Source organism: Planomonospora parontospora (genome assembly GCA_014647935.1).
Classification (GTDB): Bacteria; Actinomycetota; Actinomycetes; order Streptosporangiales; family Streptosporangiaceae; genus Planomonospora; species Planomonospora parontospora.
In genome coordinates this window covers 164,864-221,079 of sequence record BMQD01000009.1, presented here as the reverse complement: position 1 = coordinate 221,079, position 56,216 = coordinate 164,864, and the positions used below count along the sequence as shown (strand labels likewise).

Annotated in this window: 47 protein-coding genes (1 of these 47 cut by a window edge); 24 read left to right on the top strand and 23 right to left on the bottom strand. The window is 74.1% G+C overall.

Annotated elements, in window-relative coordinates:
- The first annotated feature begins 55 nt into the window (after positions 1-55).
- Positions 56-1,021, top strand: a complete 966-nt coding sequence (locus IEZ07_RS16450) for a serine hydrolase domain-containing protein (RefSeq protein ID WP_191895554.1) — start codon at positions 56-58, stop codon at positions 1,019-1,021.
- Between the two features lie 18 nt (positions 1,022-1,039).
- Here IEZ07_RS16450 and IEZ07_RS16445 read toward each other — a convergent pair whose 3' ends face one another.
- Positions 1,040-2,506 (bottom strand): ATP-binding protein, encoded by a 1,467-nt coding sequence (locus IEZ07_RS16445; RefSeq protein ID WP_191895553.1) that lies wholly within the window; start codon positions 2,504-2,506, stop codon positions 1,040-1,042.
- A gap of 157 nt (positions 2,507-2,663) precedes the next feature.
- Between IEZ07_RS16445 and IEZ07_RS16440 the strand changes: the two genes are divergently transcribed.
- The gene (locus IEZ07_RS16440; protein ID WP_191895552.1) at positions 2,664-3,842 is read left to right on the top strand and encodes a hypothetical protein; all 1,179 of its coding nucleotides are present in this window, start codon (positions 2,664-2,666) and stop codon (positions 3,840-3,842) included.
- Between the two features lie 43 nt (positions 3,843-3,885).
- Here the strand turns inward: IEZ07_RS16440 and IEZ07_RS16435 are convergent, their stop codons facing one another.
- From IEZ07_RS16435 to IEZ07_RS16425, 3 genes are read right to left on the bottom strand one after another with little or no spacing between them, the layout of a single operon-like run.
- Complete coding sequence (locus IEZ07_RS16435; RefSeq protein ID WP_191895551.1) at positions 3,886-4,629, bottom strand: hypothetical protein; 744 nt, start codon at positions 4,627-4,629, stop codon at positions 3,886-3,888.
- Complete coding sequence (locus tag IEZ07_RS16430; RefSeq protein ID WP_068902091.1) at positions 4,626-4,961, bottom strand: PadR family transcriptional regulator; 336 nt, start codon at positions 4,959-4,961, stop codon at positions 4,626-4,628. The genes IEZ07_RS16435 and IEZ07_RS16430 overlap by 4 nt, the downstream gene beginning before the upstream one ends.
- A 4-nt stretch (positions 4,962-4,965) precedes the next feature.
- Positions 4,966-5,187, bottom strand: a complete 222-nt coding sequence (locus IEZ07_RS16425; RefSeq protein ID WP_191895550.1) for a hypothetical protein — start codon at positions 5,185-5,187, stop codon at positions 4,966-4,968.
- 279 nt (positions 5,188-5,466) lie between these two features.
- On the opposite strand from IEZ07_RS16425, the gene IEZ07_RS16420 reads away from it, so the two are divergent.
- The 4 genes from IEZ07_RS16420 to IEZ07_RS16405 all read left to right on the top strand — a co-directional run bounded on the left by IEZ07_RS16420 (position 5,467) and on the right by IEZ07_RS16405 (position 12,044).
- Positions 5,467-8,517, top strand: coding sequence for an SCO7613 C-terminal domain-containing membrane protein (locus IEZ07_RS16420; RefSeq protein ID WP_191895549.1), 3,051 nt, complete (start codon positions 5,467-5,469; stop codon positions 8,515-8,517).
- Between the two features lie 196 nt (positions 8,518-8,713).
- The gene (gene lhgD / locus IEZ07_RS16415) at positions 8,714-9,904 is read left to right on the top strand and encodes an L-2-hydroxyglutarate dehydrogenase (RefSeq protein ID WP_191895548.1); all 1,191 of its coding nucleotides are present in this window, start codon (positions 8,714-8,716) and stop codon (positions 9,902-9,904) included.
- 26 nt (positions 9,905-9,930) lie between these two features.
- Positions 9,931-10,656, top strand: coding sequence for a response regulator transcription factor (locus tag IEZ07_RS16410; protein ID WP_191895547.1), 726 nt, complete (start codon positions 9,931-9,933; stop codon positions 10,654-10,656).
- Complete coding sequence (locus IEZ07_RS16405; RefSeq protein WP_191895546.1) at positions 10,656-12,044, top strand: sensor histidine kinase; 1,389 nt, start codon at positions 10,656-10,658, stop codon at positions 12,042-12,044. The genes IEZ07_RS16410 and IEZ07_RS16405 overlap by 1 nt, the downstream gene beginning before the upstream one ends.
- A gap of 102 nt (positions 12,045-12,146) precedes the next feature.
- Here the strand turns inward: IEZ07_RS16405 and IEZ07_RS16400 are convergent, their stop codons facing one another.
- On the bottom strand, positions 12,147-13,997 hold the full coding sequence (locus IEZ07_RS16400; RefSeq protein WP_191895545.1) for an efflux RND transporter periplasmic adaptor subunit: 1,851 nt from the start codon (positions 13,995-13,997) through the stop codon (positions 12,147-12,149).
- Between the two features lie 148 nt (positions 13,998-14,145).
- Here IEZ07_RS16400 and IEZ07_RS16395 point away from each other — a divergent pair, with 148 nt between their 5' ends.
- The 8 genes from IEZ07_RS16395 (at position 14,146) to IEZ07_RS16360 (ending at position 23,059) form a co-directional block, all read left to right on the top strand.
- Entirely contained in the window at positions 14,146-15,306 is a 1,161-nt protein-coding gene (locus IEZ07_RS16395) for an efflux RND transporter periplasmic adaptor subunit (RefSeq protein WP_191895544.1), read from the top strand.
- Positions 15,303-16,079 carry an ABC transporter ATP-binding protein gene (locus tag IEZ07_RS16390; RefSeq protein WP_191895543.1) on the top strand — a complete coding sequence of 259 codons (777 nt, stop codon included), beginning with the start codon at positions 15,303-15,305 and terminating at the stop codon, positions 16,077-16,079. Before IEZ07_RS16395 ends, IEZ07_RS16390 begins: the two co-directional genes overlap by 4 nt.
- On the top strand, positions 16,076-17,335 hold the full coding sequence (locus IEZ07_RS16385) for an ABC transporter permease (RefSeq protein ID WP_191895542.1): 1,260 nt from the start codon (positions 16,076-16,078) through the stop codon (positions 17,333-17,335). The genes IEZ07_RS16390 and IEZ07_RS16385 overlap by 4 nt, the downstream gene beginning before the upstream one ends.
- 61 nt (positions 17,336-17,396) lie before the next feature.
- Positions 17,397-18,002 carry a hypothetical protein gene (locus tag IEZ07_RS16380; protein ID WP_191895541.1) on the top strand — a complete coding sequence of 202 codons (606 nt, stop codon included), beginning with the start codon at positions 17,397-17,399 and terminating at the stop codon, positions 18,000-18,002.
- A gap of 62 nt (positions 18,003-18,064) precedes the next feature.
- Positions 18,065-18,769: a response regulator transcription factor gene (locus tag IEZ07_RS16375; RefSeq protein ID WP_191895540.1), complete on the top strand. Its 705-nt coding sequence runs from the start codon at positions 18,065-18,067 to the stop codon at positions 18,767-18,769.
- Positions 18,770-19,029: 260 nt separating this feature from the next.
- Entirely contained in the window at positions 19,030-20,793 is a 1,764-nt protein-coding gene (locus IEZ07_RS16370; protein ID WP_239320178.1) for a GTPase family protein, read from the top strand.
- Positions 20,790-22,658 (top strand): GTPase, encoded by a 1,869-nt coding sequence (locus tag IEZ07_RS16365; RefSeq protein ID WP_191895539.1) that lies wholly within the window; start codon positions 20,790-20,792, stop codon positions 22,656-22,658. The genes IEZ07_RS16370 and IEZ07_RS16365 overlap by 4 nt, the downstream gene beginning before the upstream one ends.
- 233 nt (positions 22,659-22,891) lie before the next feature.
- The gene (locus IEZ07_RS16360; protein ID WP_191895538.1) at positions 22,892-23,059 is read left to right on the top strand and encodes a hypothetical protein; all 168 of its coding nucleotides are present in this window, start codon (positions 22,892-22,894) and stop codon (positions 23,057-23,059) included.
- A 25-nt stretch (positions 23,060-23,084) separates the two neighbouring features.
- On the opposite strand, the gene IEZ07_RS16355 is transcribed toward IEZ07_RS16360, so the two are convergent.
- Both IEZ07_RS16355 and IEZ07_RS16350 read right to left on the bottom strand, forming a co-directional pair.
- Positions 23,085-24,107, bottom strand: coding sequence for a LysR family transcriptional regulator (locus tag IEZ07_RS16355; protein WP_191895537.1), 1,023 nt, complete (start codon positions 24,105-24,107; stop codon positions 23,085-23,087).
- Positions 24,108-24,273: 166 nt separating this feature from the next.
- Positions 24,274-24,918, bottom strand: a complete 645-nt coding sequence (locus tag IEZ07_RS16350; RefSeq protein WP_191895536.1) for a TetR/AcrR family transcriptional regulator — start codon at positions 24,916-24,918, stop codon at positions 24,274-24,276.
- Positions 24,919-25,022: 104 nt separating this feature from the next.
- Here IEZ07_RS16350 and IEZ07_RS16345 point away from each other — a divergent pair, with 104 nt between their 5' ends.
- Both IEZ07_RS16345 and IEZ07_RS16340 read left to right on the top strand, forming a co-directional pair.
- Entirely contained in the window at positions 25,023-25,352 is a 330-nt protein-coding gene (locus IEZ07_RS16345) for a hypothetical protein (RefSeq protein WP_191895535.1), read from the top strand.
- An 84-nt stretch (positions 25,353-25,436) separates the two neighbouring features.
- Positions 25,437-26,396: a sigma-70 family RNA polymerase sigma factor gene (locus IEZ07_RS16340; protein ID WP_307729022.1), complete on the top strand. Its 960-nt coding sequence runs from the start codon at positions 25,437-25,439 to the stop codon at positions 26,394-26,396.
- A 132-nt stretch (positions 26,397-26,528) separates the two neighbouring features.
- On the opposite strand, the gene IEZ07_RS16335 is transcribed toward IEZ07_RS16340, so the two are convergent.
- The 4 genes from IEZ07_RS16335 to IEZ07_RS16320 all read right to left on the bottom strand — a co-directional run bounded on the left by IEZ07_RS16335 (position 26,529) and on the right by IEZ07_RS16320 (position 30,718).
- Positions 26,529-27,779 (bottom strand): glycine C-acetyltransferase, encoded by a 1,251-nt coding sequence (locus IEZ07_RS16335; RefSeq protein WP_191895603.1) that lies wholly within the window; start codon positions 27,777-27,779, stop codon positions 26,529-26,531.
- Positions 27,779-28,807: an L-threonine 3-dehydrogenase gene (gene tdh, locus IEZ07_RS16330; protein WP_191895533.1), complete on the bottom strand. Its 1,029-nt coding sequence runs from the start codon at positions 28,805-28,807 to the stop codon at positions 27,779-27,781. The genes IEZ07_RS16335 and tdh overlap by 1 nt, the downstream gene beginning before the upstream one ends.
- Positions 28,808-28,958: 151 nt before the next feature.
- Complete coding sequence (locus IEZ07_RS16325; protein WP_191895532.1) at positions 28,959-29,777, bottom strand: ABC transporter permease; 819 nt, start codon at positions 29,775-29,777, stop codon at positions 28,959-28,961.
- On the bottom strand, positions 29,774-30,718 hold the full coding sequence (locus IEZ07_RS16320) for an ATP-binding cassette domain-containing protein (RefSeq protein WP_191895531.1): 945 nt from the start codon (positions 30,716-30,718) through the stop codon (positions 29,774-29,776). Before IEZ07_RS16320 ends, IEZ07_RS16325 begins: the two co-directional genes overlap by 4 nt.
- Before the next feature lie 176 nt (positions 30,719-30,894).
- On the opposite strand from IEZ07_RS16320, the gene IEZ07_RS16315 reads away from it, so the two are divergent.
- Positions 30,895-31,638: a TetR/AcrR family transcriptional regulator gene (locus IEZ07_RS16315; RefSeq protein ID WP_191895530.1), complete on the top strand. Its 744-nt coding sequence runs from the start codon at positions 30,895-30,897 to the stop codon at positions 31,636-31,638.
- A gap of 189 nt (positions 31,639-31,827) precedes the next feature.
- Here IEZ07_RS16315 and IEZ07_RS16310 read toward each other — a convergent pair whose 3' ends face one another.
- From IEZ07_RS16310 to IEZ07_RS16280, 7 genes are all read right to left on the bottom strand, one after another.
- Positions 31,828-33,408 (bottom strand): cellulase family glycosylhydrolase, encoded by a 1,581-nt coding sequence (locus tag IEZ07_RS16310; protein WP_204054430.1) that lies wholly within the window; start codon positions 33,406-33,408, stop codon positions 31,828-31,830.
- A 452-nt stretch (positions 33,409-33,860) separates the two neighbouring features.
- Complete coding sequence (locus IEZ07_RS16305) at positions 33,861-34,982, bottom strand: SPFH domain-containing protein (protein ID WP_239320180.1); 1,122 nt, start codon at positions 34,980-34,982, stop codon at positions 33,861-33,863.
- A gap of 2 nt (positions 34,983-34,984) precedes the next feature.
- Entirely contained in the window at positions 34,985-35,419 is a 435-nt protein-coding gene (locus IEZ07_RS16300) for an NfeD family protein (RefSeq protein ID WP_068902129.1), read from the bottom strand.
- 252 nt (positions 35,420-35,671) lie between these two features.
- A complete protein-coding gene (locus tag IEZ07_RS16295) occupies positions 35,672-36,898 on the bottom strand; it encodes a L,D-transpeptidase (RefSeq protein ID WP_191895529.1) in 1,227 nt (408 codons plus the stop codon).
- 87 nt (positions 36,899-36,985) lie between these two features.
- Positions 36,986-38,140 (bottom strand): fumarylacetoacetase, encoded by a 1,155-nt coding sequence (gene fahA, locus IEZ07_RS16290; protein WP_191895528.1) that lies wholly within the window; start codon positions 38,138-38,140, stop codon positions 36,986-36,988.
- The gene (locus IEZ07_RS16285) at positions 38,137-38,973 is read right to left on the bottom strand and encodes a hypothetical protein (protein WP_191895527.1); all 837 of its coding nucleotides are present in this window, start codon (positions 38,971-38,973) and stop codon (positions 38,137-38,139) included. Before IEZ07_RS16285 ends, fahA begins: the two co-directional genes overlap by 4 nt.
- Complete coding sequence (locus tag IEZ07_RS16280; protein WP_191895526.1) at positions 38,970-40,139, bottom strand: homogentisate 1,2-dioxygenase; 1,170 nt, start codon at positions 40,137-40,139, stop codon at positions 38,970-38,972. Before IEZ07_RS16280 ends, IEZ07_RS16285 begins: the two co-directional genes overlap by 4 nt.
- A gap of 188 nt (positions 40,140-40,327) precedes the next feature.
- On the opposite strand from IEZ07_RS16280, the gene IEZ07_RS16275 reads away from it, so the two are divergent.
- Positions 40,328-42,022, top strand: a complete 1,695-nt coding sequence (locus tag IEZ07_RS16275) for a histidine kinase N-terminal 7TM domain-containing diguanylate cyclase (protein WP_191895525.1) — start codon at positions 40,328-40,330, stop codon at positions 42,020-42,022.
- Between the two features lie 121 nt (positions 42,023-42,143).
- Here the strand turns inward: IEZ07_RS16275 and IEZ07_RS16270 are convergent, their stop codons facing one another.
- Both IEZ07_RS16270 and IEZ07_RS16265 read right to left on the bottom strand, forming a co-directional pair.
- Positions 42,144-42,839 (bottom strand): hypothetical protein, encoded by a 696-nt coding sequence (locus tag IEZ07_RS16270; RefSeq protein ID WP_191895524.1) that lies wholly within the window; start codon positions 42,837-42,839, stop codon positions 42,144-42,146.
- A 102-nt stretch (positions 42,840-42,941) separates the two neighbouring features.
- Positions 42,942-44,207 carry an ATP-binding protein gene (locus IEZ07_RS16265; protein ID WP_191895523.1) on the bottom strand — a complete coding sequence of 422 codons (1,266 nt, stop codon included), beginning with the start codon at positions 44,205-44,207 and terminating at the stop codon, positions 42,942-42,944.
- 451 nt (positions 44,208-44,658) lie between these two features.
- Here IEZ07_RS16265 and erm point away from each other — a divergent pair, with 451 nt between their 5' ends.
- Positions 44,659-45,507, top strand: a complete 849-nt coding sequence (erm, locus tag IEZ07_RS16260) for an ErmE/ErmH/ErmO/ErmR family 23S rRNA (adenine(2058)-N(6))-methyltransferase (protein ID WP_191895522.1) — start codon at positions 44,659-44,661, stop codon at positions 45,505-45,507.
- Positions 45,508-45,684: 177 nt separating this feature from the next.
- On the opposite strand, the gene IEZ07_RS16255 is transcribed toward erm, so the two are convergent.
- On the bottom strand, positions 45,685-46,317 hold the full coding sequence (locus IEZ07_RS16255; RefSeq protein ID WP_191895521.1) for an IclR family transcriptional regulator: 633 nt from the start codon (positions 46,315-46,317) through the stop codon (positions 45,685-45,687).
- A 263-nt stretch (positions 46,318-46,580) separates the two neighbouring features.
- Here IEZ07_RS16255 and IEZ07_RS16250 point away from each other — a divergent pair, with 263 nt between their 5' ends.
- The 4 genes from IEZ07_RS16250 (at position 46,581) to IEZ07_RS16235 (ending at position 54,541) form a co-directional block, all read left to right on the top strand.
- Entirely contained in the window at positions 46,581-48,563 is a 1,983-nt protein-coding gene (locus tag IEZ07_RS16250; RefSeq protein ID WP_204054431.1) for a fatty acyl-AMP ligase, read from the top strand.
- Positions 48,563-51,832 carry an MMPL family transporter gene (locus IEZ07_RS16245; RefSeq protein WP_204054432.1) on the top strand — a complete coding sequence of 1,090 codons (3,270 nt, stop codon included), beginning with the start codon at positions 48,563-48,565 and terminating at the stop codon, positions 51,830-51,832. The genes IEZ07_RS16250 and IEZ07_RS16245 overlap by 1 nt, the downstream gene beginning before the upstream one ends.
- Complete coding sequence (locus IEZ07_RS16240) at positions 51,829-53,214, top strand: DHA2 family efflux MFS transporter permease subunit (RefSeq protein WP_191895520.1); 1,386 nt, start codon at positions 51,829-51,831, stop codon at positions 53,212-53,214. Before IEZ07_RS16245 ends, IEZ07_RS16240 begins: the two co-directional genes overlap by 4 nt.
- Positions 53,215-53,323: 109 nt before the next feature.
- Positions 53,324-54,541 carry a glycosyltransferase gene (locus IEZ07_RS16235; protein WP_191895519.1) on the top strand — a complete coding sequence of 406 codons (1,218 nt, stop codon included), beginning with the start codon at positions 53,324-53,326 and terminating at the stop codon, positions 54,539-54,541.
- Between the two features lie 44 nt (positions 54,542-54,585).
- Here the strand turns inward: IEZ07_RS16235 and IEZ07_RS16230 are convergent, their stop codons facing one another.
- Both IEZ07_RS16230 and IEZ07_RS16225 read right to left on the bottom strand, forming a co-directional pair.
- Complete coding sequence (locus tag IEZ07_RS16230; RefSeq protein ID WP_191895518.1) at positions 54,586-54,807, bottom strand: helix-turn-helix domain-containing protein; 222 nt, start codon at positions 54,805-54,807, stop codon at positions 54,586-54,588.
- On the bottom strand, positions 54,807-55,421 hold the full coding sequence (locus IEZ07_RS16225; protein WP_191895517.1) for a DUF2975 domain-containing protein: 615 nt from the start codon (positions 55,419-55,421) through the stop codon (positions 54,807-54,809). Before IEZ07_RS16225 ends, IEZ07_RS16230 begins: the two co-directional genes overlap by 1 nt.
- A 215-nt stretch (positions 55,422-55,636) precedes the next feature.
- On the opposite strand from IEZ07_RS16225, the gene IEZ07_RS16220 reads away from it, so the two are divergent.
- On the top strand, positions 55,637-56,216 hold the beginning of the coding sequence (locus IEZ07_RS16220) for a hypothetical protein (RefSeq protein WP_191895516.1). The gene runs 803 nt beyond the window's last position; 580 of the gene's 1,383 nt are visible here — the first part of the coding sequence; its start codon is at positions 55,637-55,639; its stop codon lies beyond the right edge, outside the window.

Below are 56,216 nucleotides of genomic sequence, written 5' to 3'. Positions count from 1 at the left end.
CCGGCCCGCGACCGCGTGCGTGGCGCCGGGGTGGCGAAAAGGCTAGAAAAGGATCATGACTGCTGACGCGCTCGCCGACCGTCTCGCCCGCGCCGCCGACCGGGGCAGGGTGCCGGACCTCCACGGTGTCGTCGCCGTCCACCGCGGCGAGGTGGTCCTGGAGCACTACGGCGAGGGCGAGGACTTCCGGCTGAACGAGCCCCTCGGCCACGTGCGCTTCACCCCGGACACCCTCCACGACGTCCGCTCGGTCACCAAGAGCGTCGTCGGCCTGCTGTACGGCATCGCCCTGGGTGAGGGCCGGGTGCCGGAGCCCGGAGAGCCGCTGCTGCGGCACTTCCCCGAATACCCCGACCTCGCCGGGGATCCCCGCCGCGCCGCACTGACCGTCGAGCACGCGCTCACCATGACGCTCGGCCTGGAGTGGAACGAGGACGTGCCCTACACGAGCCCGGCCAACAGTGAGATCGCGATGGAGTTCGCCCCCGACCGCTTCCGTTACATCCTGGAGCGGCCGATCGTGGACGAGCCGGGCGTGCGGCGCTCCTACAGCGGCGGGGCCACGGCGCTGGTGGCGCGGCTCGTCGAGAAGGGCACGGGGTCGGCGCTGGAGGACTACGCGCGGACCAGGCTGTTCGAGCCGCTGGGGATCGGGCGCTTCGAGTGGACGACGGGCACGGACGGCAGGGCCCTGGCGGCCGCCGGGCTGCGGCTCACGCCCCGCGACCTTCTCGCGATCGGGCGGCTCGTGCTGGAACGGGGCGCCGGCATCGTGCCGGAGTCCTGGCTGGAGACGGCGCTCAGCCCGCACGTGCGGATCGACGAGGACTCCTGCTACGGCTACCAGTGGTACGTGGGCGACAGCTGGACGGCCGCGTTCGGCAACGGCGGCCAGCGCATCCACGTGGTGCCCGCGCTGGACCTCGTCGTCGCCGTCACCGCGGGGCGGTACAACCTGCCCGACCAGTCGACCGCCGCGGTCGTGGTCGACGAGGTGGTCCTGGCGGGGATCGGCGGCTGATCCGGTCCGGAGCCCCGTTCAGGATGCCTGACCGTACAGGCGCGGCAGGTCGACGAGGACGATCCTGCCGTCGGCCGCCGCGGCCGTGCGGAGATCGTCGTCGAATCCGGCGCCGCCGTAGCAGATCAGCCGGGTGCCCTCCGTGTCGTACTTCCTGACCGCCAGCAGGTCCCGCGCTCTGCGGAGCCGGTCGAGGTGGCGCAGGCCCATGACCTTGCCCCATTTCGCCTCGCCGAGGGCGAGGAGCCGGGCGGGCCTGCCCGGTTCGCCGGAGGTGAGGGCGGCGACGTCCACCTGGATGGACTTCCTGCTGGAGGGGTCGGGCACGGTCCCGGAACTCACCTGAGCCGGAAGCTCGCCGAACAACTCCAGGCTGCTCCGGATGGTGAACTCCCGGCACAGCTCCTCGAAGTGCGGTCCGACCACCTGGGAGAGGAAGCCGCTGCGGGACGCGGCCCATGCCTGCTCGGCGAGACCGCGTTCCAGGAAGCTCCAGGTGCGCCGCATGACGCTCTCGTAGAACGTGATGAGCGGCTCCGCGATCCGGTAGACGAACCTGCCGGAGGCGAACGCGTCCTGCTCGCGGGTGATCAGGTGGCTGTCCTCCAGCACCGTCAGGGGATGGCCGATGTGGGTGGAAGGGCGCCCCAGGTAACCCGCGATGCCGCCGCGGGTGTTGTGCCCGGAGGCGATGGCCCCGAGCACGGCGTGGTACAGCGCGGGATCGCGGATGTCGGTCTCCTCGGCGAGGAGGTAGCGGGCCTCCCGGAAGATCGGAACCATGGGGTTGAGGACGGTCCTGACCACCCAGTCGTCGAACTCCTCACGGGAGGAGGGGGCGTCGGAGTAGACGAGCTCGTGCCGGTAGGCGGGAGTGCCCCCGATGACGGCGTGCAGGAGGACCGCCAGTTCGTGGTCGTGCTCGCAGCCCCAGAAACGGGCCGCGGTGAGGTAGTCCATCGGGTTCACCACGAGTTCCAGGCTCGCCCGCCCGCGAAGCGGTGCGTTGCCTGCCAGGAGTCCGCCCATCACCGACATCGCAGACCCGCAGAGCAGCAGTTTGGCCGCGGAACGCCGTGCCGTGCCGCCCGGGTCGAGAGCGCGCTGGAACAGGGAGGGGAGGACCGGGCTCGCCTTGGCCAGGTAGGGGAACTCGTCGATGACGATGACGCCGTCCTGGACCGTCGCGTACAGCCGGTCGAGGGCCTGATCCCAGTTGTCGAAGTGGTACTGGCCCCCGCCGCCGCTGCGGAAGGCGAGCGCCTCCCCGAACCTGCGGAGGCCTTCGGTCTCGGTGTCGTCGGCGGCCACGAAGTAGAAGCCGCCGAGTGCTTCGGTGAGGGCGTTGAGGAGGTAGGTCTTGCCCTGCCTGCGACGGCCGCTGACCACGCCCAGCCGGGTGCTCGGCGCCGTGCTCTCGGCGAACCGGCTCAGCGCGCTCCACTCCGCGTCCCGCGCGAAGACGTGTCCGGGCTTGAGGATCATCGTCGTCTCCTTAGAGGTGCACCCCTTAGAACTATATCTCTAAGGGTTATGCTTCTAAAGATTTGGATAGCTGAGCGGCCGGGCCGACTCCTTGGACCGGGTCACCCGGTCACCGCGGGCGGGCCTGTGCGAGCCGCCGCCGGGGCATGATGGCTGAATGCGCAGCAGACCGGGGGAAGTCCTGATTCGGGTGCTCGCCGCGGCCGGGGTGGTCGCGGCGGCGGTGTTCGCCGGGCCCGGCGTGCGGGCGGTGGAGCGTCCGGCCGGCACGCGGGCCGTGGCGGGCGCGGGCGGAGCGGAGGCGGCGACCGGTGCGGCGGGCACCGGGCCGGTGGCGGGCGCGGGCGGCGCCGCGGCGGCCGAGCCGACGGAGCCGGCGGGGAGCCGGGAGGCGGACCGGGTCCTGTTCCGCTTCGAGGACGAGCGGATCACCGAGTCGAGCGGGCTGGCGGTCTCGCCGACCCATGAGGACGTCTACTACACCCACAACGACAGCGAGGCCGGACCGGTCTTCTTCGCGGTCGGCGGCGACGGGAAGACCCGGGCGGCGTTCACCCTGCGGGGCGCGGCGGCCCGCGACTGGGAGGGGATGGCGGTCTCCAGGGACCCGGCGACCGGGCGCGGAGTGCTCTGGTTCGCCGACATCGGCGACAACTTCGACGGAGCCTGGCCGGACGTCTCGGTCTACAAGGTGGCCGAGCCCGCGTCGCTGAAGGACGCCGTGCTCCCGGCCGTGCGCTACCGCTTCCGCTACGAGGACGGCGGGCACAACGCCGAGGGCGTCATGGTCGATCCCCGGACCGGGCGGCTGTACATCGTGACCAAGGAGTTCGCCGGGGCGATCTACGCGGCGCCGAAGCGCCTGCGCACCGGGCGGGTCAACGTGCTGCGCAAGGTCGGCTCAGCGCCGATCATGGCGACCGACGCCGCCTACGCGCCCGACGGGTCGAGCTTCGTGGTCCGGACCTACATCTCCGCGACGGTCTACCGCGACTTCGACGAGCAGCTCGCCCGGGTCCCGATGCCCCCGCTGGAGCAGGCCGAGTCGATCGCCTACACCGCGGACGGCAAGGCCCTGCTGACCGGTTCCGAGGGCGAGGACAGCCCGGTCCACCTGGTGCCGCTTCCCGACCGGGTCCTGGAGGCGGCCGCTCCCGCCCCCACTCCGGTCCCGGAGCGGAGCGGTACGGCGCGCACGGAGCCGGCCGGTACGGCGGAGGCGGCCGAGGACGGCGGGGAGGACGCCGGCGTGCCGGTCTCGGCGGTGCTGCTCTGGCTGCTCGTGGCCTTCGGCGCCACGGGCGCGATCGTCTTCGTCGCCCGCCGTACCCGGTAGACCCCGGCCGCCGTACCCGGTGGGGTGCACGCCGGGGGCCCGGTCAGCGGCGGCGCCTCCGGCGGAGCGTGATCAGGACGAGGAGGACGACGACGGCGATGCCGGCCAGGACGCCCCCGACGAAGTCCGGGCCGAACTCGTGGTCGCCGCCGGAGAGCGGGCCGACGCCGAGCACGATGCCGGTGATGAGGGCGGCCATGTAGAGCACCCAGACGACCATGAAGGCGTAGAAGCGCCTGCCGAAGAACACCCGGCGGGCGGGCGTGGCGGGGGCGTCGTCGAGCTCGCCCGCGAGCCCTTCGGAGACGGCCTTGGGGCGCTTGAAGTACTGGAAGTACATCCAGCCGCCGCAGGGCTCCCAGCCGTCCGGGGCGAGGCGTTCGGCGAGGGCGCCGTGCTTCGCCGGCAGCACGGTCTCGCGGCGGTACTCCCAGCGGAGCGGGCGCTCGGGGTCGCGCCGGCTGACGAAGCGGCCCAGGTGGTCGATGCGCTCGACCTCCCAGCCCTGCTCGCCGTACCTGTTCAGGTATTCGCGGTCCCGGAAGGCGTCGGCGGTCCAGACCCAGGTCTCGGCGGCCGGGTCCGGGCCGCCCTCCGGGGCGGTCTCCTGCGCGGCGGGGGCGAGGGTGGCGGCGAAGCCGGCCGCGGGGCCGAACTCCTCCTCCGGGTCGGCGCCGCTCTCGGCGGCGTAGGCGGCGAGGTCGTCGACGGTCGTGATGATCTCCTCCTCGGGGATGCCGTGTCCGCGCAGGTGCCCGGCGAGTTGGTCGAAGTAGGCGGTGGTCATCTGACGCCTCCCCGGGCGAGTGCCGAACGGACGGATTCGTCGAAGGCCAGCCAGAGCGCGCCCTGCTCGGTGAGCGTGTCGCGGCCCTGCCGGGTCAGGGTGTAGTAGCGGCGGCCGGGGCCGCGCTCGGTGGCGCGGAACTCCGCGGTGACCAGGCCGGCCTCCTCGAGCCGGTTGAGCACGGGGTACAGCGTGCCGCCCTTGATGTCGAAGCCGATCTCGGCGAGGCCCTTGGCGATCTCGTAGCCGTAGTTCTCGCCCTCGGTGAGGCCGGCGAGGACCAGCAGGTCGAGGACGCCCTTCAGCCAGCTGGCGCGGCGGTCGGCGGTCATGGGGTTAGCGGCGGGCACGCGCGAACTGCCAGGCCAGGGCGACGGCGGTGACGACGAAGAGGCCGGTGAGGAAGCCGGAGAGGAGGTCCTGGTCGGCGTGGCGGCTGACGAGGGTGCGGGCCGCCATGAGGATCCAGAAGGCGGCGAGGGTGAGCTGGAAGCGCCTGTCGGAGAAGAGCGCGCTGCGGGCGGGGGTGGCCGGGGAGCCGGACTGCGTGGTGGTCATCTGATCTCTCCCTTGGTGGGTGCCGGGTGGGGGATTGCGTCGGCGGCCGGCTCCGGGAGGAGTCGTCGTCTTCGCGATGTAGAAACTACAGCCATCTAGTTAGAGATGCAACCTAGGTTGCTGCGACGTCCAGAAGACGGTGCGTCGGCTCACCGGTCCGCGGGCTCCGCGGTGCTCGATCGGGAGGCGGTTGTTCCAGGTGGCGCGTCGGAAGTACTCAGTCCCGGATGAGTAGCCCGCCGGATGCGGCGGGCGACCGGCCGGCGGCATGGTGAAGGCATGGAACCCGCCGACCCGCTGCCGGACGCCGCCGACCCGCTGCCGGGCTCCGCCGACCCGCTCTCGGACGCCGCCTTCATGCCGGGTGAGCCGAGGTGCCCGGAATGCGGGGTGCGCCTGACCGCTCCCCAGGAGCGTTGCCCGCGCTGCGCCCTGCCGCTGAGCGGGCCGCTGGCGGCCGAGCTGTGGCGGCTCGACCAGGCACTGGCCGAGCTCGGAGCGCGCAGGTCCGAGCTGCTCGTCCGCCGCAGCCGGCTGCTCCGCATGCTCCGGGCGGAGGACGCCCGGCAGAGCGCTCAGGCGGGCGGGAGCAGCCCGGAGGCCGCCGCGGGAGCGCGACGTGCGGGGACGACGGGCCGGGAGGCGCGGGGACCGGTGGGGACGGGGCGGACCGGAGGGGGACGAAACGGGACCGGAGGAGTGGGCCCCGCGCGTCCGGGCGGCGACTTCTCGCCGAAGGCGGTGCAGAACCTGCTGCTCGCCCTCGGCGGGCTGCTGCTGGCCGTCGCGGCCGTCGTGTTCACGGCGGTGAGCTGGGGCCACCTCGGCATCGGCGGGCGGGCCGCGGTGCTGGCCGGCTTCACCGCGGTGATCATGGCGGTGCCGCTGGCACTGGCGGGCCGCGGGCTGACCGCCACCGCGGAGACCGTCGCGGCGCTCGGCGTGGTCCTGCTCCTCCTGGACGGCTACGCCGTCCGGCAGGCCGGTCTGGCGGGAGCCGCCACCCTCGCCGGGAACGTCTACGCGGGCGGGGTGTTCGCCGTGGTCGCGCTCGCCATGGCCGCGTACTCGCGGGTGGTGCCGCTGAGGCTGCCGCTGCCTGCGGCGGTGCTGTTCGCCCAGTTCCCCCTCGTGCTGGTGGCGGCGGAGCTGCCGGCGCCCTGGGTGACCGCCGCGTTCGCGGCGACGGCCGCGGCCGACGCCGCCCTCCTGCTGTTCCTGAAGCACCGGTCCGCGGCCCCGATCCGGCCCGGGATCCGGAGGACGGCGGCGCTCTCGTTCGGCACCGTGTGGACGCTCGGCGTGCTGTACGGCGCGGCGGACTCCGCTCCGGACCTGATGTGGGGTTTCTCCTCCGGGGACCGGCTCGGCGCCGCGGTCCGGGGAGCGCTGCTGGCCGTCCTGGCGCTGACCGGGATCACGGTGGCCCTGCGGCGCGCGGTGGGACGGGTCACCGGCCTCGCCGCCGCGTCGGCGTTCGCGCTGGCCGCCGGCCTCGCGGCGCCCTTCCTGCCGCTCGTCCCCTCCGGCTGGCACGCCCTGGTGTACGCCGTGGCGGGGCTGGCCGTCGCCACCGCCGCGCTGTGCCCGGCCGGGCCGGACGAGCCCGGGATCCGCTCCGCGGCGGTGGTCACCGGCGGGAGCCTGGCCGTGCTGACGGTGCTTCCGTTCCACACCGATATCGCCTGGGCGCTGACGGAGCCGTTCGCCCGCCTGGACCGGATCTGGTCGGGCCCGCACGGGTACGGCGAAGGGTGGTCGCCGGTGCCGCTCACGCCGGTGGTCGTCCTGGCGCTGCTCGCCGCGGCCTCCGCCGCCCTGGCCGTGCGGGGCCGCGTCCCCGCGGTCCTCGGCCGGCGGCCGGACCCCGCCGTCCCCGCCGCCTCCGCTCCGGGGACGGCGGGGTCCGGTCACGGGCTGCGGAGGCCCGCGGGCGTCGCCGCGCTGCTGTCCGGCACGATCGGGACGGTGCTGGTCCCGGACGCCCTCGGCTGGACCCACCCGGCCGCCGTCGCGACCCTGCTCGCGCTCGCCGCGGCCCTCACTGCCGGGGCGGCCCTGACCGGCCGACGGTGGCGGGCGGAGACCCTGGCGACCGCCGCCGCGGCGGTCACCCTGTGGGCGGCCGTCACCGCCCTGGCCGAGCGGACCGCCACCCACGCGGCACTCGTCTGCCTCCTGCTCGTCTGGGCCGCGGCCGCCCTCCTCGCCCGGACGCGGGCCGTACGCCTCCTCGGTGCCGGGCTCGCGACGGTGCTCGCGGGGGGCGAGGTCCTGGCGGTCGGGGCGTCGCTGGGCTGGCCGGCCCGGTACGCGGCGTTCGGCCTGTTCGCGGTGGCCGGCCTGGCCGCGGCGGCGGCGGGCCTGGTCCGCAGGCCGTACGGCCCGGCGGTGCGGGGGAGCGCGACCGGCCCGGCAGGCTCCGGGGACCGGGAGGGCGCGGGCGGTTCCCGGGCCTCCGGGACCGGGCGCGACGGGGAGGGCGGACCGGAGGAGCCGTCGGCCGGGCGCGAGAAGCGGGGTGGGCCGGAGGAGCTGCCGGCCAGGGGAGAGAAGTGGGGCGGGTCGGAGGAGCCGTCGGCCGGGCACGACGGGGAGGGAGGGCTGCGGGATCCGTCGGCCGGGCGCGGGATGAGGGGGCGGCTGCGGGAGCTGTCGGCCGGGCTGGAGGCGGCGGGTCACTGCCTCACCGCCTGGGGGCTGGCGCTCGTCGTCCACGACTCGCTGGTCCCCGGCCCCGGCGTCGCGCACCTGCCGGCCCTCAGCCTGGCCTGCGCCGTCATCGGCGTGCTGCTGGCGGGCACGGCGCTGCGTCCGGACCGGCGGCCGGCGGCGTACGCCGGGACCGGCTTCCTGCTGGCGGCCGCCTGGCTGCGGCTGCTCGCCTCGGACATCACCGTGGTCGAGGCGTACACGGTGCCGTTCTCGCTCGTCCTGCTGGCCTTCGGGCTCCTGCGGGCGAGGGGCGGACGAGTCTCCTCCTGGAGCGTCTACGGCTCCGGCCTCGCCTCCGGTCTGCTGCCCAGCACGATCGCCGTGCTGACCGGCGACGGAGGCCTCCGGCCCCTGCTGCTCGGCGGCTTCTCGCTGGCGGTCCTCCTGGTCGGAGCCCGGTTCCGGCTCCAGGCCCCGGCGGTGCTCGGCGGCCTGACGCTGGCCGTCGTGGCCCTGCACGAGCTGGCGCCCTGGATCGCCCAGGCCGTCGCGGCGGTGCCCCGGTGGGTGCCGATGGCCCTCGGCGGGCTGCTCCTGGTGGTGGTCGGCGCGACCTACGAGGCCCGGCTGCGGGAGGTGCGCCGCCTGCGCGAGGCCGTCGGCCGGATGCGGTGACCGGAGCCCGACGCGGTGACCGGAGCCTCTGGCGGTCCGGGCCGGAGTCCGGGCCGGGGGTCCTCCCGCCCGCGGCCGGAGGACCGCCGCCGGCCGCGGTGACCGGGGTTCCCCCTGGCCCGTGGCCGGTGGTTGCCGCTAACTTTCGAAGAATGTGTGCTCCCGTAAGGGAGCATCCTGTTTCGGAGGTCGTGCCATGAACGTCGGGATCGTGGGTGCCGGCATCGTCGGCCTGGCGGTGGCCAGGGAGCTCGCGCTGACCCGCGGCGCGCGGGTGACCGTCCTCGACAAGGAGGACCGCATCGGGGCCCACCAGACCGGGCACAACAGCGGGGTCGTGCACGCCGGTCTCTACTACCGGCCGGGCTCGCTCAAGGCGGAGCTCTGCCGGGAGGGTGTGGCCCTGCTGCAGGAGTACTGCGCCGAGCACGCCATCGCCTACGACGAGGTCGGCAAGCTCGTCATCGCCGCCACCGCCGCCGAGCGGCCCGCCCTGCGCGCGATCGCCGAGCGGGCCAGGGAGAACGGCGTGCCCGGCCTCGCCGAGCTGGACGCGCTGGCCCTGCGCGAGGTCGAGCCGCACGCCGCCGGAGTGGCCGCGGTGCACTCCCCGCGCACCGCGATCGCCGACTTCCCCGCCGTCGCCCGCCGACTGGCCCGCGACGTGGAGGAGTCGGGCGGCGCGGTACGGCTCTCGCACCCGGTCCGCAGGCTGCGCCAGACCGCGGACGGGGTGGAGGTGGTCGCCGGGGGGAGCAGGATGCGCTTCGACCGGCTGGTCGTCTGCGCCGGGCTCGGCACCGACGCGGTCGCCCGGATGGCAGGGTCGCCCGGCGAGGTGCGGATCGTCCCCTTCCGCGGGGAGTATCACGCCCTCGCCGGACGGGCCAGGGAACTGGTCCGCGGGCTGGTCTACCCGGTGCCCGACCCCCGCTACCCGTTCCTCGGCGTGCACCTGACCCGCACGATCGACGGCGAGGTGCTCGTCGGCCCCAACGCGGTGCCGGCGCTGGCGCTGGAGGGCTACTCCTGGCGGGACGTCGACCTCGCCGACCTGCGCCGCGTCGCGGCCTGGCCGGGGACCCGGCGTCTGGTCGCCCGGCACTGGCGGACGGGGATCGGCGAGGTGCTGGGCTCGCTGTCCGGAGGGGCCTTCCTGGCGGCGGCGCGCCGGTACGTCCCCGAGCTCACCGCCGCCGACCTCGTCCCGGCCGGAAGCGGGGTCCGGGCGCAGGCCGTGGCCCGCGACGGGAGCATGCTGGACGACTTCGCGATCGACGTGCACGGCCTGATCACCCTGGTGCGCAACGCCCCTTCCCCCGCTGCGACATCCAGTTTGGCGATAGCCAGGCATCTTGTCGGGATAACCTCTGTTCTGACTTTTTAACAGCTTTCTCAGACGGACGGGTGAGGATGGGCCTCGTGAACGAATCCCCCGAGGCCCGCCTGCTGATCGTCGAGGACGAGCCGAACATCCTCGAACTGCTGGCGGCGAGCCTGCGGTTCGCCGGCTTCGGGGTGAACACCGCGGGCAACGGCGCCGACGCCGTCGCCGCCGTGCAGCGCCACCGCCCGGACCTGATCGTGCTCGACGTGATGCTCCCCGACATGGACGGCTTCGACGTCGTGCGGCGGCTGCGCGGCGGGGGGACCGACACGCCGGTGCTCTTCCTCACCGCCCGGGACGCCGTCGAGGACAAGATCCGCGGGCTGACCGCGGGCGGGGACGACTACGTGACCAAGCCGTTCAGCCTGGAGGAGGTCGTGGCCCGCATCAGGGCCGTGCTGCGCCGTACCGGCGGGGGGGACGCGTTCGCCCGGCCGCCCCGGCTCACCTTCGCCGACGTCGAGCTCGACGAGGAGAGCCACGAGGTGTGGCGCGGGGGCCGGGCGGTGGCGCTGTCGCCGACGGAGTTCAAGCTGCTGCGCTACTTCATGGCGAACGCGGGCCGGGTGCTGTCCAAGGCCCAGATCCTCGACCACGTCTGGGACTACGACTTCCGCGGCGACGTCGGGATCGTGGAGTCCTACGTCTCCGTGCTCCGCCGCAAGATCGACAATACGGACCCCCGGTTGATCCACACGCTGCGCGGAGTCGGCTACGTGCTCCGCCGCCCGCCGGGATCGCCGGGTTCCTGATGTTCGCCCGCAGTCCGCTGCGCGTCAGGCTGATCGGCATCATCCTGGTCCTGCTGGCCATCGCGCTGGTCCTGATCGGCGTGGGCAGCGTCTCGATCATGCGGGGCTACCTGATCGACCGGGTGGACACCCAGATCGACCTCACCACCGCGACCATGCTGCGCCGCCTGCACTCCCCGGGCCCCTTCAACATGAACGGCAGGGCCCTCCCACCCGACATGAAGGTGGAGCTCCGCGGCCCGCAGGGCCGGGCCCTCGTCACGGCCAGCGGGGTGGACGTGGAGGGCAGGCCGGTGCCGGCCGTACCCTCCGAGCCGGGCCTGGAACCGTTCCACCGCGACGAGTGGCGGATCCGGGTGACCCCGCTGGACACCGGCGGGAGCATCCTCGTCGCCGTCGACCTGGCCGAGGTCCGGCAGATCGTCGGCCAGCTCGCGCTGGTGGAGCTCCTCGGCGGCGGCGGGCTGATGGCGGCGCTGGCGCTGGTGGGCGTGGTGGTCATCCGGCGGAGCCTGCGCCCGCTGGAGGAGATCGAGCGCACCGCCGAGGCCATCGCCGCCGGGGACCTGAGCCGCCGCGTCCCCGACGCGGACTCCCGCACCGAGGTCGGCCGCCTGGGCCGGTCGCTGAACGGCATGCTCGCGCAGATCGAGGCGGCCTTCCAGGCCAGGTCCGAGTCCGAGGCCGCGGCCCGCGGGTCCGAGGAGCGGATGCGCCGGTTCGTCGCCGACGCCTCGCACGAGCTCCGCACGCCGCTGACGTCGATCCGGGGGTTCGCCGAGTTCTACCGGCAGGCGCCCGGCGTCGACGCCGCGCCGCTGATGCGCCGGGTGGAGTCGGAGGCGGTCCGGATGGGCCTGCTCGTGGACGACCTGCTGATGCTCGCCCGGATGGACCAGCAGCGGCCGATGTCCATGCGCCCGGTGGACCTGCTCGCGATCGCCGCCGACGCCGTCCACGACGCCCGGATCCTCGCCCCGGAGCGGAACGTCTCGCTCTCCGTCGACGGCGCCGCGCTGATCGTCTCGGGCGACGAGGTACGGCTCCGCCAGGTCGTCGGCAACCTGATGAACAACGCGCTCACCCACACCCCCCAGGGCACGCCCGTGCGGGTGCTGCTCCGCGCCGAGGGCGGGACGGCCGTCGTGGAGGTGGCGGACGAGGGGCCGGGCCTGACCGCGGAGCAGCGCGAGCGCGTCTTCGAGCGGTTCTACCGGGTCGACTCCGCCCGCGGACGCCGCGCCCCGGAGGACGGCGGCAGCGGGCTGGGCCTGGCCATCGTCGCGGCCATGGTCGAGGCGCACGGCGGCACCGTGTCCGTCGACTCCGTGCCCAGCGAGGGCGCCGTCTTCAGCGTCCGGCTCCCCCTGGCGCCCGACTCCGGCTGAGACCGGGCGGGCCTCCGGCGGTGCCGTACCGGTGGAACCCGTACCGGCGGCGCGGGTGCGGGTCCCACCGGTACGGCACCGGTCCGGCCGGACGCCGGGGCGTCAGGGCGCGGCGGGGGGCGCGGTGGATCCGCTCCCCGGCCAGCTGCCGTCGGGGAAGCCGCCGGAGGACGCGCCGCCGGGGAGCACGACCTGGTCGTTCTCGGCGAGGCCCTCGACGATCTCGACGTACCGGTCGCCGCGGATGCCCGTCCGCACGACCCGCTGCCTGCCGTCCCGGACCGTCACCACCGGCGACCCGTCGGCACCGGTCCGTACGGCCTGCGCCGGGACGTAGAGCGCCTCCTCGGCCTCGTCGACCGTCACGGTGACCGAGGCGCTCTGGCCGACCATGAGGTCCTTCGGGGGATCGTCGAAGGCGACCGTGACGGCGTACCTCACCAGCCGGTCCGTGGTCGTCGCGGTCGGGGCGATGTGGGTGACCGCGCCGGCGTGCTTCTCGCCCCGCCGGGTCGCCAGGGTGATCGTCGCCCGCTGGCCGAGCTCGAGGCCGCCGATGTCCGACTCGGTGAACATGGCCGCCACCTGGAGCTCGTCCAGGTCTCCGAGGGTGACGAACGCGCCGGTGCCCGCGCTGTCACCGACGGCGCCGGAGACGGACAGGACGGTCCCGTCCTTCGGCGCGACGATCCGCACGCCCGCCAGTTCCTCCTCGGCGTCGGTCATCTCGGCCTCGGCCCGCTTGACCTCGGCCTCGGCCTGCTCCACGCTGACTGCGCGCCGCTCGCCGGTCGCACCCGTTCCGGCGCTCCCGCCGCCGCCCGTACCGGTACCGGTGCTTCCGGAGCCCGTGCCTGTTCCATTTCCGGTGCCGGTGCCCGTGGCACCGCGCGTGCCGGTGGCGGTCCCGGTGCCCCGGTCGGCGGACCGCTCCGCGCAGGCGGGGGTGGACTGCGGGGTGGCGGTCCTCTCCACGGCCGGTTTCGTGCTCGCGCTGGGCTTCGCCGCACCCGCGGACTTCCCGGCAGCGGTGGGCTGCGCGGCGGCGGGACCAACCTGCTCCCGGGAACCGCCCTGCTGCTCCCTGCGGCCGGACGGGTCCCCGCCCGCCGTACCCGGCGGGGTGGCCGTGACGGTGGCCGTGACGGTGGCCGTGACCGTCACGGTCACCGTCGGGGCCGCCGTCACCGTGGCCGTGGGCGGAACGGGGGGATCGGAGGGGGCGAGGGTGGGCGTCGGGGTGGAGGCGGGAGGCCGGGACGGGGTCACGGAGGGGGCCGGGGCCGGGTGGGGGACGTAGGCGGCGGGTGCGACGCCGCCCGCGGGGAGGATCTCCGTGGGGGCCTGCCGCGACGCGGACGGCGCGGGGGAACCGCTCGGGGCGGAGACGGTGGGACCGGAGGTTCCAGCAGTGCCGGGGCGGCCGGAGGCTCCGGGGGCGGCGGTGGAGCCGCCCGAAGGGGCCGGTCCGCCTGCGGGGGCGCAGGCCGTGCCGGTGGGGTCCGGGCCGGGCGGGGTCCCGGTGCCTGTCGTGCCGCCGGTGCCGCCGGAGGTCCCGGAACCGGTGGAGGCGCTCGTGCTCTCGGCCTCCTCCAGGGACTCCCGCGCGGCGGCGAGACGGGCCCGCGCGGCGGTGAGGCGCTCGCGGGCGAGGGCGGAGTCGATCCTGGCGAGCACGTCGCCCTTGCCGACCTTGCTACCCGGCCTGACATAGACCCTGGTGACCCTCCCTGAAGAGCCGAAGGCCAGTTCGCGGGTGTCGCCGTCGACGGCGCTGCCCGCCGCGGACACCGCGGCGGTCACCGTTCCCCGCCTGGCGGCGGCGAGCTCGACGCGAGGGGCTTCGGCCGCGTCGTCGTCGAGCACGTAGAAGGCGCCCGCCCCTGCCAGGACGAGGGCGGCCAGGGCCAGTCCTCCCGTCCGCAGGGTCTTCGGGAGGTCGGTCGGTCTCATGGCGGACCATCCTGGCCTCTGTGATTCACATCCCCCTCAGGAGAACCTGAGGGTTACCTGAGTGCCCCGTTTCCCCACGGGACGCCTGCAGCGAACCTTCAGCTCCGGCCGGGCCGAGCCCAAGCCTCATGCGCAAGGGTCGGGCGCTGTGAAGCTGTCGACCAAGCGCAGAGCGCTGATCGTGAACGGGACCCTGGGGATCCTGTTGCTGGGCGGCGCGGGGATCGCCTACTCCTCTCTCGGCGCCGCGGCCTCGCCCGCCGACGCCGATTCCGGTGCCGCGGTGCGCACCGTGACGGTGAGCCGGGGCACGGTGACCGCCTCCGTGTCGGCGTCCGGGACCGTGGAGAGCAGCCGGGTGCGGTCGTTGGGCTTCGGGTCGAGCGGCACGGTGGAGAAGATCTACGTCAAGGCCGGGGACGAGGTCGACAAGGGCCAGGTCCTCGCGCGGCTGGACGACACCGCCGCACGGGAGAGCCTGGACGCGGCCGCCGCCGCGCTGGACTCGGCGGACGACGACACCTCGACCGCCGCCGGCTACGCCCAGTACGTCGAGGCGAGGAACGCCTACCGGGAGGCGCAGCGCGCCGTGGCCGGGACGGTGATCAGAGCCCCGTTCGCCGGTACGGTGACCGCCGTCAACGGCACGGTCGGAGGCTCGTCGGGTTCGTCGGGCTCCTCCGCCTCCTCCGGTTCCTCCGGGGCGTCGGGCTCCTCTGGCGCGGGCGGTTCCGGCGGGGCGGGCGGTTCGTCCGGAGGTTTCGTGGAGCTCGCCGACGTGGGCAGGCTCCAGATCGTCGGGACCTTCACCGAGTCGGACGCGGCCAGGCTGAAGGTCGGCCAGGCCGCGACGATCACGTTCGACGCGCTGACCGGCGTCACGGCGGCGGGGAAGGTCACCCAGATCCAGCCGACCGCTTCCACCGGCGACAACGTGGTCCGGTACCCGGTGACGGTCTCGCTCACCGAGGTGCCGGACGCGGTCAGGCTGGGCCAGACCGCGACCGTGAAGGTCGTCGTGGACGAGGTCGAGAACGTGCTCGCGGTCTCCTCGACCGTGGTCTCCGGGGCGGGCGGGCGGAACACCGTGACCGTCCTGCGCGACGGCCGGCAGTCCACCGTCCAGGTCGAGGTCGGGGTGAGGGGCGACCAGCTCACGGAGATCACGTCCGGTCTCTCCGAGGGCGACCAGGTCGTCCGCCCGGCCGCCGCGACCACCACCCAGCAGGGCGGCGGCTTCCCCGGCCTCGGCGGAGGGGACCGCGGGAACCGGGGCGTCGGCGTGCCGATGGGCGGTGGCGGCCGATGACCGCCCCCGTCCTGGAGGTCCGGGACCTCGTCAAGGTGTACGGCGAGGGGGACGCGCGGGTGCGCGCCCTGCGCGGGGTGTCCCTCACCGTCGAGCGGGGCGACTACGTGGCCATCATGGGCGCGTCCGGTTCCGGCAAGTCGACGCTCATGAACATCCTCGGCTGCCTGGACGTGCCCTCCTCCGGCAGCTATCTCATCGACGGCACGGACGTCGGGGCGCTGAACGAGGGGCAGCTCGCCGTCCTGCGGAACCGGAAGATCGGATTCGTGTTCCAGTCGTTCAACCTCATTCCGAGGATGAGCGCGCTGGCCAACGTGGAACTGCCCATGGCCTACGGCGGGGTCGGCGCGGCCGAGCGCCGGGCGCGGGCGCTGGCCGCGCTGGACCAGGTCGGGCTCGCCGGCCGGGTCCGCCATGAGCCGAACGAGCTCTCCGGCGGTCAGCAGCAGCGGGTGGCCGTGGCCAGGGCGCTGGTCACCTCGCCCGCGCTGCTCCTCGCCGACGAGCCGACCGGCAACCTCGACACCGAGTCCACCGGGGACGTGCTGGAGATCTTCGACCGGCTGAGCGCCTCGGGTGGGACGATCGTGATCATCACCCACGAGGACGACGTGGCCGCCCACGCCAAGCGGGTCATCCGCCTGGTGGACGGCCGGATCGTCGAGGACCGCCCCCGGATCCCGGCCGGCGGCCGTCCGCTCCGGCCGGCGTCCGGCACGGCCGTGGCCGCAGGTGCGGGTGCCGAGAAGGACGCGGAGACGACCGGATGAGCCCGTTCGAGATCCTCCGCTTCGCGCTGCGCGGCCTGGCCGCCAACAAGCTCCGCAGCTTTCTGACGACGCTCGGCATCCTCATCGGGGTGGCGGCGGTGATCCTCCTGGTGGCCTTCGGCGAGGGAGCCTCGCAGGGCATCCAGCAGAGCATCCAGCGGCTCGGCGCCAACACGCTCACCATCTCGGCCTCCTTCTCCGGCGGTGGCGGTGGCGGCGGCGGTTTCGGCGCGGGCGGCGGCGCCAGGCAGCAGCAGGGACCCCGGACCCAGGCCAGGCAGCTGACGCTGGACGACGCCAGGGCGCTGGCCGACCCTGCGCAGGCCCCGTCGGTCAGGAGCGTCTCCCCGGTGGTCACCGCCAACTCGGCCGCCGCCGTGTACGAGGGCGCGAGCCACACGGTCTCCCAGCTCGTCGGGACCTACCCGAGTTACTTCGAGGCGACCAACAAGCCCGTCGAGGACGGGACCTACTTCGTCAACGACGACGTGCTCGCCGCGCGGAAGGTCATGGTGATCGGGCGGACCGTGGCCGAGGCGCTGTTCGGCGCGGTCGACCCGGTCGGCCGGCAGGTCAGCGTCTCCGGGGTGCCGTTCACGGTGGTCGGGGTGCTGAAGGAGTCGGGCTCGTCCGGCATGCAGGACGCCGACGACATCGCGATCGCGCCGCTGCCCGCCGTACAGCAGAGCCTGACCGGGTTCGGCCCGCTCGGCTCGATCATCGTGCAGGCGACCGGCGCGGACACCACGGAGACGGCCCAGGCCGAGGTCACGGCCCTGCTCAACCAGCGGCACGGGATCACCCCGACCGGGACGGCCGACTACCGCATCCTCAACCAGGCCACCCTGCAGGAGACCGTCAGCTCGACGATCGGCATCTTCACCACGCTGCTCGGCGCGGTCGCGGCGATCTCGCTCCTGGTCGGCGGCATCGGGATCACCAACATCATGCTGGTCACGGTCACCGAGCGGACCAGGGAGATCGGCATCAGGAAGGCCATCGGGGCGCCGCGGAGCGCGATCCTCGGCCAGTTCCTGGTGGAGTCGACGGTGCTGAGCCTGGTGGGCGGACTGGCCGGCCTCCTGGTCGCCTTCATCGGCACCCGGTTCACCGTCGCCGGGATCGAACCGGTTCTGGTGCCGTCGTCGATCGTGCTGGCGCTCGGCGTCTCGGTGGGCATCGGCCTGTTCTTCGGGAGCTACCCGGCGAACCGGGCGGCCAAGCTCCGTCCCATCCAGGCCCTGCGCCACGAGTAGCGCCCCGCCCCGGGCAGAGGTCACGACCGGCGTCCCCTCGCCACGAGTAGCTAGGAGAGATATGGCTGACAGCAAGAAGGACGGCGAGGAGCTGCTGGCGTCCTCGCCGTTCGCCGGCGACCTGGACCGCGAGCTGGCCGTACGGCCCGCGCGGAGCTTCTCGACGCTCACGCTGGCGCTCGCCGCCGGTGTGATGCTGGTCCTGGGCATGGTCGCGGGCATCCAGGTGCAGAAGGCGATGGGCGGCGGGTCCGCGGGCGCCGCGGCGCAGCCGGGCGGAGGGTTCGCCGGTCCCGGCGGGCAGCGCGGCATGGGCGGCACCGGCGGCCAAGGCCAGGGCGGACAGGGGCAGGCAGGGCAGGGTTCGGGCGGCCAAGGCAGACAGGGACAGGCAGGGCAGGGACAGGGCGGGCAGCGCGGTGGCCCGGGCGGCGGCGCGACCGTCGGCACGGTGCGGAAGGTGGAGGACGGGAAGGTCTACGTCCAGACCATGGACGGCTCCGTCGTCACCGTGACCACCACCGGCGAGACCGCCGTGCGGATCTCAAAGGAGGGGAAGGTCACCGACCTCCGGACCGGTGGGACGGTCGTCGTCCAGGGAGTCCGAGGGGAGGACGGCTCGGTGGCCGCCACCTCGATCAGCGAGGGAGGCGCGCGTGGACGCTGAGCGGGTTCTCAGCAAACGTTCAGCGGACCCCGAGCGGTTCCCCAGGGAGGTGGGCGAGCCTCGTGGTCGTGCTGGACAGAGTTGAGGCCCGCCTGCTGGTGGTGGACGACGAACCGAACATCAGGGAACTGCTCTCCGCGAGCCTGCGCATGTCCGGCTTCGAGGTCATGACCGCGGCGGACGGCGGGGAGGCGGTGCAGTTCGCCCAGCGGATCCGCCCCGACCTCGTGGTGCTCGACGTGATGCTGCCCGACATGGACGGCTTCGCGGTGGCCGGGCGGCTGCGGGAGATGGGGAGTCAGATGCCCGTGGTCTTCCTCACCGCCCGGGACGGCGTCGACGACAAGGTCACCGGGCTGCGGCTGGCCGACGACTACGTGACCAAGCCGTTCAGCCTGGAGGAGGTCCTCGCGCGCATCCGGGCCGTGCTCCGCCGCACCCGGGGCGACCTCGACCTCCCGACGCGCCTGAAGGTCGCCGACCTGGAGCTGGACGAGGAGGCGCACCAGGTCTGGAAGGCGGGGGAGCCGGTACGGCTCTCGCCGACGGAGTTCAAGCTGCTGCACCATCTCATGGTCAACACCGGCCGGGTGCTGTCCAAGGCGCAGATCCTGGAGCACGTGTGGAACTACGACTTCGGCGGCGACGCCGGTGTCGTCGAGTCCTACGTCTCCTACCTGCGGCGGAAGGTCGACACGGCCGAGCCGCGGCTGATCCACACCCTGCGCGGGGTGGGCTACGTGCTGCGCCCGCCGCAAGGTGATTGAACCTTCAGCTATTCTTCAGCTCCGCCTGACCTGACCCTGAGTTTGATGGGTTCCAATGGGCGGTGCGTGACCCCAGAACCTCCCGGAACGGCGGCGGGCCCGGGATCGTCTCCAGCTGCGGGGGAGATGAGCCCGGTCAAGGCCCGCCGGCCGGAGCCGGGAGACAGGCCCCAGCGCTCGACCGGGTTCGCCCCCGTGACCCGGTCGAGCGGTGGGGCCGTTCGCGTCTAGGCGCTCTTTCCTCGGGAATGACCCGTTCTATGAAGGAAAGCGACGGTCTGCTGGGAGCGCTGCGGGAACTCCGCCGCCACCTCGACCATGAGCTGTTCCCCCTGGCGGCCGGGGACGCGGCGGCCGACCGGCGGGCGCTGCGGGAGCTGACCGGCCAGCTCGACGACTACCTGATCCCGCGCCTGAGCGCGATCGACGCCCCGCTGCTGGCCGTCGTCGGCGGGTCCACCGGGGCGGGCAAATCGACCCTGGTGAACTCCCTGGTCGGTGCGGACGTCTCCGAACCCGGCGTGCTCCGCCCCACCACCCTGGCCCCCACGCTGGTCACCGCCCCCGCCGACCGGGACTGGTTCGCCGGCCGCCACGTCCTGCCCGGACTGCCCCGGGTGACCGGGAGCGGCTCCGGCGAGCCGGGCACGCTCCGGGTGGTCGTCGCCGAGGCGCTCCCGCCCGGCCTGGCCCTGCTCGACGCGCCCGACATCGACTCGGTCGTCACGGCCAACCGCGAGCTGGCCGCCCAGCTCCTCGCCGCCGCCGATCTGTGGCTGTTCACCACCACCGCCGCCCGCTACGCCGACGAGGTGCCGTGGGGCTTCCTGCGCGCGGCCCGGGAACGGAGCACGGCGCTGGCCGTGATCCTGTCCCGCGTCCCGCCGGAGGCGCTCGGCGTGGTCGCGGGCGACCTGGCGAGGCTGCTGGAGGCCAACGGACTGGGCGGGACCCGGCTGTTCGAGGTGCCGGAACTGCCGCTGCCCGAGGAGAACGCCCGGCTGCCGCGCGAGGCCGTCCGGCCGATCACCCGGTGGCTGGACGGCATCGCGGCCGACGCGGCGGCCCGCGCGGAGGTGGTGCGCCAGACCCTCTCCGGCGCGCTGGAGAGCCTCGCCGTCCGCGTCCCCGCGCTCGCCGACGCGGTGGACCGCCAGCACGCGGCGGACGCCGAACTCCGGGCGGCGACCGACGCGGCCTACGCCGAGGGCATGGCCCGCTTCGAGGAGGGCATGCTGGACGGCTCGCTGCTCCGGGGCGAGGTGCTCGCCCGCTGGCAGGACTTCATCGGCACCGGCGACCTGATGCGCTCCCTGGAGAGCCGGGTGGGGTGGCTGCGGGACCGCGTCGTCGCGCTGTTCACCGGACGGCCCGCCCCGGAGAGCGAGCTGCGGGTCGCGCTGGAGAGCGGGGTGGAGACCCTGATCAGGGCGTCGGCCGACAGCGCCGCCGAGCGCGCGCTGGAGTCGTGGGCCGCCAGGGAGGCGGGCCGCGCGCTGCTGGAGCAGGCGGGCGCCGTCGAGGCCGGGCGCCTGGGCCGCTCCTCGCCGGAACTGCGCCGCTCCGCGGAGGAGGCCGTCCGGGGCTGGCAGGGGTACGTGCTGGACCTGGTCCGGCAGGAGGGCGCGGAGAAGCGGACCGCCGCCAGGATCGCCTCGTACGGGGTCAACGGCGCCGGGCTGCTGCTCATGATCGCGGTCTTCGCCTCCACCGGGGGCCTGACCGGGATCGAGGTCGGCATCGCCGGAGGCACCAGCGTGCTCAGCCAGAAGCTCCTGGAGGCCGTCTTCGGGGACCAGGCCGTCCGTACCCTGACGCTGCGGGCCAGGGAGGACCTGCGCGCCCGGGTCGAGGACATCCTCGCCCGGGAGGCGGCCCGCTTCACCGGACTCCTCGACGCCGTCCGGCCGCCCGACGGGAGCGCCCCGGCGTTGCGCGCGGCGGCGCAGGCCGTACGGGAGCACCGGCGGGAGATCCCCGGCGGGACCCCGGCCGCGGCCGGGAAGAGGGCGGGTGACCGGTGAAGCTGCTCAGACGCACGGGCCGCGGGAGCGGGCCCTCCCTGGACGACCGGCTGACGGCCCTGGCGGAGGCCGCCGAACTGGCCGACGGGCGGCTGGACGCCGGTGCGGTCGCGCGGGCGCGCGCGGTGGTCGACCGGGCGGGCGCGCGGCGGAGCCTGTCGGTGGACCACACCGCGGCCGCGCTGGCCGGGGCGACGGGCAGCGGCAAGTCGTCCCTGTTCAACCTGCTGTCCGGGACCTCGCTGGCCAGGGTCGGCGTGACCCGGCCCACCACGTCCACCGCGCAGGCGGCGCTGTGGGACGGCGCCGGGTCCGGGCCGCTGCTCGACTGGCTGCAGATCCCCGACCGCCACGAGGTGGACGGTACGGCGGAGCACCGTACGGCGGGCGCCGCACGTGACGGAACCGGGTACGGCGCGAGGGACGGTGCGGGGAGCGGCGCGGGGGACGGCGCGGGCGACGCCGGCCTGAGCGGGCTGGTCCTGCTCGACCTGCCCGACCACGACTCGATCGAGCGGGCGCACCGCCTGGAGGTGGACCGGCTCGCCGGGCTGGTCGACCTGCTGGTGTGGGTGCTCGACCCGCAGAAGTACGCCGACGCGGCCGTGCACGACCTCTACCTGGCTCCGCTGGCCCGGCACCGGGACGTCACGGTGGTCGTCCTCAACCAGATCGACCGGCTCTCTCCGGCCGCGGCCGAGCGGTGCCTGGCGGACCTGCGGCGGCTGCTGGAGGCCGACGGGCTGGCCGGGGTGCCGGTGCTCGGCGTCTCGGCGCGGACCGGGGCGGGCGTCGGCGAGCTGCGCGCGCTGCTGGCCGCCCGGGTCGCCGGCCGCCGTTCCTGGACCGACCGCCTGGCCGCCGACGCGGAGACCGCCGCCGACGCGCTGGCCCGGGCCTCGACCGGCACCGGGTCCGGGACCGGGGATTCGAACGGCTCGGGCGGGGCGGCCGAAGGAACCGGTGCCCGCGGCAGGGACGGGGTGGCCGGGGGAACCGGTGCCCGCGGCACGGGCGGACCGGCGCCGGCGGGCGGCGTGACCGGGCCGGTGCGGACCCCGGACGCGGACGCCGGTGTCCTGGCCGGGCCGCTGGCCGCCGCGCTGTCGCAGGCGGCCGGGGTGCCGGTGGTGGTCCGGGCGGTGGCGAAGGCGCACCGGCACCGTTCGGTCGCCGCCACCGGCTGGCCGGTGACCCGGTGGGCCCGCCGGTTGCGGCCCGACCCGCTGCGCCGCCTCCGCCTGGGCGGCGGCTCCCCGGGACCGGACGCGGTCGGCGAGGCCGTCGGGCGCACCTCGATCCCCGCCGCCGGGGCGGTCCAGCGCTCCCAGCTGGACACCGCCCTGCGCGACACGGCCGCCGCCGCCTCGGCGGGACTGTCCGAGCCGTGGGCGGCGGCCGTACGGCGCGCGGCGCGGTCGCACGCGGACGAGCTGGAGGACGCGCTCGACCGGGCGGTGGCGACCACCTCACTCGGCGCGTCCCGCAGGCCGCTGTGGTGGCGGGTGGCCGGGGCGGCGCAGTGGCTGGTGCTCGCGGCGGCGGTGGCGGGCGCGCTCTGGCTGCTCGGCCTGTTCGCCATGGACTACCTGCACCTGCCCGAGCCGCCCGTGCCGACCGCCGGTGAGCTGCCGTGGCCCACCCTGCTGCTGCTCGGCGGGCTGCTGCTCGGCGTCGTGCTCGCGCTGCTCTCCCGGGCCGTCGCCTGGCTCGGCGGGCGGCGCCGGGCCCGGAAGGCGGCCGGGGCGCTGCGCGCGAGCGTGGAGCGGGTCGGCCGCGAACTCGTCCTGGACCCCGTGCAGGACGAGCTGACCCGCCACCGCCGCTTCACCGAGGCGGTCGCCACGGCCCGGGGCGGAGCCTAGGAGCCCTCGGTCGGCCGCTCGAGATCGATGATCACGTATTTCCCCTTGAGCGGGTGCCACCATGCCGCGTCGGCCCGCTCGGCGACGAAGTCCGCGAAGCGGGAGTCGTTATCAGGAGCTTCTGGAGGACGGGCTGCTGGCCGACGGGCTCCAGCAGATGCGGCAGGGCGAGGGTCGCCCTTGGAAGCAGATCAAGACGGAGTGGGGCTCCAAGAACTCGGAGCTCACCACCGGTGAAGACTGAGGTCTATCTCTCGGTCTTCGCGGAGAAGCAGGCCGAAACCCTGCGCGGAGCCGACCTGGGGATCTTCACCGGCTTCGTCGATTGGGGCGGATGTGTCTTCGGTCCCGCCGAACGCCGGTCCTCCGGCCGGGAGGAGCGGTCAGGGTTCCGCCCGTAGGGTCGAGGGGATCAGCTCAGTGTGGTCAGCTCAGGGCGGTGGCGGTGTGCCGGAGGGCGTCGAGCAGGGGGACGAGCAGGGGGTGGCGCTCGGCGCCGCGCCGTACGGCGGCGAAGACCCGGCGCTGCGGGCCCTCGACGGGGCGGATCACCACGCCGGACAGGTCGGCGCCGCGCAGCGCCAGGCGCGGCACCATCGCCACGCCCGCCCCGGCCGAGGCCAGGGCGACCACCGCGCGGAAGTCGTCGGAGGAGTGCGCGAAGGCGGGGGTGAACCCGGCGTGCTCGCAGGCCAGGGCGATCACGTCGTGGCAGGGGTTGCCCGGGTAGGGGCCGATCCAGGTCTCGCCCGCCAGGTCCGCGACGGTGATCGTCTCCACGGGGAGGGCCGCACCCGCCGCGCTGGTGCCCGCCGCTTCGGTGCTCGCCGTGCCCGTGGGAGCCATGCCCTTGTCCGCCGGGCCGGCGTCCGCCGCGTCCGTGCGGGCCGTACCCGCCGGGCGCGCGAGGCGGTGGTCGCGGGGGAGGACGACGTCGAACGGCTCGGCGTAGAGCGGGATGCGGGAGAGCCGCCGATCGTCCGCGCCCGGAGCGCCGCGGTACTCCACGGCGACGGCGACGTCCACCGCGCCGTCCAGCACCATGGTGAGGCTCTGGTCCCCCTCGGCGTCCAGGACGCGCACCCGCAGGCCCGGTTCCTTCTCCCGGAGCAGGCCCACCGCCGGGGCCACCACGAGGCCGATCGCGGTAGCGAACGAGGCGACCTGCACCTCGCCCGCCGTACCGGTCGTGTAGGCGGCGATGTCGGCTCCGGCCTGCTCCAGCTGGGCGAGGACCTCGTTGGCGTGGCCGAGCAGGATGCGGCCGACGGCGGTCAGCCGCACGCCCCGGGCGTCGCGCTCCAGCAGCCGGTGGCCGACCTCGTGCTCCAGGGCGGCGAGCTGCTGGGAGACCGCCGACGGGGTCAGGTGCAGGGCCGCGGCGGCGGCGGTGACCGTCCGGTGGTCGGCCACCGCGCGCAGGGTCCGCAGCCGCCGGGTGTCAATCACCTCTTCATTGTCGGCCAGCGCCTGAACCGCCCACGCCCGGGCCGCCCACGCCCGTGACGGCCGGTCGGCGGTCCGGGCGGCGGTGATGGGCGGCGTGGGCGGTCCGTGGTCCGGGCGTCCGGTGCGGCGGGCGGCGATCCGGCTGTTCGGCGGGGTGGACGGCGGGTCATCCGGCCGGGCGGACGGCGTAGTCGCCGAGTGCGGGTTCCAGGACGTCGAAGGCGGTGCCGATGTGGCCGGTGAGCGCCTCGGCGATCTCCGCGTCGCCCTGCCCGTCGAGGGTGCGGCGGAGCGTCTCGTCGAACAGCAGCCGGTGGACGCCGCTCAGCAGGGCCGCGGCCACCGTGGGCAGGATGTCGCCGGCCCCGGTGCCGGCCTCCGCGGTGAGGGCGTCGGCCAGCGCCCTCTCCCGCTCGTCGTGGAACTCCCGCAGCCGGGCCGTCAGCGCGGGGCTGTCGGTGATCATCCGGGCGAACTCGGGACCGGAGAAACCGATCACCGGGCTGTGCTCGGCGACCGCGGCCAGGTAGGCGCGGCGCAGCGCGGCCAGCGCCGACTCTCCCGGTCCCCTCTCCCGGACGGTCCTGGCCAGGGACTGCACGAACGCCTCGCTCAGGTCGAGGGCGAGGTCCTCCTTGCGCGGGAAGTAGTTGGTGACCGTCATCTTGGCCACCTGCGCCGCCGCCGCCACGTCGGCGATCGTCACCTTGTCGAAGCCGCGTTCCAGGAACAGCCGGGTGGCCTGGTGGGAGATGTTCTCCCTGGTCTGCTGCTTCTTCAGCTCTCGGAGGCCGGTCGTCTGGGTGCTCATGCCTCCACCTTACCTCGACTCGACCTAAATTCGGTGTTGACATATTTCTATGTCCAACATAAGTTTATGTCAGGCAAGCCGCCGCGACCGAAAGGAAGGCCCGCATGGCCGAGAAGACCCTCAGCACCGCTCGTCTCGCCGAGGCGATCCGGAGGGCCGCGGATCCGGAGCCGGCCGCCGCCGCCCGCCCCGGCACCCGGCCCGTCGGGCCGGCCGCCGCTCCCGCGTCCACGTGGACGCCGGCCCCCGCGCTGCCGCGGATGCCCGCTTCCGTGCCCCTCCAGGCGCCCCTCCAGGCGCCCGCCGCGCCGCGCCCCTCGAACCGCTCCGTCCGTACGGCGGGCGGGCACGACCGCCGTGCCGAGGGCGTGCGGCGGGGGCAGGGCCACCGCGTCCCGGCGCACCGCCCCCGCCGCGTGCCCGGCCGCGGCTGAGCATCCGGCCGATCACCCCGGCTCCGGGAATCGACCGCCCCCGTTCCCGCGTTCCCGTTGACCCCACCCGGCGAAAGGACCCCCTTGAGCGCTACCGCCACCGCATCCCGCCCTGCCCGCCACGCGAACGGAGCCGTCGACGTCGACCCGGTGAAGGACTACCTCCGGCAGATCGGGCGCACCCCGCTGCTGACCGCCGAGCAGGAAGTGGAGCTGGGCAGGCGCATCGAGGCCGGGGCACGCGCGCAGGAGCGCCTCGACGCCGAGGGCCAGGGGCCGGCTCCGGCCGAGCGATGGGAGCTGGAGCGGCTGGCCGCCGAAGGCCGCCGCGCCAGGGATCACATGGTCGAGGCCAACCTGCGGCTGGTCGTCTCGATCGCCAGGCGCTACGCCGCCGCCGGCGCGATGCCGCTGCTGGACCTGGTCCAGGAGGGGACCATCGGGATGATGCGCGCAGTGGAGAAGTTCGACCACCGGCGCGGCCTCAAGTTCTCCACCTACGCCACCTGGTGGATCAAGCAGGCGGTCGGCCGGGCCCTGGCCGACCAGAGCCGGACGGTCCGCCTGCCCGCGCACGTCGTCGAGGTCCTCAACCGGGTGAACCGCGCCCGGCGCGCGATGCGGCAGCAGCTGGGCCGGGAGGCCACCTCCGAGGAGCTGGCGGCCGAGCTCGACCTGACCCCGGAGAAGGTCGAGGAGCTGCTCCGGCACGCCCGCGAGCCGATCTCGCTGCACACCCCGGTCGGCGACGACGATGCCGAGTTGGGTGATCTCATCCAGGACGACGCGCAGGACCCGGCCGACGCGGCGGTCTCCTCGTCGCTGCGCGGGCAGCTGGACGCGGCGCTGGAGACCCTGACCGAGCGGGAGGCGGACGTGATCTCCCTCCGGTACGGCCTGGCCGACGGCGAGGCCAGGACCCTCGAGGAGATCGGCAGGAGACTCGGTGTGACGCGCGAGCGCATCCGCCAGATCGAGTCCGCGGGCATGCGCAAACTCCGGCACCCCGCCCGCACTCGAGCCCTCGCCGACCTCCTGTCCTGAGCACGCCCCGTACGGCCCGCGCCGGCCGGACCCGGCCCGGCCCGGGTCCGACCGGTTCCGGCTCCGGTCCGGCCTCCGGCTCGTGACGCGGTTCCGGTCCGGGTTCCGGCGCGTGACCGGGCCCCGGCGGGCTCACCCCCGGGCGGCGACGAACGCCTCCACCGCGCGGTCGACGTCCTCGGCGGAGTGGGCCGCCGAGAGCTGGACGCGGATGCGGGCCTGGCCGTGCGGGACCACCGGGTAGGAGAAGCCGATCACGTAGACGCCCCGGTCGAGCAGGCGCTCGGCCATCGCGGACGCCTCCGCCGCGTCCCCGATCATCACCGGGACGATCGGGTGGTCGCCCGGCAGGATGGTGAAGCCCTCCTCGGTCATCCGGGTGCGGAAGCGCGCGGTGTTGGCGCGCAGCCGCTCCCGGGCCTCGCCGGAGCCGCTGACCAGGTCCAGGACGCGCAGCGAGGCGGCGGCGATCACCGGCGCGAGGGAGTTGGAGAACAGGTAGGGGCGCGAGCGCTGGCGGAGCAGCTCGCAGATCTCCCCGCGGGCCGCCGTGTAGCCGCCGCTCGCCCCGCCGAGGGCCTTGCCGAGCGTGCCGGTGATGATGTCGACCCGGTCGCGCACCCCGAACAGCTCGGGAGTGCCCGCGCCGCCCTCGCCGACGAAGCCGACCGCGTGCGAGTCGTCGACCATGACCATGGCGCCGTACCGGTCGGCCAGGTCGCAGATCTCGTCCAGCGGTGCGACGTGGCCGTCCATGGAGAACACGCCGTCGGTGACGATCAGTTTCCGGCGGGCGTCGGAGGCCTCCTTGAGCCGGGCCTCCAGCTCCGCCATGTCGCGGTTGGCGTAGCGCAGGCGGCGGGCCTTGCACAGCCGGATGCCGTCGATGATGCTCGCGTGGTTGAGCGCGTCGGAGATCACCGCGTCGCGGTCGTCGAGCAGCGTCTCGAAGACGCCGCCGTTGGCGTCGAAGCAGGAGCTGTAGAGGACGGTGTCCTCCTGGCCGAGGAACGCCGCAAGGCGCGCCTCCAGCTCCTTGTGCACCTCCTGGGTGCCGCAGATGAAGCGCACCGAGGCCATGCCGAAGCCCCAGCGGTCCAGCGCCTCCTTGGCCGCGGCGATCACCTCGGGGTGGTCGGCCAGGCCCAGGTAGTTGTTGGCGCAGAAGTTCAGCACCTCGCGGGGCCCGCCGGCCGCCCCGGCCCCCGGTACGGCCACGCCGTCCGGTACGGCGCCGCCGCCCGGTGCCGTACCGCCGGTGCCGCCCGCGACGGCGATGCCGGCGCGCTGCGGGGTGGTGATGACCCGCTCGGGCTTGAGCAGGCCGGCCGAGGCGATCTCGTCGATGGTCGCGCGCAGGTCGTCGCGGACGTTGTCGAACATCAGGCGGTCCAATCCATGATGATCTTGCCGGTTCTGCCGTTTGCGGCGGTGTCGAAGGCCGCGTCGAAGTCGCGGTAGGAGAAGCGGTCGGTGATGACGGGGGAGAGGTCGAGGCCCTTCTCCAGGAGCACGGACATGGCGTACCACGTCTCGTACATCTCCCGGCCGTAGATGCCCTTGAGGGTGATCATCGAAGTCACGATCGTCGCGAAGTCGACCGCGAACTCCTCCGCGGGCAGGCCCAGCATGGCGATCTTCCCGCCGTGCGTCATGTTGGCGATCATGTCGCGGAGCGCCTGGGGGTGCCCGGACATCTCCAGGCCCACGTCGAATCCCTCGCGCATGCCGAGCTTCTCCACGCCCTCCGCGATCGACGTCTCGGCGGCGTTCAGCGCCAGGGTGACGCCGATCTTGTCGGCGAGGGCGAGCCGCTCGGGGCTGAGGTCGGTGATGACGACGTTGCGCGCGCCGACGTGCGTCGCGACCGCCGCGGCCATCAGCCCGATCGGCCCCGCTCCGGTGATCAGCACGTCCTCGCCGACCAGCGGGAACGACAGGGCGGTGTGCACGGCGTTGCCGAACGGATCGAAGATCGCCGCCACGTCGGGGTCCACCGGTGTGCGGTGCACCCACACGTTGGAGGCGGGCAGCACGACGTACTCGGCGAAGGCGCCGTCGCGGTTGACCCCGAGCCCGATGGTGTTGCGGCACAGGTGCCGCCGCCCGGCCATGCAGTTGCGGCACTTGCCGCAGACGATGTGCCCCTCGCCGCTGACCAGGTCGCCGACCGCGATGTCCTCGACCCCCGGCGCCACCTCCACGACCTCGCCGCAGAACTCGTGCCCGACGACGAGCGGCGTGCGCAGCGTCTGCCGCGCCCAGGCGTCGAAGCTCCGGATGTGCAGATCCGTGCCGCAGATCCCGGTCCGCAGCACCCGGATCAGCACCTCTCCCGGCCCCGCCTCGGGCTCGGGCACGTCCATCAGCCGCAGGCCCGGCTCGGCCCGCTCCTTGACCAGTGCTTTCATCCCAGGTCCCCCCTCACCTTCCGACCCTACGCACTGTGCCGGGCCGCCTCCCGCGGTGTCCATCGCGCTTTTCTTAACCCGGGCAACAGCCTGGCTTCACGCCGGGGGAGGGCCGCGCCGTACGGCGGACCGCGCGGCCGTACGGCCGGGGTCACGCCGAGGTCCGCCGCCGGAAGAGCACGGCCGCGGCCGGGACGCCGGCGAGCACTCCGGCGCAGAGCCAGGCGGCGGCGATCCACCCGGCGTCCCCCACAGGCCGGTCGAGGAGGAGCGCGCGCAGCGCCTCCACGACCGGGGTGACCGGCTGGTGCTCGGCGAAGCTCCGGAGCGGACCCGGCATGGTCTCCGCCGGGACGACGCCGTCCGAGACGTACGGGAAGAACATCACGACGAAGCTGAACACGCCGGCGGCCTGGGAGGAGCGGACGAGCAGTCCCCAGGCGACCGCGAGCGCCGAGACCGCCAGCACGTACCCGGTGACGAGGGCCAGCGCCGGCGCCCAGTCGGCGGGGGTGGCGCGGGGCCGGAACCCCAGGGCGACCGCCACGGCCAGGGCGAGCGCGGTGGCCAGCACGTTGCGCAGCAGGGAGGCGGCGACATGGCTCGCGGGCACCGCCCAGCCGCCGATGGGCAGGGTCCGGAAACGGTCGATCATGCCCCTGGTCATGTCCTCCGCGACGTTCACGGCGGTCAGCGCGGCGCCGTACCCGCCGGCCATGAGCAGCACGGCCGGGACGACGAAGTCGATGTAGTCCAGTCCGCTGGACCCGGTGGTGATCGCCCCGCCGAAGACGTAGACGAACAGGATCATGATGATCGCCGGCAGGGCGATGTTCACGATGAGGGCGTCGGGGGTGCGCACCTCGTGGCGGAGTGCACGGACGACGAGGCGGCGCAGGTCGCCCGCGGCCGCGCCGCGGGAGGCGGCCGGAGCCGTGTCCAGGTCGGTGGAGGCCGTGGTGGTGCTCATGCCGCTGCCTCCGTGAGCTCGAAGAAGACGTCGTCCAGGGTGGGGGTGCGCAGGTCGGCCTGCTCGACGGTGATGCCCTCCCGGTGCAGCAGGTCGAGCGTGCGGCGCAGGTGGTCGGGGTCGTGGACGGCGAGGGCCACCTCGCGCGTGTCCGCGTCGAGGCGGATCCCGGTCCCGTCCTCCGCGCCCGCCGACAGGGCGGCGCCGGCGCGGGACACGTCCTCGGGCCGGGCCAGGCGCAGCGTCAGCCGCTCGCTGCCCATCTGGTGCTTGAGCGCGGCCGGGGCGTCGTCGGCGACGATCCGGCCGCCGTGGATCACCGCGATGCGGTCGGCGAGCCGGTCGGCCTCCTCCAGGTACTGGGTGGTCAGCAGGATGGTGGTGCCCGAGGCGAGCAGCTCGCGGATCACCGTCCACAGCTCCGCCCGGCTGCGCGGGTCGAGACCGGTGGTGGGCTCGTCGAGGAAGAGGATCCGGGGGGCGGCCACCATGCTCGCGGCGAGGTCGAGCCGGCGGCGCATCCCGCCGGAGTAGGTCCCGGCCAGGCGGTCCGCGGCGGTGGTGAGGTCGAAGCGGTCGAGGAGCTCGGCCGCCCGGCGCCGGGCCGCGCGCCGCCCCAGGTGGTACAGGCCGGCGAACAGCTCCAGGTTCTCCTTCCCGGTGAGCAGGTCGTCCACCGTGGCGTGCTGGGCCGTCAGGCCGATGCTCCGGCGCACCGCGGCGCCCTCGCGCACGACGTCGTGACCGCCCACCGCGGCGGTGCCGCCGTCCGGGGCGAGCAGCGTGGCCAGGATCCGGACCGTCGTCGTCTTGCCCGAGCCGTTCGGCCCGAGCAGGGCCAGCAGCGACCCGGCCGGGACGGTCAGGTCCACTCCGTCGAGCACCTGCGTGGCGCCGAACGACTTGCGCAGGCCACGCGCGTGGATCGCGGCGTCTCTCATGCACCCTCCTTCTGTGTACGCAATACTGTATAAGCAATATACAGATAAATGTCTATCAGGTACACGGTTTTCTGTGCCGGCGCCGGTGATCGGCGCGGGAAGGGCGGAGATGGGGCATCCTGGTTCGACCGGATGGTGGAGGAAGGTCCACCGAGGACCTGGGAGAAAGGGGCCCGATGGCGCGGGAGCGGACACTGCCCCCCGTCCTGGCGCGGATGTGGGGACGCGAGCCGGTGTCGAACCGGGGCCCGAAGCCGCGTCTGGACCTGGCGACGATCGCCGCCGCCGGCGTCGAGATCGCCGACGCCGAAGGACTGGCGGGCGTCTCGATGGGCGGCGTCGCCGCCCGGGTGGGCGTGACGACGATGGCGCTGTACCGGTACGTCGGGAGCAAGGACGAGCTGCTGATCGCCATGGCGGACCACGCCGTCCCCGACCCGCCCGAGCGGGACGGGCTGTCCTGGCGGGACTACATGACCGTCTGGACGCGGGCCAACCGGGGCTTCCTGCTCGCCCATCCGTGGATGCTCGCCCTCGTGCGGACCTCCCCTCCGATGGGCCCGCGGAGCATGCGCTGGCTGGACCGGGGGATGGCCGCGCTCGCGGACACGGGGCTGGACGAGGGGGAGCGGCTCAACGCGGCGACCGCCCTCAACGGCTACGCGCTGTCCGACACCGCGCTCGTGTACGGGATGAGCAGCGGGAGCCGCCATCTCGACGAGGCCGGGATCACGGGCGCCGCCGACTACGGCGAGGTGCTCGCCGAGGTCCTCGACCCGGAGGAGTACCCCGCGCTGTCGGCGGCGGTGCGTTCCGGCGTCTTCAGCGGAGCCGAGGGCTGGACGGAGGACGCCGACTTCCGCTTCGGCCTCGACCTGCTGCTCGACGGGATCGAGGCGATGATCGCCCGGCGCGCGTAGCAGGGCCGCCGGGCGCGTGGAAGGACCGGGCGGCGCACGTGGAAGCGCTCTGCCCGGGACGGGGGAAGAGGGACCGGCCGGAACGGGGAGAAGGCCCCTCCCGGGGAGCGGGAGGGACCTTCTCTTCGGATCGGCCCGGTGGGCCGGACCGGCCGCTGGGGAAGGGGGCGCGGCCGGCGCGGGGGAGGGTCAGCTCGTGGGGAAGTCGTCCGCGGTGCGGATGCGGTCGCGGATGTAGACGCCCGACGGGTTGAGCGACCCGGTGCCCGCGAAGGCGCCGGCCGAGCAGGTGCCCGGCTTGAAGGCGGCGCTGCTCTCGGGGGCGTCGGAGTAGGTCCAGTTGGCGTAGCCGATCTTCAGCTGGTCCAGCATGTCGATCCACGCGGCGGTGCTGGCGAGGTCGACCTCGCCGTTGCCGCTGGCCGTCACCGTGCCGAACTCGGTGACGAACAGCGGGAGCTTCGCCGCGGCCCGGCTCACCACGGCCCGGTAGTTGTCCTTGTGCGAGGCGGCGTAGAAGTGGAAGGCGTACATGATGTTCTTGGCGTTGACCGGGTTGTCGACGATCTCGGTCTCGTTGGAGCCCTCCGAGACGCCCAGCGACGACCACGCCCGGGTGCCGACGATGATCACCGCGTCCGGGTCCGCCGCGCGGATCACCGGGATGACCTGCTCGGCGTAGCTCTTGATCGAGGCCCAGCTCACCCCGTTGGGCTCGTTGGTGATCTCGTAGATGACGTTGTCCTTGCCCGCGTTGCGGGCGGCGACCGAGGCGAAGAAGGTCTTCGCCCGGGCCAGGTTGTGGTTGGGGTCGCCCGGCGTCAGCGTGTGGAAGTCGATCATCGCGTACATGCCGCGCGCGGTGGCCATGTCGACGTACTTGTTCACCTGCTCGGTGAAGGCGGCCGGGTTGGTCTCGTACCCGCCCTCCTGCACGTACATGGAGACCCGGAAGAGGTCGGACTTCCAGTCGTTCGCCAGCGCGTCCAGCGAGGCGTCGGTGTAGCACCTGGGGAACCACTGGATGCCGTGGGTGCTCATGCCGCGCAGCTGGACCGGGCGGTTGTACCGGTTGCAGAGGTGGACGCCGCAGACGTGCAGCTTGCCGTTGATCCCGACGGGCGTGCCGGTGGCCGGGGCCTTCGTGGGCGTCGGGGTGGGCGTCGCCGTACGGGTCGGGGTCGGGGTCGCCGTACGGGTCGCGGTGGGCACCGGGGTGGCGGTGCGGGTCGCGGTCGGCGTGGGGGCCGCCGTGGCGGTGCGGGTCGGCGTCGGCGCGGCGGTGGCGGTGCGGGTGGGCGTCGGCGTGGCGGTCGGCGGTGCGGGCGGCCTGGTGGCGGTGTCGTTGCAGGTGACGCCGTTGAGGGTGAACGTCGTCGGGATCGGGTTGCCGTCGGTCGTGCTACCGGTGAACCCGATCTGCGCCGAGGCGCCGGAGGCCAGCGACTTGTTGTAGCTCACGCTGCTCGCGGTGACGGCGGTGCCCTTCTGGTCGTAGACCGCCGACCAGCCGTGCCCGACCTTCTGGCCGGAGCTCGGGAAGGAGAAGCCCAGCTTCCAGCCGTCGACGGCGCCGCCGAGGTTCTTGACGGTGATGTTGGCGCTGAATCCGCCCGGCCAGCTGCTGGTGGTGTAGGTGACCGCGCAGCCGGGGGCGGCGGCCGAGGCGGCGGCGACGGCCGGTGCGGTCGTCAGCGTCCCCAATGCGAGCGCGGCGGCGCCGGCCATGAGGAGGGCGCGACCGCGGTGCGGGCGTGCGGGATATTTCACGACGGTGACCTTTCGCGTTCTGGTCCGGCTCCGGCGAGCGGAGCGGGCGCCGCTCCGGGCGCCCCGCCCCGCTCAGCCTCATCACAGGCCGGAGGAAGGTCGCGGCTCCCGGCAGGAGTGCCGGGAGCCGCTAAGTCCGGAGCGATTTTTACCGGTTTGCGCGACATGTGGCATATCGACGCTGACGCGAATGATGGTGAAGCCCGTGGCGGTGATCCTCCGGAACCCGCATCACCCCTGCTCAGCCGTTACCAGCCGGTACGTCCCGTCGGCGTCCCCGCCGATGAAAGTTTCATCGGTTCCGTACCCGGCCGGCAGGCGTCGTTCCCCGCCGGGCCCGCCCGGAGGGTCACGACCTCGGCCGGGACCGCGTGTCCTGCACCTGCGCCGCCGGGACCAGGCGTCCTGCCGGGACGGCGTGTCCCGCACGTGCGCCGCCGGGACCGCGTGCCCTACCAGGGCCGCTCCTGCCGCGCGGGCCGCTCCTCGGTGAGGTGGGAGAGGGCGTCCGGAGTGACGGGGCCGGGGCCGAGCTGGCGGGGGCCGGTGGAGGGGTCGGCGTCGGCGGCCTCCGCCACCGCCTCGGCGGCGGCCTGCTCGGCCTCCGCCGCCTCCTGCCGGGCCAGTTGCTGCGCCTCTCCGTCGTCCCGCCGCGCGGCCCGGCCGTCGCGCCGCGGCGCCTCGCGGGTGGCGGGAGAGGCGGGCAGCCCCTCGGTGAAGGCCCGGGAGACGCTCTGCAGGGCGGAGGTGACCTCGCCGGGGATGACCCAGAAGGTGTTGCCCTCGCCCTTGGCCAGCTCCGGCAGCACCTGGAGGTACTGGTAGGCGAGCAGCTTGGGGTCGGGGTCGTTGCGGTGCACGGCCTGGAAGACCTCGTCGATGGCCTGGGACTGGCCCTGCGCCTTGAGGATGGCGGCGCTGCGCTCGCCCTCGGCGCGCAGGACGGCGCTCTGCTTGTCGCCCTCGGCGGTGAGGATCTGGGACTGGCGCTGGCCCTCGGCGGTGAGGATGGCGGCGCGCTTGTCCCGCTCGGCGCGCATCTGCTTCTCCATCGCGTCCTTGATGCTCTTCGGCGGGTCGATGGCCTTGATCTCGACCCGGTTGACCCGGATGCCCCACTTGCCGGTCGCCTCGTCCAGCACGCCCCTCAGCTGGCTGTTGATCGTGTCGCGGGAGGTGAGCGTCATCTCCAGGTCCATCGAGCCGATGACGTTGCGCAGCGTGGTCACCGTGAGCTGCTCGATCGCCTGGATGTAGTTGGCGATCTCGTAGGCCGCCGCACGTGGGTCGGTGACCTGGAAGTACAGCACGGTGTCGATCTCGACGACCAGGTTGTCCTCGGTGATCACCGGCTGGGGCTGGAAGGAGACGACCTGCTCGCGCAGGTCGATCATCGGGTAGACCCGGTCGATGTACGGGATCACGAAGTTGAGGCCGGGTTTGAGGGTGGTGTGGTAGCGGCCGAGCCGCTCGACGTTCCTGGCCCGGGCCTGGGGCACGATCCGCACGGACTTCGTGACGGTGAACACCGCGAACAGGACGATGAGCACACCGACGATCAGCAGCGGGTCCATCACTACTCCCTGGGGTAGACGAGCGCGGTCGCGCCCTCGATCTCGATGACGTCGACGGAGGCGCCGGCCGGGATCACCAGCGTCTCGTCGTAGGCCCTGGCCGACCACTCCTCGCCGCCGATGCGGACCCGGCCGTCCCGGCCGGTCACCTCGCGGGTCACGTAGGCGGTCCGCCCGACGAGGGCCTGGACGCCGAACCGCTGGTCCGGCGGGGGCGGGCGCAGGTGCCGCCTGGCGACGGGCCGGATCAGGACCACCCCGGCCACGAGGGAGCCGGCGAAGGCGATCAGCTGCAGCGGGACCGGGAGCCCGAGGAGCGCCGCGGCGGAGGCGAACAGCGCCGCCCCGCCGAGCAGGCCGAGAGCGGTGGTGAGGGTGAAGATCTCGGCGACGCCCAGCACCACGGCGAGGATCAACCAGATGAGCCAATCATCCATGTTCCGGCCCTCCTGCCATGCCAACGGCTCCGGTGTCCGGCGGGTTCCCGCTTCCACCGTATGTCGCCGCCGACCGCGCTGTCAGCGCCCGTACGGGCGCGCTCCCGCGCCGGGACCACGCTGTCGGGGTCCGTACGCGCTGTCAGGGCCCCGTACGGCGGGCCGTACGGGTGCCGCTCCCGCGCCGGGACCGCCGTGTCGGAAGGCCGGGGCGGTCCCCGTGCGGCGTCGTCGGGTCGTCGTGCGGGGCGGTCAGAGGCTGCGGCGGAGGGTGTCGCCCTGGTCCTCGCCGGAGTCGCGCACGAGGTCGTCGTGGAGGGCGCTGCCCTCCAGCCACTCGGCCCAGGAGAGCTGCCAGTAGCCCCAGCCGTTGTCCCACTCCAGCTCGCGGTCGGTGCCGCGGATGACGACGGGGTCGCCGCGCAGGGAGTTGTCGTAGAACCAGGCGGCCTGGTCGGGGCGGGCGTTGACGCACCCGTGGCTGACGTTGACCCGGCCCTGGGCCCAGACGTTGTCCTTGGCGTGGACGTACTCGCCGCTGTTCGAGATGCGCACGGCGTGGTCGATCATGACGTCGTAGTAGCCCGGGTCGCCCTTGCTCCGGTTCGGCGAGACCATGCGGACCGGGTTGGCCTTGTCCATGGTCAGGTGGACGCCGCTCGTCGTGGTGTACTCCCTGGTCGTGGCCATGCCCGCGCTGATGGCCATGCGCTGGACGACCTTCCCGTCGCGTTCGACCGTCATCCGGTGGGTCCGGGTGTCGATGACGCTGGTCTGCCGCCGGCCGACGCCGAACCGCACACCGTGGTCGGAGGTGCCGTAGACGTCCTTGGCGGCGCGGACCCCGGACAGGTGGGCGACGAAGTCGACCTTCGACCCGGCGGGCCAGTAGTCGCGGGGGCGGTAGATCACCCGGGTGTCGCCCGTCCAGTGCCAGGCGCCCTCGACCGGCGTGCCGGTGCGCACCTCCAGGGCCCGCTCGACGGAGAGCCGGTCCTTCACCGGGGTGTCGAAGTCGACGATGATCGGCATGCCGACGCCGACCGTCTCGCCGGGCGACGGCGTGACGGAAGCGATCTTGAAGGTCTTCTCGGGGGTGAACGTGCGGAAGGTGCCCGTGGCGCTCGCCCGGGTGCCGCCGGGACCCGCGGCGGTGACGCTCACGGCGTAGTCCCGGCCGGGTACCAGGGCGTGGTCGGATCGCCAGGCGGTCCTGCCGGGGTCGAAGCGGCCCGGGACCGGGGCGCCGCCCGCGTAGGCGGCCACCCCGGTCAGCGTGCCCGCCGTGGTGTGGACGGTCAGCCCCCTGCCGGTCGGCGCCTGCCGGGCGCCGGGCGCCGGGTCGATCACGATGGAGGGCGTCGCGGCCCTCTCCCCGGGTGTGTCGTCGCCGGTGAACCAGGAGCAGCCCGCCAGGAGGGCGGGGAGCGCCAGGAGCGCGAGGAGGAGGACGGGGAGAGGGCCCGCGGCGCGCCGCATCGGTTCCTGCCTTTGGAGTGCGTGGACGGTCGGCTGCCAAGAGTAGCGCCAGGCGACCGTTCGAGCACGCCGGGTGACAACACGTGCTTACCGGGCGGGCAGGATGGTTCCGGACACCTCCCCCAGGGTGATCAGACCTCCCTCGGGGCCCGGCGCGGTGGCGGTGATGGAGACCGTGTCACAGTCCTCCAGGAAGGCCCGGACCGACCCGTCGGAGAGCTTGACCGGCTCGGTCCCGTTCCAGGTGAGTTCGATCAGCGACCCCCGCTGGCCCGCCTCGGGACCGGAGACCGTACCGCTGGCGAACAGGTCGCCGACCCTTAAGGAAGCGCCGTTGACGGCCATGTGGGCGAGCATCTGGTCGGGCGTCCAGTACATCCCCCGGTACGGCGGGCGGGAGACGACCTCCCCGTTCAGCCGCACCTCCAGGGTCAGGTCGAGACCCCACTCCTCGGCGCGCCGCAGGTAGTCCAGCGGCTCGGGATCCTGCTCGCGGCCCGGCACGCGGGCGCCGGCCAGGGCCTCCAGCGGCGTGATCCACGGGGAGATCGAGGTGGCGAAGGATTTACCGAGAAAGGGCCCGAGCGGGACGTACTCCCACGCCTGGATGTCGCGGGCGCTCCAGTCGTTGACGAGCGTCACCCCGAAGACGTGGTCGGCGAACCGGCCGGGCCGCTCGCCCAGCGCGGTCGGCGCGCCGACGACGAAGCCGAGCTCCGCCTCGATGTCCAGCTTCGCGGAGGGGCCGAAGACCCCGGCGCCGCGCTGCCCGGACGGCCGGACGACCGGGGTGCCGGAGGCGACGACGGTCCCGGCCCGGCCGTGGTAGCCGACCGGCAGGTGCCGCCAGTTGGGCTTCAGCGGCTCCTCGTCGGGCCGGAACATCCGGCCGAGGTTGGAAGCGTGCTCCAGCGAGCAGTAGAAGTCGACGTAGTCGGCCACCTCGATCGGCAGGTGCAGCTCCACCCGGTCGAGCGGGACCAGGTGGAGCCCCGCGGCGACCGGGTCGGTGGCCAGCTTGCTGCGGATCAGCGCCCGGGTGTCGCGCCAGGCCGCCGCGCCCCTGGACAGGAAGGCGTTGAGCGAGCCGGTGGCGAACACCTCGTCGTGCAGCGCGTCGGCCAGGTCGAGCACGTGGTCGCCGTACCGGACGCCGACGCGGGGGGTCTCGCCGGGCCGGTCGGCCCGGGAGAAGACCCCGTAGGGCAGGTGGTCGAGGCCCCAAGGGGTTGCGGCCGTCACGCGTTCTCCTTCGCGGGTCGGGTCCCGGTCCCGGTCCCGGACTCGGGTTCGATCAGGTCGAGGGCCAGCAGGTCCTCGATCGGGGTGGCCGTGTTGCACGAGCCGTACGACACCAGCAGCTCCCGGGCCCGCCGGGCGGCGTCGTCGGGCACGGCCCGCGCCTGCCGGACCAGCTCGCCCACGTCGGTCAGCTTCAGCACCGGCACCGGGTCGCGCCCCTCGACCGCCGCGCAGACCGCCAGGACCAGGTTGACGAAACCGTGCCGGTCGGTGCCGAGCGCCGGGTCGAAGTGCCGGACCGCGTGGTGCAGCCCGGCGGTGGCCTTGAAGGGGGTGCCGCTGCGGACGCAGTGGGCGATGAAGGCGCCCAGGTCGTGGGCGCTGGGGAAGTCCTCGGGCTCCCGGCCGCCGCACCGGACCTTCAGCCCGACCCCGTCGGGCAGGTGGACGGGCAGCTGGGCGGGGGTGACCTCGACGAACCGGCGGACCGCCGGGCCCGCCGTCTCCAGCGGGAGCTGCCCGTCCGGCAGCTCGACCCGCCCGGCGGACGTCTCGAAGCGGGCGCCCGGCACCTCGACCAGCTCGACCTCCAGGCCGTCGAGCCGCGGCGGCTCCTCGGTGTCGAGGATCAGCCCGAGCCGGAGCGGCAGGGGCGTCTCCTCCAGGTGGACGCGGAGCACCGGCAGGCGGCTGGCCGGGCAGAGGAAGCGGTGGGTGAGCACCGGGCTGCGCCGCTCCAGGTCGGCCCGGTGCCGCGAGAGCGCCTCGTCCATCGGCAGCGCGGTGGGCGGGAACAGCCCGGCGTCGTCGACGAGGTCGTGGAAGAGGTTCACCGCGACCACGTCCAGGCGTAGGCGGGGTCCTCGACCGAGAGCCCGGCGGGGCCCAGGTCGAGCGGGCGGAAGGTGTCGACCATCACGGCCAGCTCGTTGGTGCGGGTGTGCCCCTGCCGCACCGCCTCCAGGACGGCCTCCACGGCGCCCGGCTGCGGGCCGTGGGTGAACCCGGCGGGGTGCAGCGAGACCGAGCCGACGTCGATGCCGGAGCCCTTGCGCGCGGTGTAGTCGCCGCCCGCGTAGAACATCAGCTCGTCGGAGTCGACGTTGTGGTGGTTGTACGGGATCGGCACGGCGTCCGGGTGGAAGTCCAGCGGGCGCGGGCAGAAGGAGCAGATCACGAAGTTCGGGCCCTCGAAGGTCTGGTGGACCGGCGGCGGGGCGTGGATGCCCTTCACGATCGGCTCGAAGTCGTTGATGTTGAACGCGTAGGGGTACAGGCAGCCGTCCCAGCCGACCACGTCGAAGGGGTGGTTGCGGTAGACCAGCCGGGTCAGCCCGCCGCGCGTGCGGACCAGCACCGGGACGTCCTCGCCCTCGGCGGTCAGCGGCTCGGCCGGGGTGCGCAGGTCGCGCTCGCAGTAGGGGGCGTGCTCCAGGAACTGGCCGTACTTCGACAGGTAGCGCTTGGGCGGGCGGATGTGCCCGGACGCCTCGATCACGAAGGCCGTCACCCGGCCCTGCGGCACCCAGCGGTGGATCGTGCCGGTCGGGACCACCACGTAGTCGCCCTCGCCGGCCTCGATGGCCCCGTAGGTCGACTCGAACACGACCCGGCCGCTCGCGACGTAGACGCACTCGTCGCCCATGGAGTTGCGGTAGAGGCCGCTGGGCGCCTCGGTCGCGGCGTACGACATGCGGACGTCGGCGTTGCCCGCGATCAGTCCGCGGCCGGTGACGAGGTCGCCTCCGGCGGGCAGGTCCTGGGTGCGGAAGTGGCGGGGGGAGAGCGGCAGGTTGGGCGTCAGCACCGCGGCCTCGTCGGGCTCCACCGCCTCCGCCTTGACGATCGCCGTGGGCAGGTGGCGGTGGTAGAGGAGCGAGGAGTCACTGGAGAACCCCTCCTCGCCCATCAGCTCCTCGGCGTACAGCCCGCCGTCGGGCCGCCGGAACTGGACGTGGCGTTTGCGGGGTACCTCCCCCACGACGCGGTAGTACGGCATGCGCTTCTCCCAGGTTTGTCCGTTTATCGGACGTATGCGTCCTCTATACGAACAACCATCCGCCACCGTGCCGGGTGCTGTCAAACGTCGCGCCGGGTGCTCCACCGGATTCCGTCCGTGACGGGCTCAGGTCGGCGCGCCGCCCGCCGATGAGGCCGTGACGGACACCGAGGACGGGAGGAGGCGGCATGCTGGGGCTGCTCGCCGCGGGGTTCGCGACCTCGGCCGCGGGGTCCGCCGTGATCGCCGCCGCCCACCGGTGGGGGCGGAGGCGGGACCCGCTCGCCGACGCGAACGCCTTCATCGCGGCGTGCATCGCGGTGATGGCCGCCCTGGGCCTGGTCAACCTCCTGACGGCGCGCCCGGACGTCGCCTGGCCGGTCGCGACCGCGTCCCACCTGGTGCTGGGCATCGTGGTGGCGGGCGTCTTCTGCCTGACCAGGATCGTGGCGGACCGGTCCTGGCGGGTCTCCCGGCGGGTCATGCTGCTGCTGGCCGTCCAGCCCGCGGCGGAACTGGTCCTGGCCGTGACCAACCCCCGGCACCACCTCCTCTACACCGGCCTCCGGCCGGGCGCCTGGGACGTGCTCGTCCCCGCCCCCGGCCCGGCCTTCCCGGTCAGCGCGGTCTACCTCTACGTCCTGCTCACGGCCGGCGTGGTGCGGGTGGTCCGGGCGCGGCGGCGGGCGCCGCGCGGCCGGCGGGAACTGTACGACTGGACGCTGGCCGGTTTCGTCCCGCCCGGCCTGGCCGGCGCGAGCGCGGCCCTGCCCGTCCCCGTGCCGGACCTGACCGCGCTCGGCCTCGGCGTCACGGCGCTCATCACCTACAGGATGCTGGTCCGCTCCCTGTCGCAGCACATCCAGGTGGCGCACGGGCAGGTCTTCGACTCGATGACCGACGCGGTCGCCGTGCTCGACCGGGACGGCCGGATCCTCGATCTCAACGCGGCCGCCCGCGACCTGCTGGCGCGGACCGTACCCGGGCTGCCCGAGCGGCTGGAGGGGAGGGTGATCACCGAGATCCGGGGGTTCGACCTCGCCCTGACCGAGGGTACCGACACCGAGCAGACCCTGACGGACACGCGGGGCCGGCGCGTCGACCTGCACGTGCGGGCCAGCGTGCTGCGCGACCGCCGCGGCGACGCGGTCGGCTGGGCGCTGGTCGGCCGGGACGTGACCGAGCTCAACCGGCGGCGGCGCGAGGCGGAGGAGTCCGCCGCCCGGCTCCGCGAGCAGCTGCGCGTGAACGAGGCGCTCCGCACGGACCTCGCCGAGCAGGCCGTACGGGACGCGCTGACCGGGCTGCACAACCGCCGCCACCTGGTGGACACGCTGGAGCGGGAGGCGCGGCGGGCCGCCGGGGAGGGCGCGCCGCTCAGCCTGGCCATCATCGACGTCGACCACTTCAAGCGGATCAACGACACCTACGGGCACGGCGGCGGGGACGCGGTGCTCGTCCGCCTCGCCGGGCTGCTCGCCGACTCCGTACGGCAGGGCGACGTGGTCGCCCGCTACGGGGGCGAGGAGTTCGTCCTGCTGCTGCCGGGCGTGACCGAGGAGTCCGCCTGGCGGCTGGTCGAGCGGCTCCGCGAACGGACGGGCCGTACCGCGATAGAGGTGGACGGCCGGGCGCTCACGGTCACCTTCAGCGCCGGCGTCGCCGGGCTGGCGGCCGGAGGGAGCACGGAGGACCTGCTCAGGGCCGCCGACGCGGCACTGTACGAGGCCAAGCGCCGGGGCCGCGACCGGGTCGAGCGGGCCGGCTCCGCCCCTTCCGGGGGGCCGGTGGAGACCCCGGCGGTCCCCTCGGGCGACCGCCGGTCCGATCCGGCGCACCTCACCACCGGTCCGGCGCACCTCGCCACCGGTGAGGCGGCCTGAGCGCCGCCCGCGGACCCGGCTCCTGCCGCTGCCGCCCGGGATGGAGGACCGGATACCGGGACCGGCTGGGAGGCGTTGTCCGGAGACCGCTTCTCAGCCGGTTCCGGTCGAGTGACCTCGGTCATCCGAGGAGGAGGCCCGTCAGGCGGCCGAGGACCACCGCGGCGGCCATGGCGGCGAAGCCCAGGCCGATCGAGAGCAGGCAGCCCGTCCCACCGTCCCACCTCTTCCGCGGCGCCGGTTCCCGCTCCGGGCCGAACCAGAGCGGCCGGGGTTCGAGCAGGAGGAACAGGAGCGCGCCGAACTGCCCGGCGGTGAACAGCCAGAACCACGCCCACCTGTTGCCCAGCCGGGGCGTCGAGCCGATCATGATGAGGAAGGCGGCCACCCAGGCCGCACCGACCCACCAGCCGATGCCGCTCGGAGAAGTGTCGAACGGCCAGTCGGGGAAGAAGCCGTTGGCGTCCGAGTCGCGTTCCGGTCCGGCGGGTCCGGGCCGGTCCGCGCCGAGATCGCGGTGGAGCCGCTCGACCGAGTAGATCTCCGGGCCGTCGCCCGCCGACAGGCCCTGGACCTGCCGCCAGACCAGCGGCCCCTCCGCCCACGTCAGCCGGTAGACGTCGCCGTCCTGCTCCCGGTAGCCGACGTGGGTGACCCGGCCGGCTCCGGCGGCGGCGCGGAAGTCCTCCAGGGGGCGATCCGCCGGGAAGGCGCGCAGCGCTGCGACCAGCACGCCCCAGAGCAGGAGCGCGAGCAGCACGACCCGCACGGCGAGGCCCAGAGCCCACCACGGCGTGCGCGCCCGCTCCGGCGTCATGCCTCCTTTCTACTCGATCGCTGCTCGCCGGGGCCGCTCCGATCGTCCGGTGGGATCCGGGCCTTCGCCCTTGGCGCGCCGTATGCGGGTGGTCATCGGCGGTCAGCGTTGCGGCGGGCCGACCTCCCACAGGGCTGAGATCGGGAACGCCTTCCTCCGGTCGCCGAAAGAAAGCGGTTCGCTTCCGGTGTAGAGAATGAAACCGGCTTTGAATCGGTCGCCGAGGCGGTCCTCCAGGTGACGGAGTCCTCGGAAATCGTCGCGGCGTATCGTTTCCCCGGCCTTGACCTCGATTCCGATGACTTCTCCGGAAGCGTGCTCCAGCACGATGTCGACTTCGACTTTGTCGCGATCACGGTAGTGGAAGAGCTGCACGGGCTCGTCGCACCAGGTGAGCTGGCGGGCGATCTCTCCGATGACGAAGTTCTCCAGCAGCTGCCCTACGGGTGCGATGGGATCCAACGCCCGCTCCGGGGAGAGGCCGGCCAGTCTGCCGGCCAGTCCGGAGTCGACCATGATCAATTTTGGCGTGGATATGGCTCTCGTCGTCAAGTTGGACGACCATGCGGGGATCCGCTTCGTCACGAACACGAGTTCCAGGAGGTCCAGGTACCTCGACAGGGTTACCCGGGGCATCCCGACGTCGTTGGCGATGGCCTGCACCACGCCCAGGGTGCCCATGCGCGCAGCGACCACGCCCAGTAATCTGCGCATCTCGGCCGGTCGTTCGATGTCGGAGATCTGTCGGACGTCGCGGGTCACCAGATCGGTTATGTAGGACTCGAAGAACCGTGCGCGTCTACGGCCCGCATCGCGGCGCACGGCTTCCGGATACCCGCCGCGTAGAGCTCGTGTCACATAGTCCTTCTTCAGCAGCCGGCTGGGCGTGACGGCCAGATCGGCGCCTTGCCGGAACGCCTCGTCGACGAAACCGTCCGGCGTGGAGTCGATCTCTCCCTGTGACAGCGGCCACAACTCGATCGTTTCCGTGCGTCCGGGGAGTGCGTCCGGAAGGTCGCGAAGGTCGAGGAGGCGCGCCGAGCCGGTCAGTATGTAGTGCCCTGGCCGCGGGTCCCGATCCACCTCCCGTTTGATCGGAAGAAGCAATTCGGGGGCGTGCTGTATTTCATCGATGAGGAGTAGTCCATCATGGCGCACGATCCCCATGGGATCTTCCCGCGCCGCCGCCAGTATGGCGGGATCGTCCAAGTAGAGCTCCCTGGAACCGGGAAAGCGTTCGGTGACCAGCCTGGCGAGGGTGCTCTTCCCCACCTGGCGAGCACCGTTCACAACGATCACGCGCGTATCCTCCATGGCCTCCATCACCATGGAATCCGCATGCCTCCTGAAGACCTTCGCGTCGCTCATGCTGACGAAGGTAACGCAGATGAGATGAGGTGCGTGGTCGTTCTGCCGGATGGCTGGTGGTCGGTTCGCCGATGGGTTGGTGGTCGTTCTGCCGGATGGCGGATGGTCGGTTCGCCGCTGACCCGGTTAGCAATCTGCCGCGGATGCATGTGCGATCTGCCGGGGTATGCGTGGGCGGTCCGCCGGAGGGCGCACGGTCGTTCCGCCGTCAGCCCGCGGCCGGAGGAGGTGCCTCCGGCCGCGGGCGGCGAGGGGCGGAAAACCGTTTGTGCACGGGCGAGGCCGGTGCCTAGCCTGGCCCGCATGTCGCTTTCGTGCCATGGGCCGATCTTCTCCGTCCGCATCCGCCGCAGCCCGGCCCCGGGCCGGTAGGGGGAGAGAACCCGCTTCCTCCTGCGCGTGCCCTGGGGCCTCCGAGACCTGTTCATCTCGGACCCGAAAGGGCAACACTGTGGCGCAGTCCTTCGCTCACGGAAACCACTCGCACACCCGGCGCGCCGTCCGCAACGGCGGCGGCCGTACCGGTGGCCGGACGGCCCGCGACCGGGACCGGCGCGTCCTGTCGCAGAACTTCCTGGTCGACCCGGACGCGGTCGCCCGCGTGGCCGAGGCCGCCGGCCCGCACGACCTGGTCCTCGAACCGGGCGCGGGGGAGGGCGTGCTGACCCGGGCGCTCGCCGAGACCTGCGGTCAGGTCGTCGGCTACGAGATCGACCCGCTGCTCGCCGGGAAACTGGCCGCCCGCACCTCGGGCGACGAGCGCATCCGCGTCGTCCGGGGCGACTTCCTGGCCGCCCGCGCGCCGCGCGAGCCGTTCGCGGTCGCCGGGAACATCCCCTACGCGATCACCTCGAAGATCGTCGACTGGTGCCTGCGGGCGCCCGGCCTCACCTCGGCCACCCTGGTCACGCAGTTGGAGTACGCGCGCAAGCGCACCGGCGACTTCGGCCGCTGGAGCATGCTGACCGTGCGGACGTGGCCCTGGTACCGCTGGGAGTTGCTGGACGGCATCGGCCGCGAGGCGTTCCGGCCCGTCCCGGCGGTCGACTCCGCGATCCTGCGGATCGAGCGCCGTACGGCCCCGCCCGGGCAGGCCGGGCCCGACCTGCCCGGCTACCGGGACTTCGTCGAGTACGGCTTCACCGGCCTGGGCGGCTCCCTGCACGCGACCCTGCGGCTTCGCCACCCGGCGGACCGGGTCGACGCGGCCTTCACCGCCGCGGGCGTCAACCCGGACGCGGTCGTCGCCCACGTCCACCCCGACCGCTGGCGGGTGCTCTACGAGCACCTGCACCGGTAACCGTACGGCCGGGGGCCGTGCCGTACGGTCACCGGCCGTGCCCGCGGTCACCGGCCGCCGTCCCGGTGCACGAAGCCGGGCCGGCAGAGATCCTTCTCCGGGACGTGCACCGTCGGACCGTTCGGCGGCGGTGCACGTCCCGGAAAAGGATCATCGATGTCGGCCGTTCGGCCGTGGTCAGCCGAGGGCGCGGGCGAGATCGGCGGCGGCGGTGGCGACGCGGGGGCCGACCGTGTCCGGGTCGAGCGGGGTGAAGGCGATCACGCCCACGGACGCCTCTAACCAGGGGAGGCCGGGGACGGGGGCGGCGATGCCGCGGGCGCCCTCCTGGAGCTGGCCCTCGGTGGATACGTAGCCGCTGCGGCCGGCGCGGAGAGCGAGGACGGCCCGGCCCGCCGCGCCCCGGTCGAGCGGGTGGCGGGAACCCTCGCGGTAGGCGACGTGCATGTCGGTCCAGGACGGCTCGACCACCGCGACGGCCAGGCCCTCGTCACCCTCGGCCACGGTGAGGTGGGCGGTGGCGCCCACCTCCTCGGCGAGCCTGCGCAGGGTGGGCAGGGCGCCCTCGCGCAGCAGCGGCTGCACGGCGCGCGCCAGGACCAGCACGCCGAACCCCAGGTGGACGCGGCCGTCGCCGTCGCGCCGAACGAAGCCCTCGCGCTGCAGGGTCGTCAGCAGGCGGTAGACCGCGGGGCGGCTCAGCTCCAGCTCGGCCGCGATCTCGGTCGGGGTCCGCCCCCGGAGCTCGCCGGAGAGCAGGCGGAGCAGGCGCAGGCCGCGCTCCAGGGTCTGCGAGGATTCGGCCGCCATGCCCTCGATTATCGGGGTGGCCGGGCGGGCGCCTCGACGGAGGGGCGGTCCCCCGGCGCCCCGTACCGCGCAGGACCGGACCGCGGCCCCGGTGGTGCGGATGGACGCCGGACGGGTGGCGGCGGGCCCGGTGGTGCGGGCGGCGACCGGTTGTCACGGGGTGACAACCGGCACCCGGGAATGTGCGGGCGCTTGGCAAGAACCGCGCGCGGGCCTGCCGTAGCTTGCTAGATCCCTGCACTCCGGCGAGGGGACCTTCGAGCATGAGCGAGCCGCTGATCGCCCGGGTCGCGCGGTGGGCGGGAGAGATCCCGGACGCCCCGGCGTACACCTTCCTCGACTACTCCGGCGGCCGCGACGGGACCCGGCACACGCTCTCCTGGTCCCAGGTGGACCTGCGGGCCAGGGCGCTGGCCGTACGGCTGCGCGAGATCGCCCGGCCCGGGGAGCGGGCGGCGATCCTGGCGCCGCAGGGGCTGGAGTACGTCGTCGCGATGCTCGGCGCGATGTACGCCCGGGTGGTCGCGGTGCCGCTGTTCACCCCGGACCTGCCCGGCCACGCCGACCGGCTGGTCCGCGCCTACGCCGACGCCGACCCGGTCTGCGTGCTCACCGCGACGCCCGCGCTGGAGGCCGTCCGGGCCTTCCTGGACGAGGGCGGCGGGGGCGGCGGGGGCGGGGGCGCTGTGCCCCGGCCCAAGCAGGTCGTCGCCGTGGACACCGTCTCCGGCCTGCTCGCCGACGAGTGGGAGCCCGAGCCGATCGGTCCCGGCGACCTGGCCTACCTGCAGTACACCTCCGGCTCCACCCGCGCCCCAGCCGGGGTGGAGATCAGCCACGGCAACGTCACCGCCAACGCCGAGCAGCTCTGGACCGCCTTCCGCGCCGTGCCGCGGGTGTCCACGGCGGCGCTCTGGCTGCCGCTCTTCCACGACATGGGACTGATCGCGACCATCGCCGCGCCGATCGTCGGCGGCAACCGGGCGGTCTTCATGGACCCGGTCGCGTTCGTCATGCATCCGGTCCGGTGGCTGCGGATGCTCGCAGACTACGAGGACGTGTTCACCGGCGGCCCGAACTTCGCCTACGAGTACACCGCGAGCCGCGTCACCGAGGAGGAGAAGGCGACGCTCGACCTGTCGGGGGTGGCGGTCATGCTCAACGGCGCCGAGCCGCTGCGGGCCGGCACGATCGGCCACTTCTCCGAGGCGTTCGCCGGGTGCGGGCTCCGCCCCGAGGCGCACACCCCCGCCTACGGGCTGGCGGAGGCGACGGTGTTCGTCACCGCGATGGCCCGCGACCTGCCGCCGCGGACGACCGCGTTCGACCGGGACGCGCTGGCCGCCGGCCGGGCCGTGCCGGTCGCGGAACAGGCCGCCGCACCCGCCGCGGAGCCGTCCGCCGTGCCGTACGGAGGGCGGGCCGGGGAGGCCGCGGGAGGGACGACGGGCGGGCGGGCCGGGGAGGCCGCGGGAGGGACGACGGGCGGGCGGGGCAGGGCCGTCGAGCTGGTCTCCTGCGGGGTGCCGACGGGGCAGCGCGTCGTGATCGCCGCACCCGACGGTACGGTCCTGCCCGACGGCGAGGTCGGCGAGATCCGGGTCCAGGGGCCGAACGTGGCACGGGCCTACTGGCGGGACGCCGAGCACAGCGCCGAGGTCTTCGGAAGCGTGCTCCGGGGCGAGGAGGGGACCTGGCTGCGCACCGGCGACCTGGGAGTGGTCCACGGGGGCGAGCTGTACGTCACCGGGCGGATCAAGGACCTGATCATCGTCGACGGGCGCAACCACTATCCACAGGATGTGGAGGCCACCGTGCAGGAGGCCGATCCCGCCGTCCGCAGGGACCGCGTGGCGGCGTTCGCCGTACCGGGGGAGGACACGGAGCGGCTGGTCGTGGTGGCCGAGCGGTCGCGCAGGGCCGAGGGGAGGGACCCGGCCGAGGTGGAGGCGAACGTCAGGGCCGCCGTCGCGCGGGGCCACGACCTGCGGCTGGACGGGTTCGTGCTGGTGGAGGCGGGCGCCGTACCGCGCACGTCGAGCGGGAAGATCGCCCGCCGCGCGTGCGCCCGGGCCTACCTGGACGGCGTCTTCGCGGGTGCCCCGCCCGCTTCCGGCCCGGGCTCAGGTCCCGGTCCGGGGTCAGGTTCCGGTCCGGGGTCCGGGAGTGGAACCGGCCCGGGGTCAGGTTCCGGTCCGGGCCCCGCACCTGGAACCGGGGGCGGCTCCGGGGACGCCGGTTCCTGATGTTCGAGTCGCTGGGGCGGTTCGTCCACCGCCGGCGCTGGGCGATCCTCGCGTCGGGGGCGGTCTTCGCGGTCCTGGCGGGGCTGTTCGGGCTGGGGCTGTTCGGCCGGATGACGGACGGCGGGTTCGAGGACCCGGGCGCCGAGTCGACCTCGGCCGCGCGCTGGAGCCAGGAGTGGTTCGGCGGCAGCTCGCCCGACGTGGTCGTGCTCTACACGAACCCGGAGATCGAGGCCCGCGACGAGCGCTTCCGCAAGGACGTGGAGAAGGCGCTGGAGGCGCTGCCCGCCGAGCACGTCGCCGAGGTCTCCACCTACTGGAAGACCGAGGCGGCGGAGCTCGTCTCCGCCGACGGCCACTCCACCTACGCGCTGGTCGCGCTGAAGGGGGAGGAGCAGGCCGGGCAGCGCAGGTACGAGGCGATCGAGGAGCGGCTCCGGCAGGCCCCCGCCGGGTACGACGTCCGGATCGGCGGCCGGGTCCCGCTGCTGGCGGACCTCAACGCGCAGACCGCCGCCGACCTGCGGCAGGCCGAGGCGATCTCGATGCCGGTCCTGCTCGTCCTGCTCGTCGTGGTCTTCGGCAGCCTGGTCGCCGCCGGGCTCCCGCTCGTCGTCGGCGTGCTCTCGGTGATCGGCGCGCTCGCGCTGCTCCGGCTGCTCACCGAGGTCACCGACGTCTCGGTCTTCTCGCTGAACGTCGTCACGATGCTGGGCCTCGGCCTGGCCATCGACTACTCGCTCTTCGTGCTCAGCGCCTTCCGCGAGGAGATCCGCCGGGGATCGCCCGTGCAGGCGGCCGTCGTGCGGACCATCGCGACGGCCGGGCGGACCGTCGCCTTCTCCGGGCTGACCGTGGCGACCGCGCTCTGCGGGCTGCTGCTGTTCCCGCAGATGTTCCTGCGCTCGATCGGGCTGGGCGCGGCGGCGGTGGTGCTGGTCGCGATGGCGGCGGCGCTGGTCGTGCTGCCCGCGCTGCTGGCCGTGCTCGGGCCGAGGGTCGACGCGCTGAACGTGATGCCCGACTTCGGCCGGCGGCGCCGGGGCAGCTGGCACCGGATCGCGTCCAGCGTGATGCGGCGGCCCGTCGCCTACCTCGTCGGGGTCGGCGCGGTGCTGCTCGCGCTGGCCGCGCCGTTCCTGCACGTGCGGTTCGGCGGGGTGGACCACCGGGTGCTGCCCGAGCACTTCGAGAGCCGCCAGGTCGCCGAGCGGATCGACCGGGACTTCGCCAGGAACGCGATGGCGCCCATCGAGGTCGTCGTGCTCGTCGAACGCGACCTGGTCGGCCCGATGACCGCCGCCGCGCCCGGGGCGCTGCCCTCGGAGGTGGGCGGGCGGCTCGGCCCGGTCGGCGTGGAGAACTCCGGGCCCGTCCCGGTCACCGAGGTCGGCCCGCTGGACGTGAAGGTCTTCGCGGACCGGCTGAAGGAGCTCGACCACGTCACCGGGGTCGACGTCACCGGGGTCTCGCAGGCCGGCGGCGCGGTACGGCTCGCGGTCCGCCACGACGGGGACCCGGCGTCGGACGAGGCCCGCGCGCTGGTCGAGCGGATCCGGGCGCTGCCCCCCGAACCGAACTTCCAGGACGTGGTCGTCGGCGGGCCCACGGCCGCCCAGCTCGACCTGGAGGACAGCCTGACGGCCACGCTGCCGTGGACCGCGCTCGTCGTCTGCCTGATGACCGGTCTGCTGCTGTTCGCCGCGTTCGGGTCGGTCCTGCTGCCGCTCAAGGCGATCCTGATGAACGTCCTGTCCCTGGGCGCGTCCTTCGGGGTGATCGTCTGGGCCTTCCAGGACGGGAACCTGGCGGGAGTCCTCGGCTTCACCCCGACCGGGAGCGTCGAGGCGACGATCACCGTGCTGATCCTGGCGGTGGTGTTCGGGCTGTCGATGGACTACGAGCTGTTCCTGCTCAGCCGGGTGCGGGCGGAGTGGCTGCGGACCGGGGACAACACCGCGGCCGTGGCGATCGGCCTGGAGCGGACGGGAGGACTGATCAGCAGCGCCGCGCTGCTGCTGCTGGTGGTCATCGCGGCCTTCTCCACCGCCGGGATCACGATCGTGAAGATGCTGGGCGTCGGCATGTTCGTGGCCATCGTGGTGGACGCGACGCTGGTGCGGGGGCTGCTGGTGCCCGCGACGATGCGGCTGATGGGGGAGGCCAACTGGTGGCTCCCGGCCCCCCTGCGGGACCTCCACCGGAGGATCGGCCTCCGGGAGCACCATGACGGTCCGTACGGTCCCCCGCCCGCCTACGTGACGGTGGAACGCACCGGCGGCCCGGCCGCCGCCCCGGGTAGGGAGCTCCACGGGGCACGCGGCGTCCACGGGGTGCGGGACGCCCCCCGGGCCCTTCCCGCCCGGCCCGAGGAGGCCTCCCCGCGGTGGATCCCGCAGATCACCCCGCCGCAGGCCCCTCGGACCGGACAGACCCCGGAGGCCCTCCCGTCCGAGGTCTCGGAGGCCGCCCGGGCCTCGGAGGTCCAGGAGGTTTCGGAGGTCCCGCGGGCTTCGGGGGTCCGGGAGGTCTCGGTTCCCCCGCCCGAGGTCTCGGTCTCCCCGCCGCAGGTTTCGGAGGTCACGCGGGCTTCGGAGGCGCGGGATGTCTCGGTTCCCCCGTCCGAGGCTCCGCGGACCACTGCACCCGCGTTCGCCCGGGAGGTCCGCGCGCCCGCGCCGCAGTCCCGCCGGCACGGGTCGAATCCCTATCCGCTGCCTCCCCTCCCGGTCAACGGGGCGGCGAAGTCATCGGCCCCGGCGCGCACGGAGCAGGCCGTGCCGGTGGATCCGGCGCAGCGGCTCAGGAAGGTGGTCAAACCCAACCTCGATGGTCCCGGCTGGCACTGGGCGGAGGAGGGCACGGTCCCCTCACCGCCGCCGCCCTTGCTGACCGTCGAGGACGCCATGGGGTACTCCCCGCCCGCTCCCCCGCATCCACCGGTTCCGGACGGCCCCCGCCCGGAACCGCTCCGGAACCTCCCGGCGACCAGCCCTCATCTCATCGATCGGTTGGAGCCGCTGGCACGGCGACAGGACCGCAGGCCGGTGGTGCCCATCCCCGGACGTCCGTCTCCGTCTCCGTCTCCGTCTCCGTCTCCGTCTCCGTCTCCGTCTCCGTCTCCGTCTCCGTCTCCGTCTCCGCCCCCGGTTCTGGAGCCGGTCGCGGATCTGGGCGGCGGCTGGGTGCCCATCGGGCGGAGGGCGACGAGGGTGGTACGGCCCACGGCCGGCGGGTCGGGCTGGACCTGGGTGGAGGCGGAGGAATGAGCGACCTCGCCGCACGGCCCGCCGATCCCGGTGAGTCCGCCGGCCCGGGCGGGACCGGCCGGCGCGGGCCGCTGCTCCTGGTCGTCGGCCTGGCCGGGTTCGTGACGACCCTGGACAACACGGTCGTCACGGTGGCCCTGCCCACCCTCCAGGCCGAGCTGGGCGCGTCCCTCGCGGTGCTGGAGTGGGTCGTCACCGGGTACGTCCTCACCTTCTCCGGTCTGATGCTGGCCGGTGGACGCCTGGCCGACGTCTACGGGCGCCGCCGGATCCTCGTCACCGGGCTCGCGGTCTTCACCGCCGCCTCCCTCGCCGCCGGGCTGGCCGGTTCGGCCGGCGCGCTCGTCGCGGCCCGGCTCGTGCAGGGCTGCGGGGCCGCGCTGATCCTGCCCGCGATGCTGGCCGTGGTCGCGGTCGCGGGCGGCGGCCGGGAGCGCTCGGCCGGCGTCGCCGTCTGGATGGCCTCGGGGGCGGCGGCGCTCGCCCTCGGCCCGGTCGTGGGCGGTTATCTCGCCCAGCACGCCCACTGGAGCTGGATCTTCCTGCTCAACGTGCCCCTCGGCGTGCTGTGCGTGGCCCTCGCGATGGCCGCCGTACCCGAGTCGCGCGACGGGACCGCCGCCCGCGTCGACGTGCCCGGGGTCGCGGCCTCGATCGCCGTGCTGTCGGCGGGCACGTTCGGCCTGACCTTCGCCGCCGAACTGGGCTGGACCTCGCCGGTGATCCTGGCCGCGCTCGCGGTCAGCGTGGTCTCGGCCGCGGCCTTCGCCGTCGTGGAGCGCCTGGGCCGGGACCCCATGGTGGACCTGGCGCTGTTCCGGGCGCGGGCGTTCACCGGCGGGGTGATCGCCCAGGTGCTCTGGGGGCTGGGCGTCAACGGGGTGTTCTTCTTCACGGCGCTCTTCCTCCAGGGGGTCCTCGGCTTCAGCCCCACCGCCTCGGGACTCGCCTTCGTGCCGCTGGCGCTGCTCGTCGCCGTGGTCACGCCGCTGGTCCCGTTCGCCGAGCGCCGTCTCGGCGCGGCCCGCACGGTCGCGCTGGGGCTCGTGCTGGTGGCGGGCGGCATGGTCGCGGTGGCGTTCCTGCGGGCGGGGGACGGCTGGGCGGAGCTGCTGCCCGCCGTGTGCGTGATCGGGATCGGCTCGGCGCTGACCATGCCGCTCGGCTCGGCCGTGCTGGGCGCCGTGCCCGAGGGGCGCGCGGGCGTCGCGGGAGGGGTGTTCAGCGTGGCGCGGGAGATGTCGGGGCTGTTCGGCATCGCGGTCGTCGGCGTGATCGTGAACGGTGCCGCGAGCTTCACCGCCGGCTACTCGACCGGTCTGCTCACCGCCGCCGGGCTCGTCGCCGCCGGAGCCGCCGTCAGCCTGGTGACGCTCCGGTGAGCGCCCGCGCGGTCCCGGCGGTGCCGGTCGAGGACCCGGCGGGCCCGGTGAGCGTCCGTACCGGCCCGACGGCGCGTGGCGCGGTCCCAGCGAGCCCGGTGGCGCTCCGGTGAGGATCGCGGTCCTGGCGTTCGGGTCGCGGGGGGACACCCAGCCGTGCGTGGCGCTGGGGGCCGGGCTCGCCGCGCGCGGGCACCGGGTGACCGTGGTCGCGGCGGGCAGGTACGGCGGGCTGGTCGAGGAGGCGGGGCTCGTGCTGAGCCCGCTCGGCGTGGATCCGCAGGGCATCGTGGAGTCCGAGGAGGGGCAGGCGTGGCTGCGGAGCGGCCCGGCCGGGTTCGTCCGGGGGTTCCGCCGGGTGGTGGAGCCGCTCGCCGAGCGGCTCGTCGCCGAGGTGGACGCGGCCTGCTCCGGCGCGGACCTGGTGCTGGCCCCGGCGCTGGGCGGGATCGGGCACCACCTGTCCGAGCGGTACGGCATGCCGTACGCGCTGCTGCACTTCCAGCCCGGCGAGCCGACCCGGGCCTTCCCCAACCCGCTGGTCCCGCTGCGCACGCTGGGCCCCTGGGGCAACCGGGGCAGCTACGCGCTGGTCGAGGGGCTGAGCGGGCTGCTGCTCGGCCGGATGACCGACCGGCTGCGGGCGCGGGTGCTCGGGCTCGGCCCCCTGCGGGGCGGGATGTTCCGGCGGGCGCGGGCGGACCGGGTGCCGGTGCTGTGCGGGGTGAGCCCCTCGGTCGTCGCCCGTCCGGCGGACTGGCCGGAGCACGTCCACCTGACCGGTTACTGGTTCGCCGGACGGCGGTGGACGCCGCCGCCCGAGCTGGTGGCCTTCCTGGAGGCGGGACCACCGCCCGTCTACGCGGGCTTCGGCAGCATGGCCCCCGCCGACCCGGCCGCGACGGCGCGGGCGGTGGTGGCGGGACTGCGGGCGGCCGGGATGCGCGGCGTCCTCCAGGGCCTGCCGTACGGCGGGGCGGACGACATGCTCGTGATCGGCGAGGCCGACCACGCGTGGCTGTTCCCCCGAACGGCGGCCGTGGTGCACCACGGGGGCGCGGGGACGACGGCGGCCGGGCTCCGCGCCGGGGTGCCGTCGGTGGTGTGCCCGTTCTTCTCCGACCAGCCGTTCTGGGGCGCCCGGGTGGCCCTGCTGGGCGCGGGCCCCGAGCCGCTGCCGGTGCGCCGGCTCACCTCCGCCGCGCTGGCCGGACGGGTGGCGGCGGCCGTGCGGGATCCGGGGATCCGGTCGGCGGCGGCCCGGCTGGGGGAGCGGCTGCGCGCCGAGGACGGGGTCGCGCGGGCCTGCGAGGCCCTGGGCGCCTGAACACCGTCCACCTGGGATCCGCTCCCGCACACGCGGCCGGGTCCTCAGGGATCGTGGACGAGCAGGTCACCGGGCTGGCAGTCGAGCTCGCGGCAGATCGCGCTGAGGGTGGAGAAGCGGATGGCCCGAGCGCGGCCGTTCTTCAGGATCGACAGGTTGACGATCGTCACGCCCACCCGGCCGGCCAGCTCGGTCAGGGTCATCCCGCGGTCGGCCAGCAGCTTGTCCAGCCGGACGGCGATGTGGTGCTCCTCCTCGGGCGGCATCAGACCAGTCCCTGGGTGTCGGAGCGGAGCCTGCTGCCCTGCCGGAACACCTCGGCCAGGGCGAGGACGGTGAATCCGACGAAGAGGGCCCAGTAGAAGTCCTCACTGTTCTGGATGCCCACGTTCTCCAGCGGGGTGCCGGAGAGCAGCATGTTCAGGCTCAGCACCTCCACGCGCGGGAGGAAGGCGATCCCGAGGAGCAGGACGCCGATCACCGCGAGCCGCCGCGCGTTCGCGGGGATGAAGGGGTCACCCTCCCGGAAGGTCCGGATCAGCTGCAGCAGGACCACGGCGACGGCGCCCAGCATGATGGTGAGCAGCAGCTCGGGGAGCAGGAGCAGGAAACGCTGGGACAGGTCGGGGTCGATGACGGCGAGGGTGCGGTCGAACGAGGACGTGACGAGCCTGACCGTGCCCGGCGGGCCGGTCGGGACGGGCGCCGGGTCGTCGGCTCCGGTCGCCGTCAGGTAGGGGTTGACGATGACGTGGCGGGTGCCGACATCGGAGCCGTCGAAGATCTGGTAGAGGCAGAACGCGATGCCGAGCAGGGCGAGCCCCGCCCCCGCCCAGGTGATCCCCTCCAGGGTCCGGATGCTCGCGGGTGGTTTCGCCATGACCGGTCCTCCTCCGCTGGATATCGAATCTCGATAAAACGATAAACGATAAGCAATCGCGGGGGAAGCCCTGCCGGGCCGTCGCGAGGGCCCGGACCGGGGTCCGGCGTCCCGGCGGGTGTCACAGTTTCCTGACAGAGCCTGTCCGGGCAGCAATGATCTCGGTAAGGTGCGAAACGACCGTTAAGACGGGCTATCCCGGGGAGTTTCACGACATGCGACTCACTCTGCGGCGGGCCGTCGCCGCCGGTTCGATGCTCGCGCTGATCGGCGCCGTGGCTCCCGCGGCGGCCGCCTACGCCCAGGACGATCCCCGCAGCTGCCGGGACCTGCTCGGCGCGGACACCCCGGCGTACGTCCAGTGCCACTGGCTCGCCACGCCCGAGGAGGCGCTCGGCGTCGCCCTGTTCTGGGGGGCGGACGACAACGCCAAGCTCAAGGAGGCGACGCCGTACCCGGGGCGGTTCATCGACTGCTCGGCGCCCGGCAGTTCCTGCCCGGCCCCACCGGACGGCGGCGCCGAGGGCGACGAGAACTCCCCGTTCCCCGGCGACGCGGAGGAGGGCGGCACGCCCGAGTGCGAGACCGGCGGACAGGAGTGCGCCGTCGGCGGTTACGAAGCCGGCGGGGACGGTACGGCGGCCGGCCCAGAGACGGGCACCGGCGCCCCGAGGACCGCGACCGGGCAGAGCGCCCAGACCGCTCGGACGGGGCAGAGCGCGCAGGAGGGGCAGACCGTGACGCCGCCGACCGCGGCGGAGGTCGCCGCGGCCGCGCAGACCCCCGGCGGCCAGG

Excerpts from the sequence above, each read along its gene's own strand:
- IEZ07_RS16450 (WP_191895554.1), top strand. The coding sequence starts at position 56 with ATGACTGCTGACGCGCTCGCCGACCGTCTCGCCCGCGCCGCCGACCGG.
- IEZ07_RS16445 (WP_191895553.1), bottom strand. The coding sequence starts at position 2,506 with ATGATCCTCAAGCCCGGACACGTCTTCGCGCGGGACGCGGAGTGGAGC.
- IEZ07_RS16440 (WP_191895552.1), top strand. The coding sequence starts at position 2,664 with ATGCGCAGCAGACCGGGGGAAGTCCTGATTCGGGTGCTCGCCGCGGCC.
- IEZ07_RS16435 (WP_191895551.1), bottom strand. The coding sequence starts at position 4,629 with ATGACCACCGCCTACTTCGACCAACTCGCCGGGCACCTGCGCGGACAC.
- IEZ07_RS16430 (WP_068902091.1), bottom strand. The coding sequence starts at position 4,961 with ATGACCGCCGACCGCCGCGCCAGCTGGCTGAAGGGCGTCCTCGACCTG.
- IEZ07_RS16425 (WP_191895550.1), bottom strand. The coding sequence starts at position 5,187 with ATGACCACCACGCAGTCCGGCTCCCCGGCCACCCCCGCCCGCAGCGCG.
- IEZ07_RS16420 (WP_191895549.1), top strand. The coding sequence starts at position 5,467 with ATGGAACCCGCCGACCCGCTGCCGGACGCCGCCGACCCGCTGCCGGGC.
- lhgD (WP_191895548.1), top strand. The coding sequence starts at position 8,714 with ATGAACGTCGGGATCGTGGGTGCCGGCATCGTCGGCCTGGCGGTGGCC.
- IEZ07_RS16410 (WP_191895547.1), top strand. The coding sequence starts at position 9,931 with ATGGGCCTCGTGAACGAATCCCCCGAGGCCCGCCTGCTGATCGTCGAG.
- IEZ07_RS16405 (WP_191895546.1), top strand. The coding sequence starts at position 10,656 with ATGTTCGCCCGCAGTCCGCTGCGCGTCAGGCTGATCGGCATCATCCTG.
- IEZ07_RS16400 (WP_191895545.1), bottom strand. The coding sequence starts at position 13,997 with ATGAGACCGACCGACCTCCCGAAGACCCTGCGGACGGGAGGACTGGCC.
- IEZ07_RS16390 (WP_191895543.1), top strand. The coding sequence starts at position 15,303 with ATGACCGCCCCCGTCCTGGAGGTCCGGGACCTCGTCAAGGTGTACGGC.
- IEZ07_RS16385 (WP_191895542.1), top strand. The coding sequence starts at position 16,076 with ATGAGCCCGTTCGAGATCCTCCGCTTCGCGCTGCGCGGCCTGGCCGCC.
- IEZ07_RS16380 (WP_191895541.1), top strand. The coding sequence starts at position 17,397 with ATGGCTGACAGCAAGAAGGACGGCGAGGAGCTGCTGGCGTCCTCGCCG.
- IEZ07_RS16370 (WP_239320178.1), top strand. The coding sequence starts at position 19,030 with ATGAAGGAAAGCGACGGTCTGCTGGGAGCGCTGCGGGAACTCCGCCGC.
- IEZ07_RS16350 (WP_191895536.1), bottom strand. The coding sequence starts at position 24,918 with ATGAGCACCCAGACGACCGGCCTCCGAGAGCTGAAGAAGCAGCAGACC.
- IEZ07_RS16345 (WP_191895535.1), top strand. The coding sequence starts at position 25,023 with ATGGCCGAGAAGACCCTCAGCACCGCTCGTCTCGCCGAGGCGATCCGG.
- IEZ07_RS16335 (WP_191895603.1), bottom strand. The coding sequence starts at position 27,779 with ATGTTCGACAACGTCCGCGACGACCTGCGCGCGACCATCGACGAGATC.
- tdh (WP_191895533.1), bottom strand. The coding sequence starts at position 28,807 with ATGAAAGCACTGGTCAAGGAGCGGGCCGAGCCGGGCCTGCGGCTGATG.
- IEZ07_RS16325 (WP_191895532.1), bottom strand. The coding sequence starts at position 29,777 with ATGAGCACCACCACGGCCTCCACCGACCTGGACACGGCTCCGGCCGCC.
- IEZ07_RS16320 (WP_191895531.1), bottom strand. The coding sequence starts at position 30,718 with ATGAGAGACGCCGCGATCCACGCGCGTGGCCTGCGCAAGTCGTTCGGC.
- IEZ07_RS16315 (WP_191895530.1), top strand. The coding sequence starts at position 30,895 with ATGGCGCGGGAGCGGACACTGCCCCCCGTCCTGGCGCGGATGTGGGGA.
- IEZ07_RS16305 (WP_239320180.1), bottom strand. The coding sequence starts at position 34,982 with ATGGACCCGCTGCTGATCGTCGGTGTGCTCATCGTCCTGTTCGCGGTG.
- IEZ07_RS16300 (WP_068902129.1), bottom strand. The coding sequence starts at position 35,419 with ATGGATGATTGGCTCATCTGGTTGATCCTCGCCGTGGTGCTGGGCGTC.
- IEZ07_RS16295 (WP_191895529.1), bottom strand. The coding sequence starts at position 36,898 with ATGCGGCGCGCCGCGGGCCCTCTCCCCGTCCTCCTCCTCGCGCTCCTG.
- IEZ07_RS16280 (WP_191895526.1), bottom strand. The coding sequence starts at position 40,139 with ATGCCGTACTACCGCGTCGTGGGGGAGGTACCCCGCAAACGCCACGTC.
- IEZ07_RS16275 (WP_191895525.1), top strand. The coding sequence starts at position 40,328 with ATGCTGGGGCTGCTCGCCGCGGGGTTCGCGACCTCGGCCGCGGGGTCC.
- IEZ07_RS16270 (WP_191895524.1), bottom strand. The coding sequence starts at position 42,839 with ATGACGCCGGAGCGGGCGCGCACGCCGTGGTGGGCTCTGGGCCTCGCC.
- IEZ07_RS16265 (WP_191895523.1), bottom strand. The coding sequence starts at position 44,207 with ATGAGCGACGCGAAGGTCTTCAGGAGGCATGCGGATTCCATGGTGATG.
- IEZ07_RS16255 (WP_191895521.1), bottom strand. The coding sequence starts at position 46,317 with ATGGCGGCCGAATCCTCGCAGACCCTGGAGCGCGGCCTGCGCCTGCTC.
- IEZ07_RS16250 (WP_204054431.1), top strand. The coding sequence starts at position 46,581 with ATGAGCGAGCCGCTGATCGCCCGGGTCGCGCGGTGGGCGGGAGAGATC.
- IEZ07_RS16245 (WP_204054432.1), top strand. The coding sequence starts at position 48,563 with ATGTTCGAGTCGCTGGGGCGGTTCGTCCACCGCCGGCGCTGGGCGATC.
- IEZ07_RS16240 (WP_191895520.1), top strand. The coding sequence starts at position 51,829 with ATGAGCGACCTCGCCGCACGGCCCGCCGATCCCGGTGAGTCCGCCGGC.
- IEZ07_RS16230 (WP_191895518.1), bottom strand. The coding sequence starts at position 54,807 with ATGCCGCCCGAGGAGGAGCACCACATCGCCGTCCGGCTGGACAAGCTG.
- IEZ07_RS16225 (WP_191895517.1), bottom strand. The coding sequence starts at position 55,421 with ATGGCGAAACCACCCGCGAGCATCCGGACCCTGGAGGGGATCACCTGG.